Source organism: Bradyrhizobium sp. SBR1B, assembly GCF_014198205.1.
Taxonomy (GTDB): domain Bacteria; phylum Pseudomonadota; class Alphaproteobacteria; order Rhizobiales; family Xanthobacteraceae; genus Bradyrhizobium.
Genome location: NZ_JACIHC010000015.1, coordinates 112,913 through 168,475, shown reverse-complemented (window position 1 = coordinate 168,475; position 55,563 = coordinate 112,913). Strand labels below are relative to the sequence as shown.

57 protein-coding genes and 1 tRNA gene are annotated in these 55,563 nt (G+C 63.4%); 31 read left to right on the top strand and 27 right to left on the bottom strand.

Features of this window, described 5'->3' with window-relative positions:
- Positions 1–73: 73 nt before the first annotated feature.
- The 4 genes from GGD61_RS30050 to GGD61_RS30035 all read left to right on the top strand — a co-directional run bounded on the left by GGD61_RS30050 (position 74) and on the right by GGD61_RS30035 (position 2,076).
- A complete protein-coding gene (locus GGD61_RS30050) occupies positions 74–415 on the top strand; it encodes an integration host factor subunit alpha (protein WP_026202294.1) in 342 nt (113 codons plus the stop codon).
- Positions 416–439: 24 nt separating this feature from the next.
- Positions 440–1,024 carry a MerR family transcriptional regulator gene (locus tag GGD61_RS30045; protein WP_018320058.1) on the top strand — a complete coding sequence of 195 codons (585 nt, stop codon included), beginning with the start codon at positions 440–442 and terminating at the stop codon, positions 1,022–1,024.
- A 109-nt stretch (positions 1,025–1,133) separates the two neighbouring features.
- Positions 1,134–1,211, top strand: a tRNA-Pro gene (locus tag GGD61_RS30040).
- Between the two features lie 187 nt (positions 1,212–1,398).
- Positions 1,399–2,076, top strand: coding sequence for a hypothetical protein (locus GGD61_RS30035; RefSeq protein ID WP_092257469.1), 678 nt, complete (start codon positions 1,399–1,401; stop codon positions 2,074–2,076).
- Positions 2,077–2,429: 353 nt separating this feature from the next.
- On the opposite strand, the gene GGD61_RS30030 is transcribed toward GGD61_RS30035, so the two are convergent.
- From GGD61_RS30030 to GGD61_RS30005, 6 genes are all read right to left on the bottom strand, one after another.
- Positions 2,430–3,770: an adenylate/guanylate cyclase domain-containing protein gene (locus tag GGD61_RS30030; RefSeq protein WP_018320062.1), complete on the bottom strand. Its 1,341-nt coding sequence runs from the start codon at positions 3,768–3,770 to the stop codon at positions 2,430–2,432.
- 567 nt (positions 3,771–4,337) lie between these two features.
- Positions 4,338–4,817 (bottom strand): DUF4279 domain-containing protein, encoded by a 480-nt coding sequence (locus GGD61_RS30025; protein WP_177237152.1) that lies wholly within the window; start codon positions 4,815–4,817, stop codon positions 4,338–4,340.
- A 269-nt stretch (positions 4,818–5,086) separates the two neighbouring features.
- Complete coding sequence (locus tag GGD61_RS30020) at positions 5,087–5,698, bottom strand: cupin domain-containing protein (protein ID WP_246786079.1); 612 nt, start codon at positions 5,696–5,698, stop codon at positions 5,087–5,089.
- 145 nt (positions 5,699–5,843) lie between these two features.
- The gene (locus GGD61_RS30015; protein WP_183231732.1) at positions 5,844–6,383 is read right to left on the bottom strand and encodes an RNA ligase family protein; all 540 of its coding nucleotides are present in this window, start codon (positions 6,381–6,383) and stop codon (positions 5,844–5,846) included.
- Between the two features lie 922 nt (positions 6,384–7,305).
- Complete coding sequence (locus GGD61_RS30010; protein WP_092257457.1) at positions 7,306–7,671, bottom strand: hypothetical protein; 366 nt, start codon at positions 7,669–7,671, stop codon at positions 7,306–7,308.
- 193 nt (positions 7,672–7,864) lie between these two features.
- Complete coding sequence (locus tag GGD61_RS30005) at positions 7,865–8,182, bottom strand: hypothetical protein (protein ID WP_244550672.1); 318 nt, start codon at positions 8,180–8,182, stop codon at positions 7,865–7,867.
- A gap of 337 nt (positions 8,183–8,519) precedes the next feature.
- On the opposite strand from GGD61_RS30005, the gene GGD61_RS30000 reads away from it, so the two are divergent.
- Positions 8,520–9,476, top strand: a complete 957-nt coding sequence (locus GGD61_RS30000; protein WP_312012748.1) for an outer membrane beta-barrel protein — start codon at positions 8,520–8,522, stop codon at positions 9,474–9,476.
- A 28-nt stretch (positions 9,477–9,504) separates the two neighbouring features.
- On the opposite strand, the gene GGD61_RS29995 is transcribed toward GGD61_RS30000, so the two are convergent.
- Positions 9,505–10,089 (bottom strand): TetR/AcrR family transcriptional regulator, encoded by a 585-nt coding sequence (locus tag GGD61_RS29995; protein WP_244550671.1) that lies wholly within the window; start codon positions 10,087–10,089, stop codon positions 9,505–9,507.
- Between the two features lie 163 nt (positions 10,090–10,252).
- On the opposite strand from GGD61_RS29995, the gene GGD61_RS29990 reads away from it, so the two are divergent.
- Positions 10,253–11,218, top strand: a complete 966-nt coding sequence (locus GGD61_RS29990; protein WP_183231731.1) for an alpha/beta hydrolase — start codon at positions 10,253–10,255, stop codon at positions 11,216–11,218.
- A gap of 137 nt (positions 11,219–11,355) precedes the next feature.
- Here the strand turns inward: GGD61_RS29990 and GGD61_RS29985 are convergent, their stop codons facing one another.
- Positions 11,356–11,595, bottom strand: coding sequence for a hypothetical protein (locus GGD61_RS29985; RefSeq protein WP_092257446.1), 240 nt, complete (start codon positions 11,593–11,595; stop codon positions 11,356–11,358).
- Between the two features lie 489 nt (positions 11,596–12,084).
- On the opposite strand from GGD61_RS29985, the gene GGD61_RS29980 reads away from it, so the two are divergent.
- Together GGD61_RS29980 and GGD61_RS29975 are read left to right on the top strand one after the other, a co-directional pair.
- Positions 12,085–13,056, top strand: a complete 972-nt coding sequence (locus tag GGD61_RS29980; protein WP_092257788.1) for an SDR family oxidoreductase — start codon at positions 12,085–12,087, stop codon at positions 13,054–13,056.
- A 251-nt stretch (positions 13,057–13,307) separates the two neighbouring features.
- Positions 13,308–14,423 carry a S9 family peptidase gene (locus GGD61_RS29975; RefSeq protein ID WP_092257444.1) on the top strand — a complete coding sequence of 372 codons (1,116 nt, stop codon included), beginning with the start codon at positions 13,308–13,310 and terminating at the stop codon, positions 14,421–14,423.
- A gap of 18 nt (positions 14,424–14,441) precedes the next feature.
- On the opposite strand, the gene GGD61_RS29970 is transcribed toward GGD61_RS29975, so the two are convergent.
- Positions 14,442–14,948 (bottom strand): MarR family winged helix-turn-helix transcriptional regulator, encoded by a 507-nt coding sequence (locus GGD61_RS29970; RefSeq protein ID WP_026202299.1) that lies wholly within the window; start codon positions 14,946–14,948, stop codon positions 14,442–14,444.
- Positions 14,949–15,349: 401 nt separating this feature from the next.
- Here GGD61_RS29970 and GGD61_RS29965 point away from each other — a divergent pair, with 401 nt between their 5' ends.
- Positions 15,350–16,906 carry a porin gene (locus GGD61_RS29965; protein ID WP_092257785.1) on the top strand — a complete coding sequence of 519 codons (1,557 nt, stop codon included), beginning with the start codon at positions 15,350–15,352 and terminating at the stop codon, positions 16,904–16,906.
- Positions 16,907–17,225: 319 nt separating this feature from the next.
- Here GGD61_RS29965 and GGD61_RS29960 read toward each other — a convergent pair whose 3' ends face one another.
- From GGD61_RS29960 to GGD61_RS29950, 3 genes are all read right to left on the bottom strand, one after another.
- The gene (locus tag GGD61_RS29960) at positions 17,226–17,696 is read right to left on the bottom strand and encodes a GcrA family cell cycle regulator (RefSeq protein WP_092257442.1); all 471 of its coding nucleotides are present in this window, start codon (positions 17,694–17,696) and stop codon (positions 17,226–17,228) included.
- Positions 17,697–17,768: 72 nt separating this feature from the next.
- On the bottom strand, positions 17,769–17,966 hold the full coding sequence (locus GGD61_RS29955) for a hypothetical protein (protein WP_007603456.1): 198 nt from the start codon (positions 17,964–17,966) through the stop codon (positions 17,769–17,771).
- Between the two features lie 200 nt (positions 17,967–18,166).
- Positions 18,167–19,108: an acetamidase/formamidase family protein gene (locus tag GGD61_RS29950; RefSeq protein ID WP_183231730.1), complete on the bottom strand. Its 942-nt coding sequence runs from the start codon at positions 19,106–19,108 to the stop codon at positions 18,167–18,169.
- A gap of 185 nt (positions 19,109–19,293) precedes the next feature.
- On the opposite strand from GGD61_RS29950, the gene GGD61_RS29945 reads away from it, so the two are divergent.
- From GGD61_RS29945 to GGD61_RS29935, 3 genes are read left to right on the top strand one after another with little or no spacing between them, the layout of a single operon-like run.
- Positions 19,294–20,043 carry a YdcF family protein gene (locus GGD61_RS29945; RefSeq protein ID WP_210311235.1) on the top strand — a complete coding sequence of 250 codons (750 nt, stop codon included), beginning with the start codon at positions 19,294–19,296 and terminating at the stop codon, positions 20,041–20,043.
- A gap of 56 nt (positions 20,044–20,099) precedes the next feature.
- A complete protein-coding gene (locus GGD61_RS29940; protein ID WP_183231729.1) occupies positions 20,100–20,882 on the top strand; it encodes a DUF169 domain-containing protein in 783 nt (260 codons plus the stop codon).
- Positions 20,883–20,891: 9 nt separating this feature from the next.
- Entirely contained in the window at positions 20,892–22,070 is a 1,179-nt protein-coding gene (locus tag GGD61_RS29935) for a trans-acting enoyl reductase family protein (RefSeq protein WP_092257433.1), read from the top strand.
- 113 nt (positions 22,071–22,183) lie between these two features.
- On the opposite strand, the gene GGD61_RS29930 is transcribed toward GGD61_RS29935, so the two are convergent.
- Positions 22,184–23,380 (bottom strand): FAD-dependent monooxygenase, encoded by a 1,197-nt coding sequence (locus tag GGD61_RS29930; protein ID WP_092257430.1) that lies wholly within the window; start codon positions 23,378–23,380, stop codon positions 22,184–22,186.
- 147 nt (positions 23,381–23,527) lie between these two features.
- Between GGD61_RS29930 and GGD61_RS29925 the strand changes: the two genes are divergently transcribed.
- Positions 23,528–23,998, top strand: a complete 471-nt coding sequence (locus tag GGD61_RS29925; protein WP_183231737.1) for a MarR family transcriptional regulator — start codon at positions 23,528–23,530, stop codon at positions 23,996–23,998.
- Here the strand turns inward: GGD61_RS29925 and GGD61_RS29920 are convergent.
- The 3 genes from GGD61_RS29920 to GGD61_RS29910 form a co-directional block, all read right to left on the bottom strand.
- Positions 23,973–25,223: an O-antigen ligase gene (locus GGD61_RS29920; RefSeq protein ID WP_183231728.1), complete on the bottom strand. Its 1,251-nt coding sequence runs from the start codon at positions 25,221–25,223 to the stop codon at positions 23,973–23,975. The genes GGD61_RS29925 and GGD61_RS29920 overlap by 26 nt on opposite strands.
- Before the next feature lie 174 nt (positions 25,224–25,397).
- A complete protein-coding gene (locus GGD61_RS29915) occupies positions 25,398–26,945 on the bottom strand; it encodes an undecaprenyl-phosphate glucose phosphotransferase (RefSeq protein WP_177237148.1) in 1,548 nt (515 codons plus the stop codon).
- 120 nt (positions 26,946–27,065) lie between these two features.
- Entirely contained in the window at positions 27,066–28,199 is a 1,134-nt protein-coding gene (locus tag GGD61_RS29910; protein WP_092257417.1) for a glycosyltransferase family 4 protein, read from the bottom strand.
- A 205-nt stretch (positions 28,200–28,404) separates the two neighbouring features.
- On the opposite strand from GGD61_RS29910, the gene GGD61_RS29905 reads away from it, so the two are divergent.
- Positions 28,405–30,729, top strand: coding sequence for an exopolysaccharide transport family protein (locus tag GGD61_RS29905; protein ID WP_092257414.1), 2,325 nt, complete (start codon positions 28,405–28,407; stop codon positions 30,727–30,729).
- Positions 30,730–30,899: 170 nt separating this feature from the next.
- Here GGD61_RS29905 and GGD61_RS29900 read toward each other — a convergent pair whose 3' ends face one another.
- On the bottom strand, positions 30,900–32,081 hold the full coding sequence (locus GGD61_RS29900; protein ID WP_092257412.1) for a GNAT family N-acetyltransferase: 1,182 nt from the start codon (positions 32,079–32,081) through the stop codon (positions 30,900–30,902).
- 127 nt (positions 32,082–32,208) lie between these two features.
- Between GGD61_RS29900 and GGD61_RS29895 the strand changes: the two genes are divergently transcribed.
- Complete coding sequence (locus GGD61_RS29895; protein ID WP_092257410.1) at positions 32,209–33,252, top strand: polysaccharide deacetylase family protein; 1,044 nt, start codon at positions 32,209–32,211, stop codon at positions 33,250–33,252.
- On the opposite strand, the gene GGD61_RS29890 is transcribed toward GGD61_RS29895, so the two are convergent.
- On the bottom strand, positions 33,236–33,457 hold the full coding sequence (locus tag GGD61_RS29890; RefSeq protein WP_018320088.1) for a DUF2842 domain-containing protein: 222 nt from the start codon (positions 33,455–33,457) through the stop codon (positions 33,236–33,238). The two genes, GGD61_RS29895 and GGD61_RS29890, sit on opposite strands and share 17 nt — an antisense overlap.
- A gap of 97 nt (positions 33,458–33,554) precedes the next feature.
- On the opposite strand from GGD61_RS29890, the gene GGD61_RS29885 reads away from it, so the two are divergent.
- Complete coding sequence (locus GGD61_RS29885; protein ID WP_092257407.1) at positions 33,555–34,637, top strand: COX15/CtaA family protein; 1,083 nt, start codon at positions 33,555–33,557, stop codon at positions 34,635–34,637.
- On the opposite strand, the gene GGD61_RS29880 is transcribed toward GGD61_RS29885, so the two are convergent.
- The 4 genes from GGD61_RS29880 to GGD61_RS29865 all read right to left on the bottom strand — a co-directional run bounded on the left by GGD61_RS29880 (position 34,638) and on the right by GGD61_RS29865 (position 38,137).
- Positions 34,638–34,982, bottom strand: coding sequence for a hypothetical protein (locus GGD61_RS29880; protein ID WP_092257781.1), 345 nt, complete (start codon positions 34,980–34,982; stop codon positions 34,638–34,640).
- A 207-nt stretch (positions 34,983–35,189) separates the two neighbouring features.
- Positions 35,190–36,470, bottom strand: coding sequence for an O-acetylhomoserine aminocarboxypropyltransferase (locus GGD61_RS29875; protein ID WP_092257404.1), 1,281 nt, complete (start codon positions 36,468–36,470; stop codon positions 35,190–35,192).
- 149 nt (positions 36,471–36,619) lie between these two features.
- Entirely contained in the window at positions 36,620–37,204 is a 585-nt protein-coding gene (locus GGD61_RS29870) for a CoA-binding protein (protein ID WP_092257779.1), read from the bottom strand.
- Between the two features lie 108 nt (positions 37,205–37,312).
- On the bottom strand, positions 37,313–38,137 hold the full coding sequence (locus tag GGD61_RS29865) for an enoyl-CoA hydratase (RefSeq protein WP_183231727.1): 825 nt from the start codon (positions 38,135–38,137) through the stop codon (positions 37,313–37,315).
- 85 nt (positions 38,138–38,222) lie between these two features.
- Here GGD61_RS29865 and GGD61_RS29860 point away from each other — a divergent pair, with 85 nt between their 5' ends.
- The 6 genes from GGD61_RS29860 (at position 38,223) to GGD61_RS29835 (ending at position 41,904) form a co-directional block, all read left to right on the top strand.
- Positions 38,223–38,651 (top strand): PaaI family thioesterase, encoded by a 429-nt coding sequence (locus GGD61_RS29860; RefSeq protein ID WP_018320094.1) that lies wholly within the window; start codon positions 38,223–38,225, stop codon positions 38,649–38,651.
- A gap of 158 nt (positions 38,652–38,809) precedes the next feature.
- Positions 38,810–39,274: a 50S ribosomal protein L13 gene (rplM, locus tag GGD61_RS29855; protein ID WP_011087726.1), complete on the top strand. Its 465-nt coding sequence runs from the start codon at positions 38,810–38,812 to the stop codon at positions 39,272–39,274.
- Position 39,275: 1 nt separating this feature from the next.
- On the top strand, positions 39,276–39,755 hold the full coding sequence (gene rpsI / locus GGD61_RS29850; protein WP_018320095.1) for a 30S ribosomal protein S9: 480 nt from the start codon (positions 39,276–39,278) through the stop codon (positions 39,753–39,755).
- A gap of 229 nt (positions 39,756–39,984) precedes the next feature.
- Positions 39,985–41,205 (top strand): diguanylate cyclase, encoded by a 1,221-nt coding sequence (locus GGD61_RS29845; RefSeq protein ID WP_018320096.1) that lies wholly within the window; start codon positions 39,985–39,987, stop codon positions 41,203–41,205.
- Positions 41,206–41,264: 59 nt separating this feature from the next.
- On the top strand, positions 41,265–41,504 hold the full coding sequence (locus tag GGD61_RS29840; protein WP_092257398.1) for a hypothetical protein: 240 nt from the start codon (positions 41,265–41,267) through the stop codon (positions 41,502–41,504).
- A gap of 103 nt (positions 41,505–41,607) precedes the next feature.
- Entirely contained in the window at positions 41,608–41,904 is a 297-nt protein-coding gene (locus tag GGD61_RS29835; protein WP_035673823.1) for an antibiotic biosynthesis monooxygenase, read from the top strand.
- A 61-nt stretch (positions 41,905–41,965) separates the two neighbouring features.
- Here GGD61_RS29835 and GGD61_RS29830 read toward each other — a convergent pair whose 3' ends face one another.
- The gene (locus GGD61_RS29830; protein ID WP_177237147.1) at positions 41,966–43,105 is read right to left on the bottom strand and encodes an AI-2E family transporter; all 1,140 of its coding nucleotides are present in this window, start codon (positions 43,103–43,105) and stop codon (positions 41,966–41,968) included.
- Positions 43,106–43,240: 135 nt separating this feature from the next.
- Here GGD61_RS29830 and GGD61_RS29825 point away from each other — a divergent pair, with 135 nt between their 5' ends.
- From GGD61_RS29825 to GGD61_RS29805, 5 genes are all read left to right on the top strand, one after another.
- A complete protein-coding gene (locus tag GGD61_RS29825) occupies positions 43,241–43,951 on the top strand; it encodes a hypothetical protein (RefSeq protein WP_092257390.1) in 711 nt (236 codons plus the stop codon).
- A 91-nt stretch (positions 43,952–44,042) separates the two neighbouring features.
- A complete protein-coding gene (locus GGD61_RS29820; protein ID WP_177237146.1) occupies positions 44,043–44,816 on the top strand; it encodes a gamma-glutamyl-gamma-aminobutyrate hydrolase family protein in 774 nt (257 codons plus the stop codon).
- A 1,117-nt stretch (positions 44,817–45,933) separates the two neighbouring features.
- Complete coding sequence (locus tag GGD61_RS29815) at positions 45,934–46,170, top strand: hypothetical protein (RefSeq protein ID WP_183231726.1); 237 nt, start codon at positions 45,934–45,936, stop codon at positions 46,168–46,170.
- Positions 46,171–46,474: 304 nt separating this feature from the next.
- Complete coding sequence (locus GGD61_RS29810; protein WP_092257388.1) at positions 46,475–47,014, top strand: TRAP transporter small permease subunit; 540 nt, start codon at positions 46,475–46,477, stop codon at positions 47,012–47,014.
- Complete coding sequence (locus GGD61_RS29805; protein WP_092257385.1) at positions 47,011–48,615, top strand: TRAP transporter large permease subunit; 1,605 nt, start codon at positions 47,011–47,013, stop codon at positions 48,613–48,615. Before GGD61_RS29810 ends, GGD61_RS29805 begins: the two co-directional genes overlap by 4 nt.
- A 151-nt stretch (positions 48,616–48,766) precedes the next feature.
- On the opposite strand, the gene GGD61_RS29800 is transcribed toward GGD61_RS29805, so the two are convergent.
- Both GGD61_RS29800 and GGD61_RS29795 read right to left on the bottom strand, forming a co-directional pair.
- On the bottom strand, positions 48,767–49,153 hold the full coding sequence (locus GGD61_RS29800; RefSeq protein WP_177237145.1) for a hypothetical protein: 387 nt from the start codon (positions 49,151–49,153) through the stop codon (positions 48,767–48,769).
- A gap of 265 nt (positions 49,154–49,418) precedes the next feature.
- Positions 49,419–49,604 (bottom strand): helix-turn-helix domain-containing protein, encoded by a 186-nt coding sequence (locus tag GGD61_RS29795; protein WP_244550670.1) that lies wholly within the window; start codon positions 49,602–49,604, stop codon positions 49,419–49,421.
- Between GGD61_RS29795 and GGD61_RS29790 the strand changes: the two genes are divergently transcribed.
- The 4 genes from GGD61_RS29790 (at position 49,537) to GGD61_RS29775 (ending at position 53,296) form a co-directional block, all read left to right on the top strand.
- Complete coding sequence (locus tag GGD61_RS29790) at positions 49,537–49,734, top strand: 4-oxalocrotonate tautomerase (protein ID WP_244550669.1); 198 nt, start codon at positions 49,537–49,539, stop codon at positions 49,732–49,734. The genes GGD61_RS29795 and GGD61_RS29790 overlap by 68 nt on opposite strands.
- 182 nt (positions 49,735–49,916) lie before the next feature.
- Positions 49,917–51,338, top strand: a complete 1,422-nt coding sequence (locus GGD61_RS29785; protein WP_183231725.1) for a nodulation protein NfeD — start codon at positions 49,917–49,919, stop codon at positions 51,336–51,338.
- A complete protein-coding gene (locus GGD61_RS29780; protein ID WP_018320108.1) occupies positions 51,335–52,096 on the top strand; it encodes a slipin family protein in 762 nt (253 codons plus the stop codon). Before GGD61_RS29785 ends, GGD61_RS29780 begins: the two co-directional genes overlap by 4 nt.
- An 81-nt stretch (positions 52,097–52,177) precedes the next feature.
- Entirely contained in the window at positions 52,178–53,296 is a 1,119-nt protein-coding gene (locus GGD61_RS29775) for a type II asparaginase (protein WP_092257375.1), read from the top strand.
- Between the two features lie 83 nt (positions 53,297–53,379).
- Here the strand turns inward: GGD61_RS29775 and glnA are convergent, their stop codons facing one another.
- Positions 53,380–54,789, bottom strand: a complete 1,410-nt coding sequence (glnA, locus tag GGD61_RS29770) for a type I glutamate--ammonia ligase (protein ID WP_018320110.1) — start codon at positions 54,787–54,789, stop codon at positions 53,380–53,382.
- 151 nt (positions 54,790–54,940) lie between these two features.
- Positions 54,941–55,279 carry a P-II family nitrogen regulator gene (locus GGD61_RS29765; protein ID WP_007603495.1) on the bottom strand — a complete coding sequence of 113 codons (339 nt, stop codon included), beginning with the start codon at positions 55,277–55,279 and terminating at the stop codon, positions 54,941–54,943.
- Between the last annotated feature and the right edge of the window lie 284 nt (positions 55,280–55,563).

Here is a 55,563-nt window from a genome sequence, read left to right as displayed (position 1 = left end):
AGCGCTGTTGACCGCCGTATCGTAACCTCATAATTTCAGACAACAATTGTTCGCCGTGATGTGGGGCAGGGCGATGACCGATCAAAGTAAAACCGTAACGCGTGTCGATCTGTGCGAAGCCGTCTACCAGAAGGTAGGCCTGTCGCGCACGGAATCGTCCGCCTTCGTGGAACTCGTGCTGAAGGAGATCACCGACTGCCTGGAAAAGGGCGAGACGGTGAAACTGTCCTCGTTCGGGTCCTTCATGGTCCGCAAGAAGGGTCAGCGCATCGGCCGCAACCCAAAGACCGGCACCGAGGTGCCGATCTCGCCGCGCCGCGTCATGGTGTTCAAGCCGTCGGCGATCCTGAAGCAGCGGATCAACGGCCAGCACCGCGCCAACGGTGACGCCAGCAAGGCTCCACAAGAGGCGTAACGCCTCTCGCAAAGGATTTGGCATTTGGACAAGGCGCCGGATGCGTTCCGAACCATCAGCGAAGTAGCGCAGGAGCTCGACATTCCGCAGCACGTGCTGCGGTTCTGGGAAACCCGATTCTCCCAGATCAAGCCGATGAAGCGCAGCGGCGGCCGCCGCTATTACCGCCCCGACGACGTCGACCTGCTCAAGGGCATCCGCCGTCTCCTCTACGGGGAGGGCTACACCATCCGCGGGGTACAGCGGATCCTGAAGGAGCACGGCGTCAAATCGGTGCAGGGCCTTGCCGACAGCGCCGCCGCGGTCTCGTTCGGCGCCATCGAGGACGCCATCGGCGCCAGCTTGATGGAGCCCGACGACGAGGAGGCGCCCATCAAGGGCGTCACCGACACCGACGATGACGACTACCAGGGTGATGAGGAGGAAGGCATCGACTTCCGCTTCACCGAGGTCGACGACGAGGAAATCCTCACCACCTTCCGCAAGGGCGGCACGGCTGCCGCGGCCCCGGCCGGCCCCAGCGCCATCGACCGGGAACGGTTAGGGCGCGTCCTCGCCGACCTCGTCGCCTGCCGCGAGATGCTGGATCAGGCGCTGAAGGATGGGTAGGGGCGGGCTTCGCCGGCTTGCGGGCAGTTCCGGGGACTGTGGCCGGGACGGCAAAATGCTGCGGCCTCGCCTTGCGCATCGCGCCGATCCTAGCTAATGGAACGACGTTCGGAGCGTGGCGCAGCCCGGTTAGCGCACTAGTCTGGGAGACTAGGGGTCGGAGGTTCAAATCCTCTCGCTCCGACCAAATTCTTCAAATATTTCAATGGTCCCGTGGGCCGGCCGGTTATTAAAGAGCCGCCGCTTTACAGGCAGTTTACAATAATCGTTCTGGCGCTGTTCTTCAGTCGTGCATAGGGGAGCAGCATTTAGGACGCGTCCTAAAGAAACATGAGAACGAGTTAGCCACTAAGAACTCAGAGGCGCGCCTTCTGGTGTCGGTTGTCAAACCCGGCAGTATCGACATCAACTTAGTACCCGACCTCGTCTCAACCGTGGCAATGGCCGGCCCCTTGCTGGCACCACTAATCGACAAGGTCGAGCTGATCGAAAAGTTCGGCAAGCATCTTAAGTCTCTGATCGACCTTTTTGCTAAGAAGCGAGAGGCGACAGCAGCCGACAATATCTCCATTAAAGACTGCGACGATGCAACGAACATAGTGAAACCGATCGCAAGTCACGGCGGATCGCAGACATTCAATGTGATCAACGGTCCGGTTACCGTTCAATTGTTGACTGTCACAGCTCAGGAAGCGTCATCGATTATTGAAACCGCTGCGCTCGAAAAGACGCTACTTCAGAATCCGAAGGCGGAGGTTTTGCAGCGCGTACCTATGGTTTGGAAAAGGTTGGACAGAGACTCCGTGAAGTCGGAAGCCAAAACAACTCCAGACCGTGCTTTGATAGAGGAAATAGATGAAAAGCCGCATGCAGTGTTTTTCACTGACGAGATGAGCCATCTAAAAAAGCAAATGATCGGGGACGAAGAAAATCCTTATCAAGCAATCTATTTTGTGGATGTTGTTGTATCGCGGTCATCGGGCAAAGTCGTCTCCTACCGCGTGATTGGCTATTACGGCAAGGAAGAGCTCGAGCCGCTACCTCCGGCATAGTTCGCGGGCGAAGAATCGGAAGAGAATATCAGGGACTTCTTCCAGCGTGTATTGCGACACTAAAACTCGAAGCGATAGCATGGGATGGAATCGCAACTGGGGGGACTATGCCACGTTCTTGGCGTTCATGGATGCTTGCTGCTGCCAGAGAATGGAATTTCACGCCGACGCCAAGACCGGCGCGATCACGTCCGAAAAGCTCGATGACTAGTCCGTGTACTCATTAAGCGGCTGGCCGCCGCTAATGTCCGCTTAAGCCCGAACAGCGGCGGAGAAGCAGCAATCTTCCAATGTCGCTGAAGGGCCAAAAGCGGTCCTTCGGTGCTCTGACCACATGGCGGGGTGAAAGCGGGCTAGGTAATCACCGCACGGAACAGACGCCATTCGTCAGGCACGCCTTTGAGAGTGTGACGGCCGCGCTCTTCAAACGTCAATCCGGAGCCTGCTACGAGGTCGCGAACCGTCTGTGAGACCAGAACTTCACCCGGCGCAGCTAGCGCCGCCACGCGCGCGCCAATATGCACGGCAATGCCAACGATATCGTGCGCGACGAATTCGCACTCACCGGTATGCAAACCGCAACGGACCTTCAGATCGAGCGAGCGCACCGCATCGCGGATTGCGCTGGCGCAGCGTACGGCGCGCGCGGGTCCGTCGAACGTGGCAAGGAAACCGTCGCCGGCGGTGTTGATTTCGCGCCCGCGATACTGGCCGAGCACGCCCCGCGCTTTGGCATAGAACGCGTCGAGCAGTACGTGCCAGGCGCCGTCGCCGAGCATGGCGGCGCGTTCCGTCGATCCCGCAATGTCGACAAACAGCACAGTCGCAAGCACTCTATCTGGCTGGGCTGCCTGCCGATGCCCAGTGACGAATTCTTCGACCTCATCAAGGATTGCGTCCTGACTGCCTACCCAGACCACATGGTCCTGACCACTGAGCTCAATCAGTTTGGCGGAAGGAATCATCTGCGCCATGTAGCGCGCATGCTTCACGTCGATGACGCGCTCATCGGTGCGATGCAAAATTAAGGTCGGTACACGCGTGACGGGGAGGATATTTCTGACATCAATTTCCCGGTTCATGCGCATGATCGCGGATGCCGCCCCTGGGCTTGCTGAGGCCCTGAAGTAGGCAGCAACTTGCTCAAGTGCCTGCGTATTGCCGGCAAGGCTGGGCGCCCACATCAGCAAACTCATTGCATCTGTCGTGCCCCAGTGGTGCTCAATGTCATCGAGGAAAGTGCTCCACTGCGCATCAGTCCATCCGAATGTGTAGTCAGGAGCCCACGCGCGTCGCGCATAAGTGCCACAAAGAACCAGAGCGGACGTGCGTTCGGGATACGTCGCGGCATAGAGCAGCGACATCGGACCGCCCTCGGATACGCCAAACAAGGTGGCCCGCTGGGAACCGACTTGGTCCAGCACCGCCTGCACATCGTGCATCCGCTGTTCAAGTGTGAAGATCTGGGAACCGCGATCAGACATTCCGGTGCCGCGCTTGTCGAAAATGATGACTCGCGCAAACGTTGCAAGCCTGCGGAAAAAATAGGCGCGGCCTGGCGATTGCCAAAGCGCTTCAACATTGGAGACAAAACCGGGGACGAACAGCAGGTCGCGTGGACCGTCGCCAATCACCTGATAGGCAATATGGACGTCGTCACTTTTGACGTAGTGAGTGGTCGGGATGTCAGCCATGTTGGCCTACTGCGGGACAAACCACGCTGCGCGAGTGTCGTATCACATTCCGCGTCAGGCTAGTGGGACTTTTGACGGGCTTGACTGCCCCCTACCCGTAGGTACCGGCAAAAACTGGGGAAACCAGAGTGATGCCACGGCCGCGAAGGCCGCTTAGGGTCAGAAGCTGCCATCACGCACCATGCCGAGGTTGGTCAGCTATGGGCCAATACCAGACCCGGCTCAGTGCCCGGCGCCAGTGAATTGCACGACTACCTACTCAGTTTCAGCGCGCGCGCTGCGGGTGTTTGCCTTCTTGGGGACTGACGCTGGTCGCGAGATGCGCCCAAATCTGGACTTACGATGCCCGAAGGTTCCGGGAATTGTCTTTTGGTTGCACTCGCCGGACCGGAATCTGGGGCAGTGCAGTTGCTCTTTGAAGGTGCAAGTGCACGGTTGAGGCCCTTGGTTATCGTCTGGCATCGCGCCCTCGCATTAGCTCGCCGCATCGCCTTGTTCAGATCACCTTCAGTAAGCGGAACCTCGCGATGCTCCGGGCCGAGGTCTGGCACGGGCCACAAGCGGTCCTCATACAGTCGCCGTTCGCTCGCTGTATATGTCGAAATCAAGCTCGATGTTGCGGTCGGCCGCGAACTTGAGGATGTCAGCAGGTATCGAAAATCCCTGATTTCTAGTTTCGAGGTGGAGACCAAAGCTCAAGCGAATTTGTGCCCCCACAGGTAGCTGTTCCCAGACAGTGGGCGCTTGAGGAAAGCGGGCGATCAGCGTTCTAACTGCTTCCGTAACGTCCCATTCGTCGGTCTCTTCCGACGTTAGACAAACCGCCCAGGAACCGAACGTGGCGGGAGGTGCGTTTGCCCTCGCCGAACGCGGTAGGCCTTTGACTTGTGAATGGGTTGGCTCGACAGCGAAAAGATGGGTCACATGCTCAGGATGGAGATCATCCGCCCGAACGGTCAGCGAAATCGAGAACCAAGAGATCGGCCCCCCAAGCCATGCTGCGTCCGGAGGTGCGTCTTTTGGCGGTTGCGGACGTGGTCGCTTCATTCGGCTACTGATCCTAAACGGCACAAAGAACGCACCGCGACAAGGTTGCTGCTCCGGTTGCATAAGGCGAATTTATCTACTCTGTCTGTCCCGGAATGTTCAACTTTGAATGACCGATAACGAGGACCGCTTTGGGTCACAAGCGGCCCTCAGCGAGCATCCCCGTGAAGGTCCGCTAAGGGCCAACAGCCGACATCGCGCCGGTGCCGGAATGACGAAAGAGGCCACCCGATTGAGGTGGCCTCTTTTTATGCTTCGGCGCTTCGTTTTTACTTCTTGCGCGGATCGTCGGCTGGATCGATGAACACAATGCCCCCCGGCCCGGTGAATACAATTTGGACCATCGTTTCTTCGTTTGTCGTCCATACATAGTGGGGGTGCTTCGCCGGCAGCGTGAAGACGGAGCCCGGCTTCAATATCTCGCCTTTCGAGGGATCAAACTTTTCCCCCATGGCGTTCCCAAAGCTGCCACTCATCACGGTGACGACCTCGGCATAGGGATGAGTATGCGGCGGAACTTTATAATTCGGCGGGAATTTGACCCGCTGGACGATCGTCTCGGCCTTTGTTAGGTCACCGATCAAGAGGGCGGTTTGCGCGCCCCTGAAGACCGGATGCTCTATCCACGTCAACCCATCGGGCTTGACCACCTTCATCGCATCTTGAGCCATCGCAGAACTTGCCAACGCGATCAAAATGGCACCGGCAAAGGACTTGTTCATCCAAACCTCCTTCCAAATATTGCGGAGCTGGAGGGTCCAACAGGATACTACAAAAATACTCAGACTGAACCGCTTAAATTCATTTTCGGAAGGGCTTGAATCGCCCATGGCAAACCAAGTCCGAATTGGGTCATAAGCAGCCGTCAGGCGAACGATCATGTGACGTTCGGTCCTCTCCAGACAGCTGACATGACAGCGGCTTTCCCGTGTTCAGATCGGGACCACTACCGCATCTAACGGAAGGGCTATTGAGGGCGTCCATCACCCGCGACATCGCGGGATGCGTCCGGTTCTTGACCTTGATCTAGTCCTTGGAGCGACCGCTGCTATAGCGCCGATCGCGACGCTTGGAGACCAGCCCCTCGAGGCCCATGCGAACCGCGGCGCGATAGACCTCGCTCCCGATCTCGCCTGCCTCGAATGGCGTAACGAACATGTCGTCAGGCCGGCCGCGCAGCAAGCGCGCCAGGTTGCTCTTGCGCAGCGAGAGGGGCAGGGGCCGCAGATCTTCGCCGCCGCGCACAAGGATATCGAAGGCGTAAAGCTGCACCTCGTCATCATGCCGACGCGAATGCAGGGCGTTGAAGTCGGAGACGCCGTCGACGCCGAGCACCACGGCCTCTCCGTCGACGAAGTGCCGCTCGCGGTTCTTCAGCGCGGCCTGGACGATCCAGGGGTAGCGCTTGGTCCAATCCGTACCGTTGCGAGAGAGGAGGCGCACCCGCTCGTTCTGCCGAATGACCAGCATTCGGTAGCCGTCGTACTTTACCTCGTGGATCCAGTCAGGCCCTGAAGGGACGTGCTTGGCGGCGGTAGCCAAGCAGAGCTCGTACGTCATACGCATGGACCGAAAATAAGACTTCCCGCTCAATTTGCGAGATCGGGAACTGTGGGCCTCGGTCGGTTGCAGAAAGTGGCTTCTCCGCGGCCGAAGAAGTAAGCGAGCGTAGGATTTGTTCGGCTTGCTCCTTTGTCAAATTGGCTGCCCAGGCGGTCCCTATCAGTGTCGGGCCCTTGCGTACTCGATCGTAAACCATCCAACCCTTGCCGCCCATTCGAACGAAATATCGGCTCTGCGCCGGAATGTTATCAGTCAATGCAGCATGCTCCCAACCAATATGCCCAGCAAGCTAAGGGAGGGCATTCACCTTTGTACCTTCATTCGCAAATGTGAATCTCGTCGGGAGAAAGTGGCAGTGTCTCGTTCTTGTCGCTAACCTTGTGCGATACGTGAGTCGGGGGGATTCATGGATCGGAAGCCTCTTGAGAGCATGTCTCTCGAAGAGCTGTGGCGACTCCACACCGTCGTCAATGATGTTTTGGCGGAGAAGCTTGCGGCGAAGAAGCAAGAGCTAGAACGACGACTGGAGCTGCTCAACCGAGAAGGCAAAGCTCCCCATTAAGGCGGTCGCAATCGACTCGCCGTTTCACGCTGGCGGACCTAGCCGGCTGGGAGAGTCATTGCCGGCGCGAACCGTTCTGAGAATGTTGCGGCCTTTGCATCCCTCGCGGCAGAAAGGGCAGCGGAAATAAACGTGGAACATCCGATGGTCGCCAGCGCCAGGAGAGCCGTACCGAAAATCAGGCTACGCATTTGAGCCTCCCGCAACGGTCGTTACCGTCGCAGTATCGGATTGCATTGTTTCAGCTTCGCTTCGTTGGAGGCCTCAATTGGCTTCGTACACGCGGCCGTGAATGGCATGTTCGCCCCGCGCGCCGGCCGGCCGCGGCGCATTTCGCCGAGCCCACAGGCCTGCCTTCAGATGTCATCGGGCAGCGCCGCGCAGGGGCAGGGCGAGCTGCAGGTCAAATCGTCGCGTCGCGTTGGCGTTGATGAAATCCTGCAGAGCCGGCGAGATCTCGGCGTCGGAGTTGGCGGCGCGCTCGGCCAGCGCGTCGGCAAGGTCGGACGTCGCGTCGCGGGACCAGCGCTCGATCGCATTGAAGCGCACGATCCGAAGCGGATAGGCATATTGGCCGGAGAGGATGTCCTGTAGGACGGTCTCGAGATCGGTGTCGGCCTCGTCGGTCTCACGCCATGCGCACCCGGCACCCGCGCCGAAATCCTCAAGCACCAGGTAGATGTCGCGGTCGAGGCGATCGGCCGGCACGATCGAGGGCGAGGAACGCATACGCATACTCCGATACAAAAGCAGCGGAGAGACGGCCCCGGCTCGCAGGGGCGCTAGGGGGGTATGGGCCGGGGTCCGCTCCGCCAGCTCGGCGGCAAGCCAGCGAGACTCATAATCTCATCCCCGGGCCTTCGTTCCTGGAAAGCCAGCGCGATCGGCTCGTCGAACTCGCCGGCGCTCCCGTCATGCGCCCTTATGCCAGGGACGGCTGCGGTCGGCGTCGGTCACGCGCGCCTGCTTGATCTCGTCGTAACTGAGGGTCCGATTGCAAAGCCGCCCAAGCGGATCGGAACGCCATCTTGGCCGCGTCCAGGCTGGCGGCGTGGCCGCGATGGGCACTCCGCTGCGGCACGTTGGGCAGAAAGCATGACCAGGACCAATCGGCGCCGCCGCCGACGGCAGTGGTTCTGAAAATGCGGCCGATGTGAAGATGGTCCCAGATCACGACATGGTCGTCAGGCGCGGTTTTACCGCCTATCACGGCGCGGCGCAGGGAGAGTTCGTCGGTCATGGGCGGCGTTATGGCATGAGAACACAGAGAGAACAAATTCCCGGCGATGTGTAGCAAAGTGTGTATCAAGCACAGCCACGCTCGGCCGTTCGCTGGCGCCGTGTGCAGCCTCCCGATCGGTTTACAATTTCGGTAAAAGACCCTGTCTTTGCAAACCGAAGCCGCTCCGTCGTTTCCAAAAATTCTCCCGTAGAAGCAACGATCTGCCGTCGCCTGGGAGACTAGGGGTCGGAGGTTCAAATCCTCTCGCTCCGACCATTTTTCAAAGAATCAAATTCCTTTTCGGCCGGGTTTACCGTGGGCCGCACGTTTCCGCTTGGGTTGCAACGTTCCGCGAGTGTTGCCCTGGCGTCACAGCGTGCAGCGTCAACATGATTTAAGAATTTCGGGCGCGTTGGAATCGCGGAGGGGGCGTCCCGTGGGAAGAGCACTGGCTGCTGTAGCAGTCTTGGCGAGTGTCGCGTCGGGGGCGGAAGCTGCTGACCAAAGCCCCGCACTTTTCACGAAAGCGCGCACGGCTGACTCCAGCCCAAGCTGGACGGGATTCTATGCTGGCGGCAACGTTGGCGGCGCATGGGCAGACCGGACCGTGAATTTCACCGGTGACGCGGCCTCCGCTTTCATCTTCAATCCTGGAGTTCCGATTGCGCCTCCGTTTGCGGGGCAGGTTGCTCCCAACCCTCACGATTTTTCGATGAGTGGTGTCACGGGGGGCCTGCAAGCGGGCTACAATTGGCAGCTGGGTGGCAAATGGCTCGTCGGCGTTGAAGGTGACTTGAGCGCATCCAGCTTGCGCGGAAGCGGTCGCGAAACAACGCCGATTCTGCCCCCAGCTTTCGCGCAGACCATCTCGGCCGAGCAAAAGATTGACTGGTGGGGGAGCATTCGTGGGCGTCTGGGGGCGCTGGTCACGCCTAGCGTTCTTCTGTATGGGACCGGCGGCTTTGCTTTTGGTCGAGTGGCGACATTCGACGACTACATCGCGAACGGACCGGGTGGCGCTTTCAGTGTCTCCGTCGCCGGCACTTCATTCAGCTGTACGATCGGATCGACTTGCTTTACGGGCACCGATTCCCGCATTCAGGCTGGCTGGACGGTGGGTGGAGGCGGCGAATGGCGCTTTGCGCCTCGCTGGAGCTTCAAGGCCGAATATCTCTACGTCGACCTCGGCAAATCGTCAGTGACGGCCACCGCACTCGCAACGGGCATTGGCCCGACCCTGTCCAAATACACGGCGAATTTCGGCCGGGCGGATTTCCACGTGGCGCGAGTGGGCGTGAACTATCACTTTTGAGCCTAGATCAGATCTCTCTAAGGGCCGCCTACCTCAAATACCCCACGACCATCCGCGTCGTCTCGTCGACCAGCGTCCGCACCATCTTCTCCGACAGCATTTCGGGTCCGTTCAGCACCGTGTTGTGCGCGACCGCCTCGATCGAACTGACGCAGATGAAGGTCGCGACGTCGAGGTCGATCTTGCGCATCTCCTTGCGGCGGCTTTCGAGATAGGTGCGCACGAGGTCATGGACCTCGCGGTTGAAGGCTTCGACGTCTTTGAGCTGGCCGGTGCGGGGGATCTGCTCGGCGAGCACCCGGTGCAGTTTCGGGTCGATGCGGTGGGCTTCGATTGCGATGGTGACGAGCTTTCGCACCGCCTTGTCGATCGGTAGGTCGGCGACTTCCGCGAGCGCGGTGCGGACAATGCCCATGATCTCCTCGTTGTGACGGTCGATCACGGCGGCGACGAGCGCTTCCTTGCTCGGAAAATACTGGTAGAGCGAGCCGACGCTGACGCCGGCGATCTCGGCGATGCGGTTTGTGCTGGCCTTCTCGAAACCGTCGCGGACCAGAATGCGAGCGGTCGCCTCGACCAACGCGTCGACGGTGGCGCGTGAGCGCGCCTGCAAAGCGTTTTTCCGGGGTTTTGTCGGCGGCGTGCGCGCCATGGGCTTTGCGATCCGAATGCGAGTAGGAAAAGCGAGCGAATGCTCGCATTATACGCGCATATGGCGACCTGTCGGCAAGCCTCTTCGTCGCCATATGGATGCCCAGCCAGGCGGAGAACTGTCCATGAGCGTCGCAAGGATCGTGTCGGCCCTGCAGTTTTGTCCAGATCTTTGCGCGCCTCGGAGCCGTGAGCCCGGGCCGAGCCTGCAGAGCCGCGGCTTCAACGCGCTGCTCGCCCTGCTGCCCTACAAGCAGCAGCTGGCATCAGCCGAAGCGGTGCAGGCGCATGTGCAGAAGCTCGCCTTGCAGCCGGCTTCGTTCGAGCCGCCGAACCTGGGGCGCGACGTTGAGGTGACGCTGACGAAGATGGGCGGTTGGCCGGTCTATTACACCGCGCCGGCGTCGGGACATGAGGGCTGCAATTTCGTGATGTTCCTGCATGGCGGCGGCTACATCAACGAGATCGTGCCGGCGCATTGGCGCCTCATAGGCCAGATGACGCGCAAGGCGAACGTCGTGTGCGTCGTACCGATCTATCCGCTGGCGCCGCGCGCCACCGCGAAGGATGTCGTGCCGGCGACGGCCGAGCTGTTGCGCATGCTGCTGGAAGACGCCGGGTCTGCGAAGGTCACGGTAGCAGGCAACTCGGCCGGCGTAGGGCTCGCACTCGCGGCGTGCCAATGGCTGCGCGATCGCGGGCATCGGCAGCCGGACCAGATGGTGCTGATCTCGCCCGCGGCCGATGCCTCGGTCAGCCGTCCGGAGCAGATCGAGATCGCAAAGCGCGATCCGATCCAGGACATTCCGGGCATCGTCGAGGCCGGGCGACTCTACGCCGGCGAGCTCGATATCGGCCATCCCTTCGTCAGCCCGCTCAACGGCGCCTTCCGCGCGCTTGCGCCGATGACGATCTTCGCAGGGACGCGCGATCTGCTTTACCCCGACAGCGTCGATCTCGCCGAGCGGGCGAGGGCGGTGGGCGTGCCGGTCGAGCTGCATCTGCTGCGTGACCAGCCGCACAATTACGCGCTGATGCCGACCCCGGAGGGGCGCAAGGCGCGGGCGCTCATCATGCGCGCGGTGGCGTGATGGGAGAAGCGTGTGACCGTGGTCACAGGGCGCGCCGCCTCGCTGGGGCTTGGCGCTGGCAGTGCCCGCGAAGGGACAAGCGGCCCCCGGGCGTTTCCTCGTATCCGTCGTCTTCGGATCAGTAGTTTTGCGGGGCCTTAGGCGTGGCCCTTGATCTCGTAATGGCCGGGCACGCATTTGTACCGATCCAGGCGCCAATTGGCGTGATAGATCGGATGCTCGCCCATCCATTTCGCCAACGGCGCCTGTGCGCCGATCGCACATTGCATCAACGACATCTCGGGCGTCATGTTGCTGTCGGTCACGATTTCCTCGATGCAACTGCCTGAGCTGGCTGCACTCAGCCGGCAGAGCACGGCAACGACGGTCACGAACATTCCTGTCACCTCATCGGTAGTTTCAGACCACGAAGAGGATGCAAGCGGAGTGCCAGAGCCTGTGACACGCAAACAACACGCTGGCCTGGCCGACTCGACCCAGCGTCCGGAGTCCATTTGATGATTCGGATTGTAAAAAAATTACCCATAAACCGAAGCCGGACAAATACGGGAACCGGGCACTTTTGCCCCAACTGTGGCAGCAGCGCCGCGGACGCTCCCGCGCAACGGCCGGGCTATCGCGTGTGCTTCCGGCGACGATTGAGCAAGCGCCTCGTCCTTCGAGACAACCGCGTCGCGGTCTCCTCTCATCTGCAACGACCGCGTGGCGACTGCAGGCCAATAGTCCGCACGCCGAAATAATTGATGCCGAAGATTGCATCCCCGATCCGCTTTCATTTGCGGATGCGGCGCTGCTACATTTCGTGCGCGCGTCCGGCAAGCGGCGCTGTGAAGAAACATACCGACAAGGGAGGGGCCGAAAGTCCCATGAAGGATTTCGCAGGAAAGATCGCGGTCATCACCGGCGGCGGCACGGGAATGGGGCGCGAGCTCGCGCGGCAACTCGTTGCCGAGGGCTGCAATGTCGCGATGTGCGACGTCTCGCAAGCCGCGATGGCGGAGACCAAGCGGCTCTGCGAGATCGAGAAGCTGCCGCAAGGCCTGCGCGTCACGACGCATGTCGCCGACGTCTCGATCGAGGATCATCTGAAGCGTTTTCGCGACGAGCTCGCCGAGCAGCAGAAGACCGACAGGATCCATCTGCTGTTCAACAACGCCGGCATCGGCGGTGGCGGCAGCCTGTTCACCAACACGCGCGAGCAGTGGGAGCGCACCTTCAACATCTGCTGGGGCGGCGTCTATCTCGGCGTGCGCACCTTCCTGCCGATGCTGGTCGCGGCGGACGAGGCCCACATCGTCAACACCGCGAGCGTCAACGGCTTCTGGGCCTCGATCGGCATGGGCCAGGCGCACACCGCCTACAGCTCGGCCAAATTCGCGGTGAAGGGATTTACCGAAGCACTGATCAACGACCTCCGACTGCACGCCCCGCACGTCAAATGCTCGGTGGTGATGCCTGGTCACATCGGCACCTCGATCGTCTCCAATTCGCGCAAGGTGCAGAGCGCCGACGGGTCGGAGCGGCTCAACGCGGACGAGGTCGCGCTGACCCGCAAGCGCATGGTCGCGGCCGGCGTGCCGGATGCCGACAAGATGTCGGACGAGGACATCCAGGCGGCGTTCGCCGAGCGCGCCCGCAGCTTCCTGGAGGATGCGCCGACGACGGCGGCACAGGCCGCGAAGATCATTCTCGACGGGGTCAAGGCGGAGCGATGGCGCATCCTCGTCGGCGAGGACGCCAAGCGTCTCGACGAACGCGTGCGCGCTACGCCGGAGCAGGCCTATGACCGCGCCTTCTACGATAGCTTTACGCAGGAGGTCGGCTGGCGGCTCGGTTGAGATCGCCTCGAAAGGCGCGCGGATATAGGTATGATAATCATCATGGCAAGAGGTGCGCAGATAATTGTACGTGCCACCTCCTGCCAATGTTCATCGCCTCATGACGAATTGGAATGTCACGCATGCGAGGGGGTCGTTTCGTTCAAGCGATGGTGATCTCGAACGGCTCTCATTCGGTGCACGGCTGCTTGGTCGGTAAACTGAAATAGTTTAGTCAATCAGGGATAACGCGATGATAGAGCGTAGCTCCGATGATTCCCGCATGCCTCTCCGACGACTGGATCCTTTGCCCGGAGCGGGAGGACATCTCCGCTGAATTTACGCGGCTCTTGACCGCGGCCCAGGAGGGCGGCGCCACGATCGCCGAATGCCTGATGATCGCGCGGCAGCTGAAGCGCGGCGACGACCGGTCATGGCATCGCGAGTGGAAGAAGCTCGCGCAAGCCAATCGGCAGCGCGCAGAGGCCGCGTTCGCGGAAGGCCACATGGCGAGCGCGCAGCGCAACTGGCTGCGCGCCATGAACTACTACGGTGCGGCGGCGATGCCGCTCGACCCGGCCGACGAGCGCCGCTGGGTCGCGGTGCTCGCGATGCAGGAATGTGCCCGCCGCTACCTCGCGGCGCGCGGCCCGGCCGGCGAAGTCGTGACGATCCCCTGGCTCGACGGACATGCGTTGCAGGGCTATTTCCTTCCCGCGCCGTCGGGAAGCGGACGGGCTCCGACCGTGATCTGCATCGGCGAGCCCGGCCATCGCAAGGAGGAATTCCTGTTCAAGCTCGTGCCGCATGCGCGCGAGCGTGGATTCTCGATGCTGGCGCTCGACCTGTTCGGCGACCAGCGCGACGACTATCTCGACGCGCTGTTGCGGCGCCGGGATCTCGAGAGCGCGATTCCCGGCGTCATGGACTATCTGGAGACGCGCGGCGACATCGATTTCGCCCGGGTCGGGATCATCGCCGACGGCTGGGGCTCGTCCTTCGTAGCGCGCGCGGTGTTGCAGGAGCCGCGGCTTGCCGCCGCCGTCTGCGACGGCGGCCTGTGGGACCTGCACGAGCGGGCCTTCTTTGCCAGCCGATTTGCGATGAGCGACGTCAGCATCGTGCCGGTGCCGCATGCGCCGCTGATGGCCTCCAGCGCCGACTGTCCGGTGCTGATCACGCTCGGCGAGGACGGCTGGCTCAAGGCCGATCGGGCGCGTCAGATCGTCGAGAGCTCCCGGCTCGCCACCTCGGATGTCATGCTGAAGGTGTTCACCGCGGCCGAAACCGGCGCGGCGCAGGCCCATGCAGACAATCCGAGCCTTGCCAACGAATACATCTTCGACTGGCTCGAATCGCGGCTCGGCACCGCCGCGCGGCGGATCTGAGCGCGGGGCCCCAGGACCCTAGAAGTCGAGCGAGATCCGGACGCAGGCTTTCTGGAGGCGGTTCTTCAGCGTCGCGAGCTTGCCGGTGAATTCCGTCAATTCGTTCTCGTCGAACTCCTGGAAGACGAACTCGCGGATCGTCTTGTACTGCTCATTGAGGCTTGCAATGTGCTTCTGGGTCTTGTCGGTCAGTGACAGCCGGACCACCCTGGCGTCGGTCGGCGAGGGGCGACGGCGCAGCAGACCCTTCTTTTCGAGCAGCTTGGACTGGGTGGTGACGAAAGACGGATCGACGTGGAGGAGCTTGGAGACGACGTTGACCGGAATGCCGTCGTCCTTGTCGAGATCGGAGATGGCCATCAGGATCAGCCATTGCGGGCCGCTGATGCCGAGCGTCTTCGCCCAGAACTGACGCAGCTCCTCCAGATACATGTTGATCGACGATATCTCCCAGGTGAAGCGCCTGATGATATCCAGATTGCCGATCGAGCGCAGGCGCGCTCCTTCCTTCCTCGTCGCGGACACAGCGTCACTCCCGTGAACCGATTGTTCAGGCCGGTGTTCGTGGAGGGCCATAGTCCACGCAAGCCTGCTCTGACGCAAGTGCAGGGCAGGGTAATTTCGTCACTAAAACTACAAAGATGATCAGGTCAGCGATTGGCCCGGCCCCGGTGTTGCGCGCGGGGCACAGGCTTAGCGAAAACCGGAAAGCTGACTTAATAAAGTATTTTGATTAGTGAACGACGCAGGCATATTGGTCCTGACGGTGGGGGGTTCTCGATCGTCCCGTTGCAGGTGGTTCGCTCACGTTGCTCGCGTCGAAAGCGGGTGTGTCCGAAAGCGGCCGAGCGGATTGATGGAGACGGGGATCTTGGGGGGCCTCACGGTCCGGTCTCCGTAAAATGAGCAACTTGGAGGTTTTTGAGATGAAAGTGGTGAAGAGCCTTTTGCTCGGCACTGCGGCGGGTCTGATCGCCGTCGCTGGAGCCCAGGCGGCCGATCTTCCGGTCAAGGCCAAGGCAGTCGAGTACGTCAAGATCTGCACGCTGTACGGCGCGGGCTTCTACTACATCCCGGGCAGCGACACCTGCATCAAGCTCGGCGGCTATGTGCGTGCCGAAGTGGCGCTCAACGCCGGCGGCAATTACAGCGCCCAGTACAACGGCGTGTTCGCGGCCAACAACCGCCTCACCAACTACTACTCGATGCGCGCTCGTGAAGACCTCAACATCGACACGCGCACCGCGACCGAGTACGGCGTGGTCCGCACCTATTTCGACGCGGTCTTCACCTGGACGACCGGCAGCTATGGCGGGACCGGTTCGGGCACGGGGGCGACCCAGTACAGCGGCACGATCGGCCTCAACGCGGCCGGCACAGGCCTCACCGGCTCGAGCGGCGGCAACATCAACGGCACCGACGGCAATCTCTCCGGCGGCGCGCTCGGCGTCTACTACGCCTTCGTCCAGTTCGCCGGCTTCACCATGGGTAAGGCCGTGTCGCAGTTCGACGCGCCCTGGATCAACTATCCCGGCAACAATTTCGACCAGCTCGTCGGCGGCAGCGGCACCACCAACGGCGTGACCCAGTTCACCTACACTGCCGATTTCGGCCAGGGTGTGACGGCCGCGTTCTCGGCGCAGGACCAGACGCAGGTTTTCCAGACCAACATCTGGAACACCGCGGGCATGTCCACCACCGGCGTTCTCGGCGGTGCCTACGGCTCCAACGACCTCGGCGGCACCCGCTCGCCCGACCTCGTCGCCATGGTTCGCGTCGACCAGGCCTGGGGCCTGTTCCAGGCGTCGGTCGCCGCGCACGACAACCATGTCGCCTATTACGGTGCGACCGAAGTGACCGGTCATCCCGAAGACAAATGGGGCTGGGCCGTTCAGCTCGCGTTGGGCATCAAGAACATCCCGACCGGCGCCGGCGACGTGATCAACATCTCGGGCGTCTACACCGAAGGCGCCAGCCGCTACAACTTCCAGGAGCTGGCCGCGACCAGCTACTCGATGTTCGGCAGCTCGAATGCCGCCTATCAGAGCATCGGCTTCGCCGGCGTGTCCGACGCGGTGTTCGGACCGGGCGGCCAGCTCGAGCTGACCAAGACCTACGGCTTCCGGGGGGCCTTCACCCACAACTGGAGCCCGTACTGGAACACGGCGCTGTACGGCGCGTGGGCTGCGGTCAACTACAGCGGCACGGCGAAGAGCATGATCTGCGGCAGCGCGGCGTTCGCCACCCTGACCGGCTCCTGCAACCCGGACTTCAACATCGGCCAGGTCGGTGTCATCACCCGCTGGACGCCGGTGAAGAACCTGACCTTCTCGGCTGACTTCACCTACAGCCATCTCGACCAGAAGTACTCGGGCGTGATCACGACCGGAGCACTGACGGGCGTCGCCAAGCCGGCGGCGACCTACGAGCTGAAGGACCAGGACACCTACAGCATGCTGCTGCGCGCCCAGCGCAACTGGTAAGCTTAACGTCCCTCGATGCGACAGGGCCCCGGCGGGAGACCGCCGGGGCCTTTTGTTTGCGGAGATCTTCGCAATCCAACCGTCCGTGCGGCGGACGAAGACGAGCTATGCGATTCAATCGCCTCAGATTTATTTACTTACATGAGTTACTAAGCTATATGGTTCCAAGCCAAATACGAAAGTTGCGGCTCTTAGCTTCACGCTAAGCCTCCAGAAGCCTCCGGCGATGCCCCGCCGGAGGTTTTTCGTTTTTGGGAGGCACAGCGTTTTCGAACAAAGTGGATACCGGTTCGCGTCAAGAAAACGCGTCAAACAGATGCTACCCGCGCATCACGCGGGCGCGTCCGTTCGGTCGGTAGGCGAGGCGGCTGTGGCCGGCGCAATAGGGCTGAGCGTCGGGCGCGGCATTGCCGCAGAAGCAGAAATCCTCGGCGCCCGGCGTCGAGATCGGCCAACGGCAGCGGTTCTCGGCCAGCTCCATCAGCGAGCAGCGATTGGCGTCGTCAATCGGACCTGTGGCCACGGGTGCGTCGGTGTCGCCATAGATCGTGGCGAGCATCTCATATTGCAGCCGCGGCACGGCTCTCGGCGCCCGCGCCGGCCGGTCCTGAACCTTGCGCTCGTCGATGGTGCGGCCGCGCGTGAGATTGAGGCGGGACAGCTTGCCGATTACCGCGTTGCGGCTGACGCCGATATCGGCGGCGATCTCGCGGCAGGAGAGGCCGGCCTCGAAATGCCGCTTCAGAAGTTCGATGCGATCGTCGGTCCAGGTGGGTGAAAGAACAGGCATGTGTCACGGTCCCAGGTTGCAGATGTAGCCATCCGCCTTCCGAGATCCGTCCGCCTCACGTTCGGCGCGCGCTCACGTCCTGCCATTGTCGCGAATCGACAAAAGCCCGTCCTTGATGGCGAGACGGATGCCTTCCTCGATCAGGGTACGTGCGACGCCGGGAACGCTGGTGCCGTGGGTGCCCTGTCTCACCAGCTTCTCCAGGTAGGTGATGGTCGAGAGCGCCAAGGTTACGGGAATACGGTCAGTCTCGGCTTTTTCGGTGGCCATGGCCCGAACGCTAGCCTCTTACTCGGGTACATAAAAGTAACGATTAAGACTCTATTTAGGTTCGGGGATGGAAGTCAAATCCAGGCTGAGTTTGATGCTCAGAATATTGGAATCGCACAGGAAATTAGACGCGACGAGGCGCGCCGCGCGGGAGTCCCGGCGGCGGCGTGGCGTCGATAGGTCGGGAGGAGCGGGCCGGCTCAGCCGTGCACGATGGCCTTTTCGATCATGCAATGGATGCCCTTGGCGCCGTTGACGGTCTGGGTCACGCGCAGATCGGCCGCCAGGCTGCACAGCGTGTAGGCATCCTCGCGCGACAGGTTTCGCGTCTCGCCGAGCAGCGCGATCATGTCGCGTAACGCGCGCACGACGCACTGGTCGAGGTCGGGATCCATCGCCATGGTCATGTAGTGGGTCGCCGTCTCGGCGCGGGGATAGTCGAACTTCAGGTCCTTGCGCAGCGTCAGGCGGAAGTGGCCCTGCAGCGCGGTCTCGATCGCGGTGACGCAGACCTCGCCGTCGCCCTGCACGCCATGGCCGTCGCCGCAGGAGAACATCGCGCCCGGCACGAACACCGGCAAATAGAGCGTTGCGCCGGCGCCGAGCTCCTTGTTGTCGAGATTGCCGCCCATGGCGCGCGGGATCAGCGAGGAGATGCGGCCCCAGGCCGGCGGCGGCGACACGCCCATCACGCCGAAGAACGGCTTCAGCGGCAGGTCGAGGCCCCACGGCATACGGCCGACCATTCGCGTCCGGTCCAGCGGGATGTTCAGGATGCGCGTCTCGTGGAAATCGTCGGGCAGGGTGCCGGACAGCGGCTTGATCATGTTCCAGCCCCAATCCTGTCGGAGCTGGACGTCGAGGATCTCGACCGCGAGCACGTCGCCGGGCTCGGCGCCTTCGACCGCGATCGGGCCGGTGAGGATGTGGCCGGGCAGCATGCGCTCGTTGTTGGCATGAACCTCGAACACCTCGGGAGGAATGTGAAACTTGTCGCGATCGGGCAGCATGTCGGGGCCGCCGCTGATGGTGTCGACCGTCACCTCGTCACCGCTCGCGACGGTGAGCACGGGCTTGAGCGCGGCTTCGAAGAAGCCCCAATGGCAGGTTTTGGGGCTGGAATGCAGGTGGTGATGGGTCATTTGCCGCGTCCGGTCGCTTTCATCAGGCCGAGCTTGACCCGGCGATCGATCCTCTTTCAAGAAGATTTCTGAAGATCGCCGGGCAGGTCAAGCCCCGCGCGGACCGGCCAGTTCATTCCAGCGAGGCTCCCCTGTTTTTCGTGCTTTCCAAGACGCTTGGCACCGCGCTGCTGCCGATCAACTTCATGGTCGAGCTCGGTATCCTGTCGCTGGTGCTGATGGCGACGCGCTTTGCCGCGCTCGGCCGCAAGCTGGCGGTGACCACGCTGGTGCTGCTGGCGCTGGCGGCGTTCTCGCCGCTCGGCAATCTCCTGATCTACCCGCTGGAGTCGCGCTTTCCGGCGTGGGACCCCTCGCGCGGCGCGCCCGACGGCATCATCGTGCTTGGCGGCTCGGTCGACACCGATTTGTCGGCGGCGCATCGCGCGCCGGTGGTCGCGCACGCCGCCGATCGTCTGTTTGCGCCGGCCGAGCTCGCGCGCCGCTATCCGAATGCGCGCATCGTCTTTACCGGGGGGACGGCGAACCTGGTCTCGACCGACGCGAGGGAGGCCGACTACTCCGCGCCGATCCTCGAAAATCTCGGCATACCGAAGCAGCGCCTCATCCTGGAGCGGAGCTCCCGCAACACCTGGGAGAATGCGATCTTCACGAAAGAGTTGGTGGCGCCGAAGCCGGGCGAGCGCTGGCTGCTGGTGACGTCGGCCTTTCATATGCCGCGCTCGATGGGAATCTTCCGCAAGGCCGGATTTGACGTCGAGGCCTATCCCGTGGACTGGCGGATGGGCGGCCGTGACGATCTCTTCTCCTTCACCAATATGGGCGCGGACGGGCTGGGCCGAACCGAAGTTGCTGTGCGCGAGTGGATCGGCCTGGTGGCCTACCGTCTGATGGGCCGGACCGGCGAGTTGCTTCCGGGACCGGGCAAGGACTAGAACGAGAACCGTAAAACAAGAACACACGGCGCACGATCGCCGGGCCGGAGGAAGCCATGCAACAGCAGAGTGCAGACAGCATCGATCTTGGCGGCCTCGTCGCCGATCTCAACAGCCTGCTGCGGCTGAAGACGACAGTGATCGGCATGAAGCTGTTCGCGCAAGCGGCAGAGATGGAGGCGATCCCGAAAATCCGGCGGCCGAATGCGATCCACACCACGGACCAGATCGTCAGCATGGCCGCGCGCCTGGGCTGGACCGTCGGCATCACCGCCGATGACCTTGCCGGCGCGCAATGCCGCGCGGTGATCGGCCTTGCGCCGCAGGACGACAAATGGCTCGCCGGCGAGAATTATGTCGGGGTCTGGCACGGCACCGCGGAGGACGCGCGCAAGCGCCAGGAGGCGCTGGACGTGGTTCCGTTCGGACACTATGAGGCGCTTGCCGTCAGTCCGCTCGCGAGCGGACGGCTCGATCCGCCGGACATCTGCCTGGTCTATGCGACCCCCGGGCAGATGATCATCCTGATCAACGGGCTGCAATATACCGGCTACAAGAAGTTCGAATGGGGCGTCGTCGGCGAGACGGCTTGCGCGGATTCCTGGGGCCGGGCGCTCAAGACCGGGGAGCCCAGCCTGTCCTTGCCATGCTATGCCGAACGGCGCTATGGCGGCGTGCCGGACGAGGAGATGCTGATGGCCTTGAAGCCTTCGCATCTCGCCAAGGCAATTGAAGGCATGAAGGCGCTGGCCAAAAACGGCCTGCGCTATCCGATCCCGCCCTATGGCATTCAAAGCGACGTCCGCGCCGGCATGGGCGTAAGTTACGCGAAAAAGTAAAGGCCGATCATGAGCTCTGCGAAATTCGACATCGTCGTCTACGGCGCGACCGGTTTCACCGGCCAGCTCGTCGCCGAGTATCTGGCGGCACATTACAGGGACGACAAGGCGCTGACATGGGCGATGGCGGGCCGTAGTCTCGACAAGCTCAAATCGGTGCGTGACGCGATCGGCGCGCCCGCGGATACGCCGCTGATCGTGGCGGATGCGTCGAACGCTCCCTCGCTGAAGGCGATGGTGGCGCAGACCAGATCGGTGATCACGACGGTCGGTCCGTACCAATTCTATGGCGAGGACCTGCTCGCGGCCTGCATCGCTGCGGGCACAGACTATTTCGATCTCTGCGGCGAGCCGGTCTGGATGCGGCAGATGATCGACAAGTACGATGCGGCGGCCAAGGCGAGCGGCGCGCGCATCGTGTTTTCCTGCGGCTACGATTCCGTGCCGTTCGAGCTTGGCACGTTCTTCGTGCAGGAAGAGGCCAGGCGCGTGTTCGGTGCGCCGGCTGCGCGCGTCAAGGGCCGCGTGCGCGACATGCGCGGCACCCTGTCGGGCGGCACCGCGGCGAGCGCGAAAGCGACCTTCGATGCTGTCGCCAAGGATCTCAGCCTCGTCGCCATTCTCAACGACCATTTTGCGTTGACGCCCGGATTTACCGGTCCGAAGCAGCCGAAAGGCAACAGAGCGGCCTACGAGGAGGATCTGCAATCCTGGGCCGCGCCGTTCATGATGGCACTGATCAACACGCGCAACGTCCATCGCTCCAACATGCTGATGGGCTTTCCCTACGGCCAGGACTTCGTCTACGACGAGATGGTTCTGACCGGTCCCGGCGAGAAGGGCGAGGCCAACGCCAAGCGCGTGATGGCGGTCAATGCCGAGAAGACCGGCCCGAACGCGCCGAAGCCGGGCGAGGGGCCGTCGAAGGAAGAGCGCGAGAACGGACTCTTCAATTTGCTTTATGTCGCGATCGCGCCGGACGGCCGCCAGGTCCGCGCCGGCGTCACCGGCGACCGCGATCCCGGCTATGGTTCGACCTCGAAGATGATCTCCGAATGCGCGATCTGCCTGCTCCGCGACGCGGGGGACGTTCCGGCCGGGTTCTGGACCCCGGGCGCAGCGATGCAGCACAAGCTGATCAAGCGGCTGCGGGACAATGCGGGGCTGACGTTCACCGTGGAGAGCTAGCTCGGTGCCGTAGGGTGGGCAAAGCGAAGCGTGCCCACCATTGTCGCGATTAGGACGAGATCGTGGGCACGGCGCTTTGCGCCTTTGCCCACCCTACGGCAGCGTTCGTGCCGCTACGCTGCCCGCGCGTCATATGCGTACATGAAATCCATGTTCTTTGATCCCAACGGCAACAACAATTTGATCATCTGATTCCTGATCCACGCGCCGCCGGCGCTGAATTCGCGCTTGCTGTTGCCGTTGCGGCGCGCCATGGCGACGATCTTCTCGGTGCGCGGGCGGCGCTCCGCCTCGAATGCCCTAAAGGTGGCGCCGAGCTCCTGGCCCTCCTGCATCAGGCGGGCAAGCCGCATCGCGTCCTCCAGCGCCAGCGAGGCGCCCTGGCCGGCGTGAGGGCTGGTCGCGTGCGCGGCATCGCCGATCAGCAGCGAGCGCTTGCGCGACCAGGTCGGCAGGGTCGCGACGTCGAGCGTGTCGGTGACGACGATGTTCTCGGCGGCCTCGATGATATCAGGGATCGGGTCGTGCCAGCCGCGGTGGAAGCCGCGCAGATGCTGCTTCAGCGTCGACGGGTCGAGCGCGCGGAACATCGCCGCGTCCATGCCCTGCGCGGGCTGCGTGCTCCACCACATCACGCCGTCCGTGGGATCGGGGCTGCAATAGCCATAGCCGAAGAAGCCGCTCTGGCCGAACGTGGTCTCGACGTGCCGGCCGATCGGCCTGCCGTCGAGGGCGGCGTGCGGCACGAAGCCGCCGAAGCCGATCAGTCCGGTGTTGAAGGGTTGCGGTCCGTCCGGCACCACCTGTCGACGTGTGATCGAGTGCACGCCGTCGGCGCCGATCAGGAAGTCACCCTCGGCCGTGGTGCCGTCGGCGAAATAGGCGATGATCGGCTGGTCGCCGCGGTCCTCGATCTTGATCAAGCGCTTCTCGAAATAGAGCGAAACGCAGGCGCACCAGGCCTTGTCGATCAGGATCTCGTTCAGCGTGGCGCGGCAGACGTTCACCGCGGGCTGCCCGAAGCGCCGCTCCATGTCGCGGTTGATCGAGCCGAGCCTCGCGCCGCCCTGCGAATAGAAGTCGAAGGATTCGGCGATCGAGCCTCGGCTGATCAATTCATTCGCCAGCCCGATCTCGTCCAGCACATGCATGCCGTTCGGCGCGATCTGCAGCCCGCCGCCGATGCCCTTGGAATAGGGCCAGGCCTCGTAGATCGCGGACTCGATGCCGGCGCGGCGCAGCAGGATCGCGGCCACGGGGCCGGCAATGCCGGCGCCGATAATCAGGGCCTTGCGGGGACGATAGGACATGGCTTGCTCCCGACGTTTCCGTGGTGCTAGGAGGAATTACGGTCGCTAAATCTCTTAGTGACTAAGATATATATCGCCTAAGATATGAGGTCGGCCTTGTCAAGGACGAAGGCGCGCGCTGCGCTGCTGCAGGAGCTCGAGGAGGCGATGCGCAGGTCGTCGGCGCAGGGCGTGCTCTATGGGCAAACCGTTGCCAACGTTGCCGGAATTGCCAATTCCGATCTCGAATGCATGGACATCCTGTATCTCGAGGGACGCGTCACCGCAGGGAGGCTCGCCGAGGTCACGGGCCTCACGACGGGCGCCATCACCGGCGTGGTCGACCGGCTCGAAAAGGCCGGCCTGGTGCGCCGTGAGCGGGATGAGAAAGATCGCCGCAAGGTCTTCATCGCCGTCGTGCCGGACGCGGCGATGAAGATCGGCCAATTCTACGTGCCGATGCAGCAGGCGATGGAGAAGGTATTCGGCGGCTATTCCGACGAGGAATTGCGGCTGCTGCTGCGTTTCGCCAACGAAGGCTACAAGGGTGTGCTCGCGGCGACGGAGGCCTTGAAGGGCCTGCTCGACACGCCGCCGGAAAAGCGGCCGGCCCTCAAGCTGAAGAAGCTTCGTCGCTAATTTTGTAGATCTGCGCGGCCGCGATCATGCCCCACATCGCGCCCAGCATCATCCAGAAGTGCCGCCAGTGGTCGGTGTCGATCACGAAGCTTTCGCCGACGGTGCCGACGAAGGCGGAGAACACTGCGAGATAAGCACGCTGCCAGGGCACCGGGACGAAGATGTGCCGGAAGCCCATGATGACGGTGGTGAAGACCAGCGCGGGATAGCACACGCCGGAGAGCCATCCGCCGGACATGAAGGCGTTGAGATAGGAATTGTGGGTGTCCTCGGGGAAGAAACGGTGGAATTGCAGCGGGCCGATGCCGAACGGCAGGTCGAGCGCCATCTCCGCACCCAGGATGTGGCGGCCGAAGCGGCCGAAGCGGCCCTCGTCGTAGCTCTGGTCGAAGCTGGCGCGCTGCTTGAACATCTCGGCGGTGGAATCGAACGACAGCAGCACCGCGATCAGCGCGAGCCCCAGCACCGCGGCCACGATCGCCATGATGATGATGCGCGAGCGCTGCGCGTTGGTGCGGCTGGTCAGCACCATCAGCGCCAGCATGAAGGCGGAGGTCAGCACCAGGCCGCCCCAGGCGGCGCGTGAGAAGGCGAGCAGGATCGCGAGCGACATGATGCCGAAGGCGATGACGTTGCGGAACGCCTTCCCCAGCTTGTCCGAGACCACGCTCTGGAGCGCGAACAGCGCGGGCAGGATCAGGAAGGCGCCGAGCACGTTCGGGTCCTTGAACGTGCCGCGCGCGCGGCCATAGAGCGTGAGCAGGTCGTTGCCGCCGGGCACCAGGTGGAAATAGCCGGCGACCGCCAGCAGCGAGGCGATCATCGCGCCGACCACGAGGCCGCGGCGGAGCATGTCGAGCCGGGCCGCAGTATCCTCGGACGTGACCATCGCGAAGAACACCACGGTCACCGCCATGTACCAGGAGGTCGCGATCCAGCTCACCACCTCGGACTGCTCGAACAGCGGGATCGCGCTGATCGTGTAGCCGACATTGAGCAGGACCAGCATCAGCACCAGCGGCATCAGCGCGAGCCGCAGCCGCAGTCCGGTGGCGAAGAACGTGACGGCCGCGAGCAGCGTCATGATCTCGTAGGGGCTCGGCTCGATGAAGACGACCGCGCCGGAGGCGCCGACCAGCCACACCAGCGCACGCTGCAGCGCCAGCACGCCGGGCGCAGCCGGTACGGCAACGTTCACTCCACCGGCTGTCGTCGCATACGCCATCACATGCTCATACGCTTACGCTACTCACACGCCACAAACACGGCTGTCATCGCCCGGCTCGACCGGGCGATCCAGTACGCCGTGGCGGCCATTGCGCAAAACAGCTGCCGCTGCGGCGTACTGGATGCCCCGTTCCAGTGCGCAAGCGCGCACAAGCCGGGGCATGACGGAAGCTCAATACGCGTTCTCGTTCTTGGTCAGCAGCGAGATCGGCGTCTTCAGGAGAATGTAGAGGTCGAACAGCACCGACCAGTTCTCGATGTAATAGAGGTCGAACTCGACGCGCTTCTGGATCTTCTCTTCGTTGTCGATCTCGCCGCGCCAGCCATTGATCTGGGCCCAGCCGGTGATGCCCGGCTTGACGCGGTGGCGGGCGAAATAGCCGTCGACGGCCTCGTCGAACAGCCGGCTCTGCAGCTTGCCCTGCACCGCGTGCGGGCGCGGGCCGACCAGGGAGAGATTGCCGGAGAAGACCACGTTGAAGAGCTGCGGCAGCTCGTCGAGACTGGTCTTGCGGATGAAGCGGCCGACGCGGGTGACGCGCGGATCGTTCTTGGTCACGACCTTGGATGCGGTCGGATCGGCCTGATGATGGTACATCGACCGGAACTTGTAGACGTCGATGCGCTCGTTGTTGAAGCCGAAGCGCTTCTGGCGGAACAGCGCCGGACCGGGGCTGTCGAGCTTCACCGCCAGCGCCACCAGGCCCATCACCGGCAGGGCCGCGAGCAGCGCGAGGCTGCCGACGACGCGGTCGAACAGCCATTTCATCACCAGATCCCAGTCGGTGATCGGCGCCTCGAACACGTCGAGCGTCGGCACCTCGCCGAGATAGGAATAGGAGCGGGGCCGGAAGCGCAGCTTGTTGGTGTGCGCGGAGAGGCGGATGTCGACCGGCAGCACCCAGAGCTTCTTCAGCATTTCCAGGATGCGCGTTTCCGCCGAGATCGGCAGCGCGAACAGCACGAGATCGACACGGGTGCGGCGGGCGAATTCGACGATGTCGTCGACCTTGCCGAGCTTGCGCGCGCCGGCGCAGGTGTCGAGCGCGCGGCTGTCGTTGCGGTCGTCGAACACGCCGAGCACGTGGATGTCGGAATCCTCCTGCGCCTTCAGCGCTTCGACCAGCTGCTCGCCATTGCTGTCGGAGCCGACGATGATGGTGCGGCGGTCGAGCCGGCCCTGGCGCGCCCAGCCGCGCACCAGCGAGCGCAGCACCAGGCGTTCGGCGAGCAGCGCGGCGAGACCGAGGAAGTAAAAGGCGGCAAGCCACAGCCGCGAGATTTCGCTGCCGTATTTGGCGAAGAAGGAGATGCCGATGAACAGCAGGAAGACGAACGACCAGGACGAGATCATCCGTGTCATCTGCCGGAGCTGACCGCGGAACAGCTGCACTTGATAGATGTCGGCGGCCTGGAAGCAGACCACGGCGGCGATCGATACGGCGATGACTTCCGCGGGATAGACCCAGCTGAAGCCGGAGAGCGGCATGACATAGCCGACATAGAGCGCGATACCGACGAGGCTGAGCAGCGCGAAGTCGGCCACGCGCACGAAACCGGCGATCACGATCGGCGAATAGGCGCGGGCGACCTTCTGGTTGACGACGTCGAGGGCTGCGGGTGAGAGCCGGCGGCGGCGCTCCACGAAGGGTTGGTCAGCGGGCTTGGCCGCGGCGCTGGTCGCGGCATCGAGCATCGAGCGTGCGTTGAGCGGTTCCACGGGCTTCCACGTCCATTTCAAGCACCCGCGGGCCAATAGCGTTGGCGCCCCGGGCGCCATCCCCTGGTCCTTCGATTATCGAACAAATCGGAAGATTTTCTAAAGCGGGCTTAAGGATGGTTAATGATTGGCAAATGCGTCGCGATAGCCGGCGATCACGCCGTCGACCATGGCGGCTTGCGAGAAATGCGCCGAGATGCGTTCGCGCAAGGACACGGCGCGCTGCGCGGTGGTCTGGGGATCATCGAGCGCCGCGGCAATCGCCTCGGCCATGGCCTCGGAATTGCTCGGCGCGAACAGGGCCGGACTGTCGGAGCCGAAGATCTCGGGAATGCCGCCGATGCGGGAAGCGATCATGGGAATGCCGGCCGCGCCGGCCTCGATCACGACATAGGGCATGGAATCGCCGCGCGAGGGGACGACCAGCAGCCGCCCCTTGGAGAAGCCGTAGCGCGCCTTGACGTGACCGATGAAGCGGATCGCATGGGTGAGGCCGAGCTTCTCGACCTGCGCCTTCAGCGCCGCGGTTTCCTCGCCGTCGCCGCCGAGCGTCAGCGTGACCTTCTTGCCGCCCTCGTGCAGGCGCGCCACGGCATCGACCAGGAGATCGGCGCCCTTGATGTGCCTGAACTCGCCGACATAGGCGAGGTCGGTGGCATCGTCGGTGGTCACGACGGGCTCGAATTCCTCGGGCGTGACGCCATTGAAGACGCAATGCACCACGCCCTTGGGCGTGCCGACGATGCGTTGATAGGTGTCGCGGGCGAACGCGCTCTCGAACAGGAACAGATCGGTCGCGTCCATCAGCGTCCGCTCCAGCCGCGCGTAAAACTCACCCTTGAAGGTGTTGAGGGGATAGTGCAGCGAGCCGCCATGCGGCGTGTAGATGCGGATGGTGTCGTCGGAGCGTCGCCGCATGCGGATGAAGGCGCCGGCCTTGGCACCGTGGCCGTGCATGACGTCGGGCTTGAGCGTGGCGATCAGGCGCCGCATGCGAAGCCAGACCAGGACATCGTCCGGCGACGGCTCGCGGCGGATCGCGAGCCGGTGCACGCCGAGCTTCAGCCGCGGCGCGAGCTCGGCAAGGGCCTTGTCGGCGCGCTCGCCGCCGGTGAGACTGTCGGCGAGAATGCCGACATGGTGGCCGCGATCGACCTGGCCGTTGGCGACGTCGAGGATGTGGCGGAAAATGCCCCCGACCGGAGCACGCACGGCGTGCAGGATACGAAGCGGCCGGTCAGGAGAGGGGGGCATGAATCAAAACCAGCGCGCGACGGCGAATGCCGAACAATTCCGAGGAAAATATCGAGACGGATTAAGGGGCCTCGTGGTTAACAAACGGTGACGAGTGCGCCTGCGCACGTCGCCGCATGCCGCGATTAACCCAGCGGCAACCTTAATGGAGTGTAATCGCCACGGTTGAGGTAGCTTAGTGGCGTTGCCCCTGCGGGAGTGTTCGATGCGTTTAGCGTTCTGGCGTGCCGGCAAGGACAAGGCCGTGGTTGCGCGAGCCGTCTCAAAGGCCAAACCCGAAGTCGCGCCCAAGGCTGAGACCAAGCCTGAGACCAAAGTCGAGGCCAAGGCTGAAGTCAGGCTTGAAGCAAAGCCTACGCCGATCGTCACCAAGCAGGCACAAGTCGAATCCGGCGATATCGATCTGCACGCGCTCGGCGCGGCATTGGCGCGCAAGCGCGGCTGGATCATCGTGCCGACGGTGCTGGCGCTCGTCGCCTCCGTTGCCGTCGTCAATCTCGTCACGCCGCGCTACAAGTCCGAAGCGCGCATCCTGATCGATGGCCGCGAGAACGTGTTCCTGCGTCCGAGCAGCGACCGCACCGAGGAGCGGCAGGCGCTCGACGCCGAGGCCGTCACCAGCCAGGTGCAGCTGGTGCTGTCGCGCGATCTGGCGCGGGAGATCATCAAGAAGAACAAGCTCGCCGAACGCCCCGAATTCGATCCCGTGCTGCAAGGCATCTCGCCGCTGAAGTCGCTGGCCGCGATGATCGGTATCGGCCGCGATCCGTTCTCGATGACGCCGGAAGAGCGCGTGCTCGATGCCTATTACGATCGTCTCCAGGCCTACGCCGTCGACAAGTCGCGCGTGATCGTGGTCGAATTCCAGTCCGCCGATCCGGACCTTGCAGCGCGCGTCGCCAATTCGATCGCCGACGGCTACCTCGTGCTCCAGCAGGGCGCGCGCCAGGAGCAGGCCAAGAACGCCAGCCAGTGGCTCGCCGGCGAGATCGAGAGCCTGCGCAAGAAGGTCTCCGACGCCGAGGCCAGGGTCGAGGACTTCCGCTCCAAGTCGAGCCTGTTCGTCGGCACCAACAACACCACGCTGTCGAACCAGCAGATGGGCGAGGTCAACACCCAGCTCAACAATGCGCGCGCGCTGAAGGCAGATGCGGAATCCAAGGCGCGCCTGATCCGCGAGATGCTCCAGAGCGGCAAGCCGATCGAGGCCTCCGAGGTCGTGAACTCCGAGTTGATGCGGCGGTTGTCCGAGCAGCGAGTCACGCTGCGTGCGCAGCTCGCCGAGCAGTCGTCGACACTGCTTGGCAATCACCCCCGGATCAAGGAGCTGAAGGCGCAGCTTGGCGATCTCGACAATCAAATCCGCGACGAGGCGGCCAAGATCTCCCGCTCGCTGGAAAGCGACGCGCGCATCGCCGGCGGCCGGGTCGATGGCCTGACCGTGAGCCTCGAGCAGCTCAAGAAGCAGGCGACCTCGACCAACGGCCAGGACGTCCAGCTCCGCGCGCTGGAGCGCGAGGCCAAGGCGCAGCGCGATCTGCTCGAGACTTATCTCGCCAAGTACCGCGAGGCCAATACCCGCGAGACCATCGACACGGCGCCGACCGACGGCCGCATCATCTCGCGCGCCATCGTCTCGAACACGCCGGCCTATCCGAAGAAGCTGCCGATCGTGCTGATCGCGACGATCGCGACGCTGCTGCTCTCGTCCGGCGTCGTCGTCACCGGCGAGCTGTTGCGCCAGACCGCGCCGCGCACGGTGGCCGCGTTCGGCCCGGTGCAAACGCAGGCACCGCTGCGCCAGGAACCGGTCGTCCAACCTGTCGTCCAGCCAGTTGTCCGGCCCGAGGTCGAGCCGATCGCCGATCCGGTCATGGCGGAGACCGCGCCGCTTCAGCCGGAGATGACCGATGATGCCGAGGTCACCGAATTCACCGAGATCGAGAATCTGGCCGGCAGCCTGCGCGCCGCGGGCGCGGCGGCGAGGAAGATCACGGTGCTCGGCACCGCTTCCGGCGAAGCCATTACGCTGTCGACGCTGACGCTCGCCCGGCATCTGGCGCGCGAGGCGCGCGTCGTCGTGGTCGATCTCGCCGCGTCCTCGCCGACGATTGCCGCGGTGTCGGTCGATGCTTCGGCGCCCGGCCTTGCCGAGCTGATGCAGGGCGAGGCGTCGTTCGCGCAAATCATCACCCGGGACAAGCTGTCGCGGTTGCATCTCGTCATGGCCGGCCGTCCCGGCTTCGACCGCAGCGTGCTGCAATCGCCGCGGGTGACGCTCGCCATCGACGCGCTGCTGCGCGCCTATGATCACGTGCTGATCGACGCCGGCAGCGCCTCCGACCTTCCGGCCGAGCTGCTGACGGCGCATGCCCGCGCCGTCGTGGTGCCCGATGCGTCGATGACGGCGGATGCGCGTACGCTGATGTGCGAGCAGCTGAGGGCGGTCGGCTTCAGCGAGGTGACGATGTTGAGCAAGCCGGTGCAGGCTTCGGGTGCGGTGGATGCGCCCCGCGTGGTGGCGGCGTAGGCTTCTTCTTTCTCTCTCCGCACACGCGAAATCGTAGGGTGGGCAAAGGCGCACTTGCGCCGTGCCCACGGCCTGTCCGATACGGTAACAAAAGACGTGGGCACGCTTCGCTTTGCCCACCCTACGATACTTGCCTTGCAGGAGCAGGGCAGCTTGCGAGCTGTGAATTCTTACCCGAACGCCTGCCGCAGCCGTCTGGCCAGATCAAACAGCATCTGGTTCTGCTTCACCAGCCGCTTGCCGTGGCTGAGAGATGACATCGCCATCGCTGCGAGTTTTCCGCGGGAGGTCAGCGGAACAAAACTGTCGAAGATATCTTCGTCGTCCTTGCAGAACATCCGCTTGTAGTCGTCCGAACCGATGCCGAGGTCGAGGGAGCGGTAGCCGCGCTCGCCGTAGCGATCGATGATGTAGCGCATCAGGATCAGGCCGGGGCTGTAGCGTGCGTGCTCGGACATCGTGTAGGTGTTGAACATCATCGAGAAGCGCTGGCCGTCGGCGACGCCGGCATAGATCGCGATCACCTCGTCGTCGCATTCGAGCGCGTGGATGTCGATGACGCGGCCTTCGCCGCGCGGCGCGAGGCAGGCGCTGCGGATGAACTGTTCGACCCCGGGCTCGGCGAAGACGTTCGGGAGCTTCTGTTCGGCCATCCGCGCCGGCTTGACGCGGAAGAACCAGTCGAGCAGGCGGGTGACGTCGGCATCGGACGTCGCCAGATGATAGCGATAGCCGGCGAGGTGCTGGAGCTTCTTTTCCTTGCTCTTGAGGCGGCGGCGGAACGAATTGCTGATCCGCGATGGCGGCGGGCCGCCGGGCTCCATCACCAGCTGCGGGCAGCCGTTGATCGCGCTCTGTCGCGGCAGCAGCGCAAACGGGTTCGGCCGGTCGCGCCAGCGCAGCGGTTGCTGTGTCAGCGCGAGCACGTCGGCATGTTCGCGCAGCGGCGCCAGCAGTTCTTCGAGATCGGCGGCGCTGGTCTGTGCGGCGCACGCGGCATCCCACAGGCCCATGTTGAAGGTCGTGTGCTTGCCGCCCATGAAAGCGGCCGTGCGCACGCCGTGGCTCTGGCGCAGCGAGAGCGGCAGCAGCAGCACCGGCTTGCGATCGGCGTCGCGACCGATCACGACGAAGGGCCGCGCGCCCTCGCGCTCGCCGACCAGTCGCTGCCAGGGGCTCAGCAGATCAAACCGCTGATAGGGCGTGAAGAGATGGCCGGGCTCCTCGAAGGCGCGCCAGACCGCCTCGGCGGCGCCGAGATCGGTGACGATATCGACATGCGCGATACGGCTCGCTTTCGACCGCGCTGGCGCTTCTGCCGTCCGGCTTTGCATCGCCGCAGCCATGGTCATTCGCGAAACCTGTCGAGAAATCAAAATAGACGTAATTCGGCCTGTGGCCGACCTTTGCAAAGAAATGTCAACAAAGGGTAAGGACAATGGAGAGGGAACGGCGCCCTGGGGGCGCGAAGGTGGGATCTTGGCATCCGACGACAGATGGCTGGAACGGCTGCGCCTCGAGCTGGCCTGGTTCACCGGCCAGGCCGCGCTGCGCAGCCGAGGTGCCGGCGCCATCCTGCGCTTTGCGCGGGTGCGGCCACGGCGGGGCGGCGGGTTTCAGCCGCTGTGCGCGAACGAGATCACGCCGCAATTTCTCGACCGTGCCATTCGCGCGTTGAAGCGCTGGAACTACGATTTTCTCGGCATGGACGAGGTCTGCCGGCGCGCGGTGACACTGCCGGAGAAACGGCGTTTCGTGGCGCTGTCCTTCGATGGTGCCAACAAGGATCTCATCGACTTCGCCTATCCGGTGCTGACGCATCACGCCGTGCCCTTCACGGTCTACGTGCCCACCGCGTTTCCCGATGGTGTCGGGCAGGCCTGGTGGCTCGGGCTCGAACAGGTGATCGCGCGCGAGAGCCGCATCAGCCTGATGATGGGCGAGAGGGAGCAGCGCTTCACCGTCACCGGCAATACCGAGAAGCAGGCGCTGTTCTCGCATCTCGAGAGCTGGCTGCACTCGCTGTCACCGGCGGATCTATCGGCCGCGATCGCCGATCTCTGTACGCGCTACCGCATTGATCTTGCCGCGCTCTCGCGCGAGGCGTCGATGGATTGGGAGGATCTGGCGAACCTGGCTGCCGATCCACTCGTCACGATCGGCAGCGCGACCGTGAACTATCCCGTTCTCGCCAACATGAAGGACAGTGCGGCGCTGCGCGAGATGGCGATGGGCAGGGCCGTTGCCGAAGCCGCTTTCGGCCGCGATGTCAGGCATCTCGCCTTTCCGTTCGGCGACCGCACCTCGTTCCGGCGCAGCCACGTCGTGATGGCGGAGGAGGCCGGCTTTGCCAGCGCGGTGTCGACGATCCCGGGCATCGTGGACGCGGAGGGGCGGACCAATCTGCGCGCGCTGCCGCGGATTTCCTGGGATGGCCGCGTGCGCTCGCTGCGCATGTTGCGCGTACTGGTGTCGGGTGTTGCGTTTGCGCCGGTGAGGCCGACCGCTACGAGCCAGACTTGACGCGATCAGGCCGCTGCATCCAGCTCACGATCGGCATCGCCGGCAGCACCCAGCCCATGCCCACGACCACGTAATAGATCGCCTGCCGCCAGCCGGACTCGGCGATCCACGGCATCTGCGCCGCCGCCATGCCGAGCAGGGCCCAGACCGTGGCCAGCACGAGGAGCAGGATGGCGCCGAGGAACTTGCGGGTGCGGATCGTCATGACGGACTACTAGCGGCTTTCGCGTAACTTGCGCTGCGGGAGCGGGGGACTATAAGGGGCACGCAGTCCGGTTCAAGCCCTGGTTTTAACCTCTGAAATGACGACGAATTCTGTCCCAACCAACCCGCATCGCGCCGTGCGCTGGTGGCTGATCTCGGTCGCCGCACTGATCGCGCTGATGGTGCTGGTCGGCGGCGCGACGCGGCTGACGGAATCCGGCCTTTCGATCGTCGAATGGAAGCCGGTCACGGGCAGCGTGCCGCCACTGTCGGAGGCGCAGTGGACCGAGGCGTTCGAGGCCTACAAGAAGATCCCGCAATATCGCGAGCTCAATGCGGGGATGAGCCTGTCCGAGTTCAAGCAGATCTTCTGGTGGGAGTGGAGCCACCGGCTGCTCGGTCGTTTCATCGGCGTCGCCTATCTCTTGCCGTTCCTGTTCTTCCTGTGGCGCGGTGGCCTGTCCGGTGAATTGAAGCGCAGGCTGTGGCTGCTGTTCGCGCTTGGCGGGCTCCAGGGCGCGGTCGGCTGGTGGATGGTGGCCTCGGGCCTGACGGGACGGGTCGAGGTGTCGCAATATCGGCTGGCGACGCATCTCGTGCTCGCGCTGCTGATCTTCGCTGGCATTGTCTGGACGGTGCGGCGGCTCAAGGAGCGGCCGCAGATCGCAGCACCGGCGCGGCTGCGCTTCACGAGCGCGCTGCTGCTCGTCGTGACGTTCGTGCAGATCTATTTCGGCGCACTGGTTGCGGGCCTGCGCGCGGGGCGCGCCTACAACACCTGGCCGCAGATCGACGGCGCGTTCATTCCCTCGGCCGAGCGGCTGTGGTTCGAGACGCCGTGGTGGCGCAACATGTTCGACAATGTGCTGACGGTGCAGTTCGAGCACCGCATGACCGCCTATGCGCTGTTCGCGCTGGCCGCGCTCCACGCGGTCGACGCGGTGCGCTCGCGCGCAGGTGCAGCGGCAAGCGGCGCGCTCTGGCTGCTCGCGGCGGTGAGCCTGCAGGCGGTGCTCGGCATTCTCACGCTGCTCAACCAGGTGCCGATTGATCTCGCGCTGTCTCACCAGGCGGTCGCAATCGTCGTGCTGACGCTTGCGGTGATGCAGGTGGAGCGGCTCGCTTCGCGGCGACCTGCGGAGGCGCAGCCGCGCGCGGTTCCAGTTGGCCAGCCCGGCTGATCAGCAATAGCCGTAGATGCCGCACGAATAGGGCAGGCGCCAGAAATAATCGGCCTGCTTCCCACCGTAATACGCACCCTGATAGTCGTAGCTCCAGGGGCGGCCATAATAGCCCGGCAGGGTGTGCGAGCCCGGCAGCAGCGGTGTGCCCGGCAGGTTACGGATGTAGCTGCCGACGCCATAGGCCGGCGAGATCAGCGCATCCGGATCGGTATCGACATAGACCTGCGGCGGCTCCTGCGGTGGAACTGCGGCCCGCCGCTTCGGCGTGGCCGGCAAGTCGGCGGCAACGGCGGCTGAAACCGTCAGCATCGCCGCAAGGGCAGGCACCATCCAGCGCAGCATCGTCGGCTCCGAATCAAAGGGGCGATCCAAAGACGATGTATGGGGCAGATATGGTTAATGATCGTTAACTGACGGTCGCCAAAGCGACCGTCATTCCGGGGCGGTGCAAAGCACCGAACCCGGAATCTAGAGATTATGATGCTACGTCTGATGCTACGTCGAGATTCCGGGCTCGCGCTGCCGCGCGCCCCGGAATGACGGCGGTGACTACGCCCCCAGCGCCTGTTCCAGATCGGCGATCAGGTCTTCCTTGTCCTCGATGCCGATCGAGAGCCGCACCACGTCGGGGCCGGCGCCGGACTTCACCTTGGCGGCGTCGTCGAGCTGGCTGTGCGTGGTCGAGGCCGGGTGGATCACCAGTGAGCGGGTGTCGCCGACATTGGCCAAGTGCGAGAACAGCTGCAGTTTCGACACCAGGCTGACGCCGGCGTCATAGCCGCCCTTCAGGCTGAAGGTGAACACGGCGCCTGCGCCCCGCGGCGCGTATTTGCGCGCGAGCTGGTTGTACTTGTCGCTCGCAAGGCCGGCATAGCTGACCGACGCCACCGCCGGATGGCCGGCGAGGAATTCGGCGATCGCCTTGGCATTGTCGCATTGCTTCTGCATGCGCAGCGGCAGCGTCTCGATGCCGGTCAGGATCATGAAGGCGTTGAACGGCGACAGCGCGGGGCCGAGGTCGCGCAAGCCCAGCACGCGGCAGGCGATCGCGAAGGCGAAATTGCCAAAGGTCTCCTGCAGCCGGATGCCGTGATATTCCGGTCGCGGCTCCGACAGCATCGGATATTTGCCGCCGGTCGACCAGTCGAAGGTGCCGGCATCGACGATGATGCCGCCGAGCGAATTGCCGTGACCGCCCAGAAACTTCGTCAGCGAGTGCACGACGATGTCGGCGCCGTGGTCGATCGGACGGATCAGGTAGGGCGAGGCCAGCGTGTTGTCGACGATCAGCGGCACGCCCGCCTTCCGGGCCACCGTCGAGATTGCCTCGATGTCGGTGATGCTGCCGGCGGGATTGGCAATGGACTCGATGAAGATCGCTTTGGTGCGCGGCGTCACCGCGCGCTCGAAGCTCGCGACGTCGTCGGGATCGGCCCACACCACGTTCCAGCCGAAGCTCTTGAAGGCGTGCGTGAACTGGTTGATCGAGCCGCCATAGAGTTTTCGCGCAGCGATGAACTCGTCGCCGGGCTGCATCAATTGCTGCAACACCACGACCTGCGCGGCATGGCCCGAGGCCACCGCAAGTGCGGCCGTGCCGCCTTCGAGCGCGGCGACGCGCTCTTCCAGCACGGCGTTGGTGGGATTGCCGATACGGGTATAAATGTTGCCGAACGCCTGCAGACCGAACAGCGAGGCGGCGTGGTCGGCATCGTTGAACACGAACGAGGTCGTTTGATAAATCGGCGTCGCGCGCGCACCGGTGGTGGGGTCGGGCTGTGCACCGGCATGCACGGCGAGGGTTGAAAATCCCGGAAGGCGATCGCTCATTGAGGGCGTCCTGTTCTCTTGGTCTGAAATCGCGCGGCATGCTGATGGGCGCCGCGCTCGCCGTCAAGGCGCCGCTTCACGTCAAGACCATTTGGGAATGATCTTGCTACGCATTGTCGCGTTGGCAAAATGAATCCCTCGCAATTGCGTCAGCTTTGCTCGGTCTTGTTTTTGGCCGCGCGATCGGAGGCCGCAGTGTCGCCGCCGCCGACACTCATCCGATTGAGGGATAGCCGCATGCCTTGCGTCGGTGCCGGCGCGCGCTTGGAGCTGAGCGTGCGCGAATTCACGCCCATCCAGGAGATCTCGGATGACAGGCGGCCATATTCGATCTTGGGGCAGCGATTCATCACCACCTTGATACCGACCGATTCCGCCTTCGCCGCCGCTACGTCATCGCGCGCGCCGAGCTGCATCCAGATCACCTTCGGCAGCGGGTCGAGCGTGAGCGCCTCTTCGACGACAGGCATGATGTGGCTGGAATTGCGGAAGATGTCGATCATGTCGATGGGACGGCCGATGTCGGAGAGCGAGGCGATAAAGGGTTTGGCGAGCAGCTCCTTGCCGACATGGCCGGGATTGACCGGGATCATGTCGTAGCCGCGCTGCGCCAGATATTTGAACGCGAAATAGCTCGGTCGCACGTTGACCGGCGAGGCGCCGACCATCGCGATCGACTTCACGGTGTTGAGGATGGCGCGGATGTAATTGTCGGAATAGGCGTCGTGGTTCATGTGATCCTTCATTCGTCATTCCGGGCGGCTCGAAGAGCCGACCCGGAATCTCGAGATTCCGGGTTCGATGCTTCGCATCGCCCCGGAATGACGGTGTAAGAAATATAGCTACTCATCCCGCCATGTCGGCGTGCGCTTCTCGATGAAGGCGCCGATGCCTTCCTCGGCGTCGCGCGCCATCATGTTCTCGGTCATCACCTCTGCGGCATAGCGATAGGCATCCGCAAGGCTCATCTCGGCCTGGCGGTAGAATGCTTCCTTGCCGAGCTTGACGGTGTAGGCGGATTTCAGCGCGACCTGTTGCGCGAGCTCGATCGCGGCGTCGCGTTCAGTGCCGGCGGGCACCACGCGGTTGATGAGGCCGATCTCGCGGGCGCGGGTCGCCGGGATGGGCTCGCCCGTCAGCAACATCTCCATCGCCTGCTTGCGCGGCACGTTGCGCGACAATGCCACCATTGGTGTTGAGCAGAACAGGCCGATGTCGACGCCGGGCGTGGCGAAGTGTGCTGCCTCCGAGGCGATGGCGAGATCGCAGCTTGCCACGAGCTGGCAGCCGGCCGCGGTCGCGATGCCCTGGACGGCAGCGACCACAGGCTTTGGCAGGTGCACGATCGCCTGCATCATCGCGCTGCAGGCGGTCATCATCTCGGCAAAGAAGGCGCGGCCGCGATCGGGGTCAGTGCGGCGCGCGGTCAGCTCCTTCATGTCGTGGCCGGCGGAGAAGGCAGGACCGTTGGCAGCGATCACGACGCCGCGGACGACCTTGTCATCGCGGATCTCGTTGAGCTCCGCATGCAGGCTGGCGATCATCGCCGCCGACAGGCTGTTGCGCGCGGCGGGGCGGTTCAGCGTCAGCACGGCGATCGGGCCTACGGTCTCGCGCAGCAGGATCGGCGGTTGCGGGGAGGGGGCGCGGGCAGCCTGGGCGGACATCGAAGCGTTTCCGTTGGATTATTGCATTTGAATGACGCAGATAACTTAATGTAACAGGGCAAGCGAAGCGAGGGTGGGGAACAGCATGGCGTCAGCGAAAATGAGCGTGGCAGAGGTCGAGCAGTTCCTCCGTCACGAGTTTCCCCAGGCCTTCAGCGGCGACGACATCACGATAGAAAGCGCGGACGGCCAGACCTGCCTTTTGCGCCAGCGCTACAGTGAAAGGATGCTGCGGCCGGGCGGAACCGTGTCCGGCCCGACGCTAATGGCGCTGGCCGATTTCGCGATGTACGTGGTGCTGCTGTCCGCGATCGGGCCGGTCGGGCTCGCTGTCACCACCAATCTCAACATCAACTTCCTGCGCAAGGGGCAGCCCGGTCAGGACGTGCTGGCGGAGGCGCGGCTGCTCAAGCTCGGCAAGCGGCTGGCGGTCGGGGAGGTGAAACTGCTGTCCGGCAGCTCGCCCGATCCGATCGCCCATGTCACCTCGACCTATTCCATTCCAAATGTTTGAGCTTTTTGCAGGTAATATAGCACCATATTTTTAAGTCGTTGATATTGCGATGCTAATTTCGGTCCATGGGCATTGACCGTTGTGCGTCTCTTCTCTAGAAAACCGCGCAGTCCGGCGCGGTGTTCGCGCCGATGCTCCCCGTCCACGGAAACTCTGACATGAAAACCTTTTCGGCAAAGCCGGCTGAGGTGACGAAGAAGTGGGTGCTGATCGACGCCAAGGGTCTGGTCGTCGGCCGCCTCGCCACCATCGTCGCCATGCGCCTGCGCGGCAAGCACCTCCCGACCTACACCCCGCACGTTGATTGCGGCGACAACGTCATCATCATCAATGCGCAGCATGCGGTCCTCACGGGGCGCAAGCGCGAGCAGAAGACCTATTACAAGCACACCGGCTATGTCGGCCACGTCAAGGAGCGCACCGCGCGCCAGATCCTCGAGGGCAAGCATCCCGAGCGCGTGCTCGAGAAGGCCGTCGAGCGCATGATCCCGCGTGGCCCGCTCGGTCGCGTGCAGATGGGCAACCTCCGTGTCTACGGCGGCGCCGATCATCCGCACGAGGCGCAGCAGCCCGAGAAGATCGACATCGCCAAGTTGAACCGCAAGAACACGAGGGCCGCATAATATGGCCGAATCCATCCAGTCGCTCGACCAGCTCTCGCAGCTCAAGACGGCGGCGGCGCCCGATGCGCCCAAGCACGAGAAGAAGGTCGACAAGTTCAACCGCGCCTATGCCACCGGCAAGCGCAAGGACGCGGTCGCCCGCGTCTGGATCAAGCCGGGCGCCGGCAAGGTCACCGTCAACTCGCGCGAGGTCGAGGTCTATTTCGCCCGTCCCGTGCTGCGCATGATGATCGAGCAGCCGTTCTCCGTGGCCCAGCGTTCGGGCCAGTACGACGTGATCTGCACGGTTGCCGGCGGCGGCCTGTCCGGCCAGGCCGGCGCGGTCCGTCACGGCATCTCCAAGGCGCTGACCTATTTCGAGCCGGAGCTGCGCTCCGTGCTCAAGAAGGGCGGCTTCCTGACCCGCGACTCCCGCGTGGTCGAGCGCAAGAAGTACGGCAAGGCCAAGGCCCGCCGGTCCTTCCAGTTCTCGAAGCGTTAATCGCTTCGGTCACATTCGCCGCGAAAGCGGCTTCAATGAGATGCAAAAGGGCGCTGATTTCAGCGCCCTTTTTGTTGTTCGTTTGTATGCAAATTGATGGCGTGTTTCCCGAAAACTTGGCCTCCCGCGAAAACCTGAATGGAACTCGCGCGACCTAGCGTCGCATTCGGAAGGGCGCGCAAACGGCTGGGGCCGGTCGCGTAACTGCTATGTCTTAAAGGGGGCCGACATGATGTCGCTCGATAGCATCACGCTCTATTTGGTCGCCACCATGGTTGCCGCACTGCTCGGCGCCATGATGGTGTTTTTCGGCAGGCAGGAGAACAGCCCTGCACTGAAATGGTGGGGCACCGCGTATCTGCTCGGTGCCGCCTCCGTCGCGCTGTGGACCGCAGCCGGCGACAGGCTGGGCCCGCATCTTTACCTTGCGCTGAACGCGGTCGGCTTCGTCGCCTGCGGCATGGTGTGGAATGCGGCGCGCGTCTTCCACGGCCGCAAGCCGAACTGGCCGGGTCTCGTGCTCGGTGCGCTCGCCTGGGTCGCCGCCGTCACGCTGCTCGCCCCCGAGGCATCCATGTTGCGGATGATCGTCGGCGCCGGCATCGTCTCGGTTTATGCGGCACTGACCGCCAGCGAGCTCTGGACCGAACGGCGCAAGAGCCTGCAGCGGCGCTGGCCCGCCTTCGTGATGCCGGTGATGCATGGCTGCGTGTTGATGCTGCCGGTCCTGATCGGCAGTTTCCTGCGTCCGCACGATGCCGGCTTCTCCCAGAGCATCTGGGTCAAGGTGTTCGCGGTCGAACTGATCCTCTATGCCGTCGGCACCGTGTTCGTGATCTTCATGCTGGTGTCCGAGCGCACCGTGACCGCGCACCGCACCGCCGCGTCGACCGATCCCCTGACCGGCATGCTCAACCGCCGCGGCTTCTCGGAAGCCTGCGGCCGCGTGATCGAGCGCGAGGCCAAGGCCGGACGTCCCGTGACCGTGATGATCTTCGACATCGATCACTTCAAGTCGATCAACGACCGCTTCGGCCACCCCGCCGGCGACGAGATGCTGAAACTGTTCTCGACCGTCGTCGTCAGCAACTTACGCATCACCGACATGTCGGGCCGCATCGGCGGCGAGGAGTTCGCCGCGCTGCTGCCGTGTTCGCTGGAGGAGGGCGTGCTGGTCGCCGAGCGCGTGCGCGAGGCGTTCGAGACCTCTGGCGTCGTGGTCGACGAAGGCCCGGTCGACACCACCGTCAGCATCGGCGTCGCCGGCGGGCCCGCCGGCACCGAGCTCGAGGTGCTGCTGGCATCCGCCGACACCGCGCTCTACCAGGCCAAGCGCGGCGGCCGTAACCGCGTCGAGGCGGCGGAGGAGCTGCCGCTGTCGCTGGAGAACTGGCGCCGCCAGAGCGCCGCGCGGATCAGTGCGCCGCAGCCGCGGCCGGCCACCGCCTGAGACGCAAGGCAGCATCGCGGTAATCCTCTGTTTACCATTCGATCCCTACCATTGCGGTCATGGAATCGATCCGTCGACAGAATCCGCAAGCTGCCCTGATGTCGCTCGAAGCCGCTGCAGCCTCGGCACGCAGCGGTTTCGCCTGTCTGTTCTCCACTGCGGATGAATACGAGAGCGCGCTGATCACCGAGCGCCGCGCGCAGGGGCGTTACACGCAAGGCCGCCGCAGCTACTGGCCGCTCGCGCTGTTCATCGGCTGCGTCCTGATCGTGGCGGGCAGCGTTCTGCTGCTCATCTGAGAGACCTGCATTTTTGGACCGACCAGGGCGCCGTTTCGGCGCCTTTTTCTTTTTCGCCGGCTGCGCTAGACACGCCTATCGAACAAAAAACGGGTGGAAACCGATGATCACCGAGATCGCGCAAATCGACGTCAAGCCGGGCAGCGAGAAGGATTTTGAGGCCGCCGTCGCCAAGGCCAAGGCCGCCTTCGGCCGCTCCAAGGGCTTTCACGGTTTTGAGCTGCACAAATCGATCGAAAAGCCGCAGCGCTACCGGCTGATGGTGAAATGGGCGACGCTGGAAAACCACACCGTCGATTTCCGCGGCTCGGAGAATTTCACCGAATGGCGCGGCCTCGTTGGCCAGTACTTTGCCTCGCCGCCCGAGGTCGAGCACACCGAGACTGTGCTCACGACCTGAGGGCTTATTTCTGGAGCATGATCTAATCGGAAAACCGCTGCACACTTTTCCGGATCATGCTCTACGCCGCTTCTGCCAGAGGCGCCGCCTCATAGGTCTTGAAATGGTCGATCATGACCTTGGCGATGGCCACTAGCGGCAGTGCCAGCGCCAGGCCCCAGATGCCGAACACGACGCCGAGCAAGATCTGGAAGGCGAACAGCGTGGCCGGCGGGATGTCCAGCGCCTGCCGCTGCAAGATCGGCGTCAGCACGTAGCTCTCCATGGCGTGCACGCCCATGAAGAGCAGAAAGGCCGATAGCGCCGGGATCCAGCCCGAGGCGAGGCTCGCCAGCACCACGACGACGCCGGCGATGATGGCCCCGATGGTCGGGATGAAGGCGAGCAGGCCGGCCTGAATTCCCAGGATGAACGAGCTGGGGATGCCGATGACGGCAAGCCCGATCCAGGTCACCACGCCGACCGCGAGCATGACGATGATCTGCGCGATCAGCCAGCGCTCCAGCGTCTCGGCTGTGCGGTCGATGATCAGGGCGACGCGGGTGCGGTGCCTCGCCGGCGCCAGGAACAGCAGGCCGTCGTGATAGACGGCCGGCTGGGCGGCGAAGGCGAAGCCCAGGAACAGCACGATAAAGATGTTGCCGACACCGTGGATGGTGCCGAGCAGCAGCTTGAAGGTCTGGCTCACGATCGCGCCGCCGCTGGAGGCCAGCGCGCCGGCGCCGGGCAGGGGACCGCGCGAGGGCGCTGCTGGTGCGGGCGCCGTCTCCGAGGGCGCAGTGGCCGAGGCGTCGGTCGCGCCGTTGCCGAAATCGAAGAAGCTGGTGTCGATGCCGTGGTTGTCCAGGAACGACTTCACGTTCCCGATCTGCGACTTGATGGTCTTGCTCAGCAGCGAAGCCTGTTCGGCGATGGTGGCGCCGCCGAGATAGGCGATGCCGGCGAGCATCAAAGCGAGCGCGGTGCAGACGATCGCGAGCCGCACCGGATGCGGCAGGGGCACGCGGCGGCCGAGCGCGCCCGTCAGCGCGTTGAGGCCGAGGCCAAGCAGCATGCCGGTGAAGATCAGCAGCAGGGTGGCGGCGAAATACCAGGTGAAGGCGAGCAGCGCGGTGAACAGCACGACGCCGATGCCCCCGACCGAGATCGCCCAAGCGAGGTCGCCGCGGGTCCGGGAGCGTTCATCTTTGGACATGGTCACATCGGGTCCTTTTCAGCGCAATGCGCGCCGCACTCTCTCGACAAACGCGCTTCGGATCAAGACCGCGTCAACGCGCTGGTTTGACGTCGGCGCGCCGACGGTGCAGAGCGATGAGGAAAGAACAATGGGGGCGGTTTGAGCTTCATCAGCAAATGGGCCGGTCTGCTCGGGCTTCTGGCCGTGATCGTGGTCGGCGACCAGATCCGGATCAACCGGCCCGGCCACAAATTTCGTCTCACGGTCGAGGTCACGACACCTGACGGCATCAAGACCGGATCCGGCGTTCTGGCCGTCGTGCCCGACCGCAACTATAACCGCGGCGGCCGCACCACCACGCGCGGGGAGGCCGTGTTCGTCGACCTCGGCCAAGCCGGCGCCAAAGGCAAGAATCTGGTGGCATTGTTGGCGCACCGGCAGGACGCGAAGCTGGACTTCGACGACATCAATTATGTCGCGCTCCGTGCCTATGGCGCCGCGCGCGGCAACCGCGTCTCGTTCAACGATATCCACCGGCAGACCGGCGTTGTCCCGGTGCAGGGAGACCTCGTGCCGGTGCTCGTCAGCTTTGGCGATCCCAAGGATCCCAAGACGGCGCGCGTTGTCGCCGCCGACCACGCGGAGGCGGTTCTGGGCGAGGGTTATGCGATCCGTGGCCTCACGGTCGAAGTCGTGCCCAACGGGTTCTGGCCGGTTGATTTCGGTGGGGCGCTCGGAGAGCCCGTGACGCGCGGCATCGACGCGAAACTGCCATGGCTGGCCGCGCCGGGCGATCCGGCGGCAACCGCACTGCAGGCCGCCGGGCTGCCCGCCGGGGGCGAGGCCCGGGAGGCATTTGCGCGAAAATAGCATTGCCGTCCCGCGATCCCTTCTGTTGAATTTGTTCCAGCCCAAGGGCATGTTTGGAGAATCTTCTTATCGGAGAGGCGCGGAACGACAGATGAGAAAGCCGGTCGTCGGCGTGATCGGGAATGCCCATCGCGTCGAAAATCGATTTCAGGTCCAGATGGTCGGCGAGCGCAATTTGCGCGCCGTGGCCGAGGTTTCCGGTGGCCTGCCGATGATGTTCGCAGGTGCGCCCGATATCACCGATATCGGCGCGCTGCTCGACGTGGTCGACGGGATCGTGCTCACCGGCGCGCGCGCCAATGTCCATCCGACCCGCTTCAATGTCGACCCGTGTGAGCGCCACGAGCCGTACGATATCCATCGTGACGAGGTGGCGCTGGCGCTTTCGGTCGCCTGCGTCGCCCGCGGTGTGCCGCTGTTCGGCATCTGCCGCGGCCTGCAGGAGATGAACGTCGCCTTCGGCGGCTCGCTGCATCCCGAGATCCGCGAAATTCCCGGCCGCATGAACCATCGCATGCCCCGGCTCGAGAACGGCGAGATCCACCCCGATCCGACCGTGGTGTTCGCCGACCGTCACGACGTCGAGCTGACGCCGGGCGGGGCGTTCGCAAAACTGCTCGGCTGCGAGAAGATCAGGGTCAATTCGCTGCATGGCCAGGGCATCCTCGAGCCCGGCAAGCGCGTGCTGATCGAGGGTGTTGCCGAGGACGGCACCATCGAGGCGATCCGGATCGCGGAAGCCCCGACCTTCGCGCTCGGCGTGCAATGGCACGCCGAATACGATCCCCAGCGCAATCCGGTCAACCGCAAGCTGTTCGAAGCCTTCGGCGAAGCGCTGGTCGCGCGGCAGCGCGCGGCGGCGTAGGGCACGAGAGCGAAATCTGGCGCACAGCTGCGTCAAGCTCATCATTGCGAGCGCAGCGACTTGTTCGCCGAAGCCTTGGCGAAGGCGGAAGCAATCCAGAGTCTTTCCGCGGTGGGATTCTGGAATGCTTCGTCGCAAGAGCTCCTCGCAATGACGGAGTATGAGGTGACAGCTTGCTTCTCCAGGGACGCTGTCATTCCCCGCCTTGTGCGCAATTGCGCACTGGAGCGGGGAATCCGGTACGCCGCAGCTTATCGGTTCTATCACAACGGTCTCTGGAATACTGGATCGTGCGGTCCTAGTGCGCAATTGCGCACTGGCCGGGCGATGACGGTGAGTGAGTGTGCAGACACGCCTTCGCAGTCTCGCGGCGCATTTCGCCCGAGGCTTGCTGTCGTCGCGCTCTTTGAAAGCCAAAGGGCGCAGGGAAGGCCGGGCGCCGGCGGCACCCGCAAGTCCGTGCGCGACGAAGATGTACACGGGGTGGACCGCAGGTGATGCCGGTCGCCCGGCCTTCCCTGCGCGGCTGGTTTTTAACGGTGTCCTTCGTGCTCTCCCCGGGGAGCGATGCACTATTGCCCCCGTCGCCTTGCGGGAATGATCGATGCGCGTGCCCGGTCGGGCCGCCGCATCACCGCAAGCCTTGACGCACAGACCCCGGGCGTCAGGACCACACGACTTCTCCGTCCGCGGACGATCCCGCCGGAATATCCGGAAGCTTGCGTGTGCTCGCCCCCAGGCATCGACGAAACCGCTGTGACCGCGCCGGGTCGTATCGCGTCGCCTGAGGACTCACGGTTGCCCGCCCTGTCATCATGCCGAGCCGCGCCGGCGCTACCGCGTCCACCGCCACCCGGCCCGCATCTCGTGACGATCGCGAAGCGCCCCTTTGGCAGGCCGGGATGAGGCGCTTATGCCACAAATCCGAAATTCGGGAAAGTGGAATATTTTTACGCGGAGGGCTTGACCGGGTGTTTTGCCCGACGCTTCGCGGGATTGGCCATGGCAGGGACGCATTGCGCTATCCCAATGCCGGGAGCCGCTTTATCGGAAAGACTTGCTTGGTGGGTTCGGCAGATACACCTTAAGTTCTGTCCCGCGACGGAGGATGACTTTCATGAGCAGACCTGTGAAGACCGAAAGCGAGCTGATCGCCATGGCCAAGGCCGAGTTGAAGGTTCATGCCGACTGTCCCGATGGAATGACGATTTCGATCCTCCGCGAGGGTCGTTCCTGGGAGTTTCGGGCCAGCGCAGATCGGGCCACCTCGGATCGGCCCGGCTACCCCGAATGCGTCGCCATGCTTGTCCAGATCGGCGATCACCTCTGCAAGCAGTACGACGTCGAGGGTTAGGCGGGTCCGAGAGCCGGATTGCCGGCTGCCCCGTGCATCGACCAAATTAGGCACAGTGACCCATTTTTGCGATCGCTGCGGCAAACTGTCCATTTTCCAGTTGACCACGAAATTGCTGACGGTAAAGGTGCCGTGCTTCACGCGCGGCCGAGACCCGAACACATCTCGGCGAAAACCGACAACAAGAACGAGCGGAAGCATCAGGAGGGTGAACTAGCTCCCGCGCAGACCTGGATGGTCGCTGATACAGCGCCATGGTCCTGCGCGTTCGGGGGTAGCACTCAGCAAGGGGGACAAGGCATCGATGCGCCCATTGTTGGCGGTGAGTACGGCTATCGACTGGCTGAACGAAAAGGTCGGTAGCGTCTGCAATATTCTGGTGCTCGCGGCCTGCGTGGTCAGCGCCGCAAATGCGATGATCCGGTATGCCTTCAGCTACAGCTCCAACAGCTGGCTCGAGACGCAGTGGTACATGTTCGCCGTCATCGTGATGTTCGGCTCGTCCTATACTTTCAAGCGCAACGAGCATGTGCGCGTCGAAATCCTCTACCTCATGCTGTCCGAGCGTGGCCAGCTGTGGCTCGACCTGATCGGGACATTGGTCTTCCTCGTCCCGGCGTGCCTGCTCCTCAGCTACCTCTCATGGGCGATGTTCTACAACTCGTTCATCATCGGAGAGATGTCCAACAACGCGGGCGGCCTCCTGCGGTGGCCGATCAAGTTCGTGCTGCCGGCCGGGTTCTTCATGGTCGCTCTGCAGGGCGTCTCGGAGGCCATCAAACGCGCCGCCGCCTTGCGCGGTGAAGTCACGATCGACGCAAAATATGAGCGGCCGACCCAATGATCACGATTGAGATGATGCCGCCGCTGATGTTCGGCGGGCTGGTCCTGGCCATGCTGATCGGATTTCCGGTCGCGTTCACGCTGGCTGCCCTCGGGCTTTCGTTTGGATTCCTCGCGATCCACGAGGGATTTTTCGGATTCAGCTTTCTCCAGGCCATTCCGGAGCGCATCTACGGCAGCGTTCTCGCCAACGAGCTGCTGCTGGCAATTCCGTTCTTCACGTTCATGGGCGCGATCCTCGAACGATGCGGCCTCGCCGAGGATATGCTGGATTCAATGGGGCAGCTGTTCGGCCCGGTTCGCGGCGGTCTTGGCTATTCCGTGATTATCGTCGGCTTCATCCTCGGTGCGATCACGGGGACGGTGGCGGCGCAGGTCATTGCGATGGCGCTGATCTCGATGCCGGTGATGATCCGCTACGGCTACAACATGCGCTACATCACCGGCGTGCTCGCAGCCTCCGGCACCATTACCCAGCTGGTGCCTCCCTCGCTGGTTCTGATCGTGCTCGCGGACCAGCTCGGGAAGTCGGTCGGCGACATGTATCTGGGCGCCTGGGGCCCATCGATCCTCCAGATCGCACTCTTCGCCGGCTACACGTTTGCGCTGAGCGTGATCAAGCCGGGCCACGTCCCGGCGGTGCCCAAGGAAGCAAGGACGCTCACGGGCTGGGCGCTCTGGCGCAAATGCCTTCTGGGCATCATCCCGTCCGCCGTTCTGATCTTCGTGGTGCTCGGCACGATGATGCTTGGCCTTGCCACCCCGACCGAAGCGGGCGCGATGGGCGCCGTCGGCGCGATCGTCCTTGCAGTCATCCATCACAAGGATTTCAGCTCGGCTGGTCACAAGGTGCTGCTGGTCGGCGTTGCGGCGGCGGGCGTCGGCACGATCATCGGCATCTACCTCACGCCGAATCTGCCGTTCAAGATCGCGTTCGCGATTGCCTATCTCGCCGTCGCCTGGGTTTGCATCGAGGCCATCAGGATTCCGGACCTGCGCATGCTGGTCAAGCAGGGCTACGAGACCACGATGCGCATCACCTGCATGGTGACGTTCATCCTGATCGGATCGACCTGCTTCTCAATCGTCTTTCTCGGTTGCAACGGTGGGGTCTGGCTGGAGCACATGCTGACATCGCTGCCGGGCGGGGTCTGGGGCTTCCTGATCTTCATGAACCTGTTCATCTTCTTCATCGCCTTCTTCCTCGACTTCTTCGAGATCGCCTTCATCATCATCCCGATGATCGCGCCGATCGCGCAGAAGCTGCTCACCCCCGTGGTGGGGGCGGATGCCGCCTTGATCTGGTTCGGTGTCATGCTCTGCGTCAACATGCAGACCTCCTTCCTGCATCCTCCGTTCGGCTTTGCCTTGTTCTACCTGCGGGGCGTGGCGCCGAAAGAGGTCAAGAGCTCGGACATCTATTGGGGCGCGATGCCTTGGATCGGCCTGCAGGCGATCATGGTTGCGGTCGTCATCGCATTCCCGATCACGGTCACCGGGCTGCTGGATGCTCCCATCAAGGTGGATCTGGACAAGATCAAGATCGAAATTCCCGACGTCGAGCTGCCGCCGCCGCTCGATTTCGGCCAGCCGAAGAATTGAGAAAGGTCCCCGCCCGGGGATTGATCCCAAAATATTGCAGGGCTGTCGGTGACCTGCGAACGCTGCCCTTGCGCAGGGAGCCGCGGACCTCGATTGCGACGGCGCAACTGATCAGCAGGCTGGCGGAGTAGACGGTCGCGTCGCGCTGTGGCTAAGTCCAGGTCCAGAGCAGCGAAAGGGGAGCCCGATGCCGTATCTCCCATCTGGACATGACCGAGACTTCCGCGTCTGCAAGGTGCTTTCCGACCTGTTTTGCGCAATCTTGCTCGGGACCTTTTCCATCGTCTTCTTCGGCTGGGTCGGTGGCATTGTCGCGTTCGTTATCCTCGAAGCGTGCTTGATCGGGCTCGATTGGCTGATTCCGAGCGGCGACGACGCGGCTGGCGTTGTTCGCTAAGGGCAGCTCAATGGCCGAATCTCTCCCGCGACGGGATGGCCTCGCGATGAAGCGCAGCGCTACCGTCGCCGTCCTTTTCCTGCTCGCATCCGCCGCATTGGCCCAAAGCGCGCCGTAGGGCGGATTGGCGTAATCCGCCATCTTGTCTTGATGGGGCAGCTTCAATGCCCCGAGACGTACAGTCCGGATTATTTCCGGAGGACTGGGCAAGAGACGGCAGCACGGATGGCGACTTTGGAGAGCGCGTGAGCGTCACCAGCAGTCGGCGGATTACGCCTTCGGCTAATCCGCCCTGCGTAAACCAATCAGTAGGAATTGGTCCGCCCCGATTTTTGCGGCTCTGATTTGTTCTTTGAGAACGAAGTGGAGTCAGATGCGGAACGAAAGTGGATGGCTCGAAGCCGCCTCACATCGTCCGCTCCATCCGTCGCGCGCGATAGGCCTGCGGCGACATCAAGGTGAGCTTGCGGAACGCCTTGCGAAAGCTGCTCTCGTCCTCATAGCCGGTCGTGCGCGCGATCGCCTTGATCGGCTGCGTTGTCGACCTCCTGGTCGAGGTCGAAGGGCAGGGCAGCCCGGATTTCCGCCGCAACGTCTGGGTCAGGATCGAGGAGCAGGAGCCCACGCACTGGTCGCTCGGCGGCATGCAGCCGACAGCTGAGATCATCGCGAGCACGTTCGGCGCGATCGGGACGGACGGGGTGCGGATCGCGCGGCGCTAGCAGCGCGGAATGCGTGGGCGGATCAGCTCAAGGCATGGTCCGCCAGCCGCCGCCCCGTTGCTCAACCGATCTGCGGGGCGGTTTCCATTGCATCGCACAATCACGACAGGGGCCTGCACCAGCACACGGCTGCATTGAGGTTCGAGAGACCAACACCATATGCTCTGCAAGGGAGCCCTGCCGTGCAGACCATGAAGGCGGCCCTCGTTGCGGCGATTGGCGTCGTTGCTTTGATCTGCTGCCTCCTTCCCAGCTCAGCGGAGGAGAACAGCCGCCTTGCACTGATTGTGTCGATCGAAGGGGCCATTGGCCCTGCGTCGGCCAGTTACGTGAAGGAGGCCTTGGCCAAGGCAAGCGAACGGCGCGCCGAGGTCGTGCTTCTGAGAATCAACACGCCCGGCGGTCTTAATTCCAGCATGCGCGAGATCATTGCGGATGTGCTGGCCTCGCCCGTCCCTGTCGTCGGTTACGTCGCTCCCTCCGGCGCCCACGCGGCGAGCGCGGGGACCTATATCCTCTATGCGACCCATATCGCGGCGATGGCGCCGGGCACCAATATCGGTGCGGCAACGCCGGTGCAGATTGGCGGACCGCTGCCGGGGCTGCCGAGCGGTACACCGGACAAGGGCAGCAAGGACAAGAAGGACGGCGACCAGCAGAGCGAGCCCAAGGATCCGTCCAAGGATCAGTTCAAGGATGCGATGACGGCAAAGGTGACCAATGACGCGGTTGCCTTCATCCGCAGCCTTGCGGAGCTGCGTGGCCGCAATGCGGACTGGGCGGAGAAGGCGGTCCGTGAGGCCGCCACTCTCTCTGCCAACGGTGCGCTGCAGTCCCATGCCATCGAACTCGTCGCACGCGATCAGGCTGAATTGCTGAGGCAGCTCGATGGCCGCGTGGTCGAGGTTGCAGGCGGCAAGACGCAACGTCTCGCGACGAAGGATGCGGTCGTCGAAGCCATCGACCCCGGATGGATATCCCGCTTCCTGGCGGTCATCACCGATCCGAATGTGGCGTTCATTCTCCTGATGGTCGGCATCTACGGCCTGATCTTCGAGTTCATGTCTCCCGGAGCCGTCGCTCCCGGCGTGGTCGGCGCGATCTGCCTGCTGATCGGTCTCTATGCGCTCAATTTGCTGCCGATCAACTATGCCGGCCTTGCCCTGATGCTGGTTGGCATCGTGCTTCTCACGGTCGAAGCCTTCAATCCGACGGTGGTGATCGGTCTCGGGGGGATCATCGCTTTCGTGCTGGGAGCGCTGATGCTCTTCAGGGTCGAGGCGCCCGGCTACCACCTGTCGTGGTGGGTGATCGGCACCACGGCAGCCGTGTTCGCCGGCTTTGCTCTGGTCGTGCTTGGTTCGCTTAGACGTGCCGCCCGGGCTCCGGAGCGGGTCGGCGCGCAGGCGATGCGAGGCTTGCCCGCCGAGGTTCTCGACTGGAGTGGGAGCGAAGGTCACGTCTTCGCTCATGGCGAGCGCTGGCAGGCGCGCGGCGCCGAAACGTTCAAGCCCGGAGAGACGGTCGAAGTCGCGAACGTCGTCGACCTGACGCTGCTGATACGGCGCGCACCGGCCAGGACCGGTGAGGGAGGTACATCATGATGCTGGAATATCTGACTTATGCGGCGCTTCTGCTGCTTGTCATCATGTTTCTATCCCAGGCTATTCGAATCCTTCGCGAATACGAGCGTGGCGTCATCTTCACGCTCGGCCGTTTTACCGGCGTGAAGGGCCCGGGCCTCATCATCCTCATTCCGGTCGTGCAGCAACTCGTCAAGGTCGACCTCCGGGTAATGGTGCAGGTCGTGCCGCCGCAGGACGTGATTTCGCGGGACAACGTGTCCGTCAAGGTCAACGCCGTTCTGTACTTCCGCATCGTCGACCCCGAACGTGCCATCATCAAGGTCGGCGATTACATGGCCGCCACCAGCCAGCTCGCGCAGACGACGTTGCGCTCGGTGCTCGGCAAGCACGAGCTCGACGAGATGCTTGCCGAGCGCGACAGGTTGAACGCCGACATCCAGGAGATCCTCGACAAGCAGACCGACGTCTGGGGCATCAAGGTGACCGGCATCGAGATCAAGGACGTCGATATCAACGAAACCATGGTGCGCGCGATTGCCAAACAGGCGGAGGCGGAACGGTTGCGGCGCGCCAAGGTGATCAATGCGATGGGCGAGCAGCAGGCTGCCGAAAAGCTCGTCGAGGCCGGCCGGATTCTCGCGCAGGAGCCTCAGGCGATGCAGCTGCGTTATTTTGCGGCCCTGCACGATATTGCGGGCGAACGGTCGTCGACTGTGGTCTTTCCGCTGCCGACGGGCTTGCTCGACCATTTTATGCCGCGGCGGGATAATCCTTAGCGACAAGCATTGGGCTGACCCATCTTCGGCCCCATTGGGCGTGTCGAATATCGCTCCCAACTTGAACGGGAGGAGAATTCGATGACGAAGCATGCCGCCAGACCCGCAATCCACCGCCGAAATCGGCCGTTAATCCTCGCCGTTCCGCTGATCGCCCTCGCGCTTTGGTCGTGGGGGATCGCGACGGCGCTGGCTGCGGAATCTGCCGGCCTGCCGCGTATTCTCGTGCTTGCGACCGGCGGCACCATCGCAGGCCAGGCCGACGCGCGTGCGACCGGCGCCTACAAATCCGGCCAGATCACGGGCGAGCAGCTGATGCAATCGGTGCCGGGCCTGGACAAGCTCGCAAAGCTGAATGCCGAGCAGATCTCGTCGATCGGATCCCAGGACATGAACGACAAGGTCTGGTTTGCGCTGGCCCGTCGCATCCAGGAGGCCTTCGACAAGAACGAGGCCGATGCAATCGTCATCACCCACGGCACCGACACGCTGGAGGAGACCGCGTTCTTTCTCGACAACGTGGTGCGCGGCGACAAGCCGGTGGTGATCGTCGGCTCGATGCGGCCGGCGACGGCGGTGAGCGCCGACGGTCCCGGCAATCTCTACGAGGCGGTGCAGGTGGCGGCCGACCCGCGCTCGCGCGGCCGCGGTGTGCTGGCGGTGCTGAACGACAAGATTCAGGGCGCGCGCTCGGTCACCAAGACCAACACCACCAGCATCGAGACGTTCAGTTCCGCCAATGACGGCCCGGTCGGCTATGTCGACACCGCCGGCGGCATTCGCTTCATGGCGCAGGCTCAAGGTCTCAAGCGCGCGACCTATCAGCTTCCGGCCGGCGAGCAATTGCCGCGCGTCGCGATCGTCTACTCGCACGCCAACATGGACGCCGTTCCGATCGAGGATGCCATTTCGCACGGCGCCAAGGGCATCGTGCTGGCCGGCGTCGGCGACGGCAACACCTCGAAGCCGGCGCTCGACGCGCTCGAAGCGGCGGCGAAGAAGGGCATCATCGTGGTTCGCTCGACGCGGGTTCGCTCGGGTTTCGTCACGAGGAACGTCGAGGTCGACGACGACAAGAACGGCTTCGTCGTGTCCGAGGACCTCAATCCGCAGAAGGCGCGCGTGCTCACGCAATTGCTGATCGCGGGCGGCGTGACGGCGCCGGCCGAGCTGCAGAAGGCTTTTACGGCGACCTGGTAGCGGGCAGGTCGTACACGCTACGATTCAAACGAAAAGGCGCTCCTTGCGGAGCGCCTTTTGCTTGTCGCAGACGTCCGGGCTGCTTAGCCCGAATAGTACATCTCGAACTCGACCGGATGCGGGGTCATTTCGAAGCGGGCGACTTCGGTCATCTTCAGCTCGATATAGGCGTCGATGAAGTCGTCGTCGAACACGCCGCCGGCCTTGAGGAAGCCGCGGTCCTTGTCAAGGTTTTCCAGCGCCTCGCGCAAGCTACCGCACACGGTCGGGATCTGCTTCAGCTCTTCCTTCGGCAGGTCGTAGAGGTCCTTGTCCATCGCCGGACCCGGATCGATCTTGTTCTTGATGCCGTCGAGGCCGGCCATCAGCATCGCGGCGAAGCCGAGATACGGGTTGGCCATCGGATCGGGGAAGCGCACCTCGACGCGCTTGGCCTTCGGCGAAGCGGTGTAGGGGATGCGGCAGGAGGCCGAGCGGTTGCGCGCGGAGTAGGCGAGCAGCACCGGGGCCTCATAGCCCGGGACCAGACGCTTGTAGGAGTTGGTCGACGGGTTGGTGAAGGCGTTGATCGCCTTGGCGTGCTTGATGATGCCGCCGATGTAATGCAGGCAGGTCTCCGACAGGTCGGCGTATTTGTTGCCGGCGAACACCGGCTTGCCGTCCTTCCAGATCGACTGGTGCACGTGCATGCCCGAGCCGTTGTCGCCGAAGATCGGCTTCGGCATGAAGGTGGCGGTCTTGCCGTAGATGTGCGCGACCTGGTGGATGCAGTACTTGTAGATCTGCATGTGGTCGGCCATCAGCGTCAGCGTGTCGAACTTCATGCCGAGCTCGTGCTGGGCTGAAGCGACCTCGTGGTGATGCTTCTCGACCTTGACGCCCATCTTGGCCATGGCGCCGAGCATTTCCGACCGCATGTCCTGCACCGAGTCCTGCGGCGGCACGGGGAAGTAGCCGCCCTTGGTGCGGATGCGGTGGCCGAGATTGCCGCCTTCATATTCGGTGTCGGAATTGGTCGGCAGCTCCGAGGAGTCGAGGCGGAAACCGGTCTTGTAGGGCTCTGCCGAATAGCGCACGTCGTCGAACACGAAGAACTCGGCTTCGGGTCCGACGAACACGCTGTCGCCCACGCCCATCGACTTCACCATGGCCTCGGCCTTCTTGGCGATGCCGCGGGGGTCGCGGTTGTAGGGCTCGCCGGTGGTCGGCTCGAGCACGTCGCAGGTGATGACCATGGTGGTCTCGGCGAAGAACGGGTCGATCGTCGCGGTGACCGGATCGGGCATCAGGCACATGTCGGACTCGTTGATCGCCTTCCAGCCGGCGATCGAGGAGCCGTCGAACATCGTTCCTTCGGCGAAGATGTCATCGTCGATCATGCTGACGTCGAACGTCACATGCTGCCACTTGCCGCGCGGATCGGTGAAGCGCAGGTCGACGTACTTGACGTCGTTGTCCTTGATCGATTTCAGGACGTCTTTGGCGGTCTTCATGCATACCCCTTTTGGCTCTGCGGGTCGGTTTCCAGATGAGCAAAATTATTCTCGCTCGGGCGAGTTTTGCGCGACCGCACAAACGAAATCAGGCCGCCGAAGCAGCCTTCTTTCTAGTCGGAGTGTCGCAAAATTCGGGATAGCACCCGTCTCAGATAGCGTCCAGCCCGGATTCGCCGGTTCGGATGCGGATCGCCTCTTCGATGTTGGAGACGAAGATCTTACCATCGCCGATGCGACCGGTCTGCGCTGCGCGGCGGATGGCGTCGATGGCGCGCTCGACCAGATCGTCGCCGATCACGATCTCGATCTTCACCTTGGGCAGGAAGTCGACGATGTATTCTGCGCCGCGGTAGAGCTCGGCGTGCCCCTTCTGCCGGCCAAAGCCCTTGGCTTCGGTGACGGTGATGCCCTGAAGGCCGACTTCCTGAAGCGCTTCCTTCACCTCGTCGAGCTTGAATGGCTTGATGATGGCTTCGATTTTCTTCACTGCGCGCCTCCCGGCCTTTCGATCAAATAGCAACGTCTTCGTCAGGATGCGCTTTTCTTAACGCACGATCTTGTCTTCGCTATGCCGGGATCCCTGACCAATCCGGCAACAACGGCCGGCCACACTTTGATAAATGCCAGTGAGCACGACGAACCGAAGCGGCTTCCTCGAAAGCAGGGTCTATGCCAAGTTGCAAATGCCCTGATTATTGGAGCGTTATCAGCCTTTTAACGAGCATCTCTGAGTAGTGGTGCCGACCTGCACAAAATACCGAAGACTACGAA

Excerpts from the sequence above, each read along its gene's own strand:
- GGD61_RS30050 (WP_026202294.1), top strand. The coding sequence starts at position 74 with ATGACCGATCAAAGTAAAACCGTAACGCGTGTCGATCTGTGCGAAGCC.
- GGD61_RS30030 (WP_018320062.1), bottom strand. The coding sequence starts at position 3,770 with ATGGCTGACATCCCGACCACTCACTACGTCAAAAGTGACGACGTCCAT.
- GGD61_RS30025 (WP_177237152.1), bottom strand. The coding sequence starts at position 4,817 with ATGAAGCGACCACGTCCGCAACCGCCAAAAGACGCACCTCCGGACGCA.
- GGD61_RS30020 (WP_246786079.1), bottom strand. The coding sequence starts at position 5,698 with ATGATCGTTCGCCTGACGGCTGCTTATGACCCAATTCGGACTTGGTTT.
- GGD61_RS30015 (WP_183231732.1), bottom strand. The coding sequence starts at position 6,383 with ATGCGTATGACGTACGAGCTCTGCTTGGCTACCGCCGCCAAGCACGTC.
- GGD61_RS30010 (WP_092257457.1), bottom strand. The coding sequence starts at position 7,671 with ATGCGTTCCTCGCCCTCGATCGTGCCGGCCGATCGCCTCGACCGCGAC.
- GGD61_RS30005 (WP_244550672.1), bottom strand. The coding sequence starts at position 8,182 with ATGACCGACGAACTCTCCCTGCGCCGCGCCGTGATAGGCGGTAAAACC.
- GGD61_RS29990 (WP_183231731.1), top strand. The coding sequence starts at position 10,253 with ATGAGCGTCGCAAGGATCGTGTCGGCCCTGCAGTTTTGTCCAGATCTT.
- GGD61_RS29985 (WP_092257446.1), bottom strand. The coding sequence starts at position 11,595 with ATGTTCGTGACCGTCGTTGCCGTGCTCTGCCGGCTGAGTGCAGCCAGC.
- GGD61_RS29980 (WP_092257788.1), top strand. The coding sequence starts at position 12,085 with ATGAAGGATTTCGCAGGAAAGATCGCGGTCATCACCGGCGGCGGCACG.
- GGD61_RS29975 (WP_092257444.1), top strand. The coding sequence starts at position 13,308 with ATGATTCCCGCATGCCTCTCCGACGACTGGATCCTTTGCCCGGAGCGG.
- GGD61_RS29965 (WP_092257785.1), top strand. The coding sequence starts at position 15,350 with ATGAAAGTGGTGAAGAGCCTTTTGCTCGGCACTGCGGCGGGTCTGATC.
- GGD61_RS29960 (WP_092257442.1), bottom strand. The coding sequence starts at position 17,696 with ATGCCTGTTCTTTCACCCACCTGGACCGACGATCGCATCGAACTTCTG.
- GGD61_RS29955 (WP_007603456.1), bottom strand. The coding sequence starts at position 17,966 with ATGGCCACCGAAAAAGCCGAGACTGACCGTATTCCCGTAACCTTGGCG.
- GGD61_RS29950 (WP_183231730.1), bottom strand. The coding sequence starts at position 19,108 with ATGACCCATCACCACCTGCATTCCAGCCCCAAAACCTGCCATTGGGGC.
- GGD61_RS29945 (WP_210311235.1), top strand. The coding sequence starts at position 19,294 with ATGGTCGAGCTCGGTATCCTGTCGCTGGTGCTGATGGCGACGCGCTTT.
- GGD61_RS29940 (WP_183231729.1), top strand. The coding sequence starts at position 20,100 with ATGCAACAGCAGAGTGCAGACAGCATCGATCTTGGCGGCCTCGTCGCC.
- GGD61_RS29935 (WP_092257433.1), top strand. The coding sequence starts at position 20,892 with ATGAGCTCTGCGAAATTCGACATCGTCGTCTACGGCGCGACCGGTTTC.
- GGD61_RS29930 (WP_092257430.1), bottom strand. The coding sequence starts at position 23,380 with ATGTCCTATCGTCCCCGCAAGGCCCTGATTATCGGCGCCGGCATTGCC.
- GGD61_RS29925 (WP_183231737.1), top strand. The coding sequence starts at position 23,528 with ATGCGCAGGTCGTCGGCGCAGGGCGTGCTCTATGGGCAAACCGTTGCC.
- GGD61_RS29920 (WP_183231728.1), bottom strand. The coding sequence starts at position 25,223 with ATGGCGTATGCGACGACAGCCGGTGGAGTGAACGTTGCCGTACCGGCT.
- GGD61_RS29910 (WP_092257417.1), bottom strand. The coding sequence starts at position 28,199 with ATGCCCCCCTCTCCTGACCGGCCGCTTCGTATCCTGCACGCCGTGCGT.
- GGD61_RS29905 (WP_092257414.1), top strand. The coding sequence starts at position 28,405 with ATGCGTTTAGCGTTCTGGCGTGCCGGCAAGGACAAGGCCGTGGTTGCG.
- GGD61_RS29900 (WP_092257412.1), bottom strand. The coding sequence starts at position 32,081 with ATGACCATGGCTGCGGCGATGCAAAGCCGGACGGCAGAAGCGCCAGCG.
- GGD61_RS29890 (WP_018320088.1), bottom strand. The coding sequence starts at position 33,457 with ATGACGATCCGCACCCGCAAGTTCCTCGGCGCCATCCTGCTCCTCGTG.
- GGD61_RS29885 (WP_092257407.1), top strand. The coding sequence starts at position 33,555 with ATGACGACGAATTCTGTCCCAACCAACCCGCATCGCGCCGTGCGCTGG.
- GGD61_RS29880 (WP_092257781.1), bottom strand. The coding sequence starts at position 34,982 with ATGCTGCGCTGGATGGTGCCTGCCCTTGCGGCGATGCTGACGGTTTCA.
- GGD61_RS29875 (WP_092257404.1), bottom strand. The coding sequence starts at position 36,470 with ATGAGCGATCGCCTTCCGGGATTTTCAACCCTCGCCGTGCATGCCGGT.
- GGD61_RS29870 (WP_092257779.1), bottom strand. The coding sequence starts at position 37,204 with ATGAACCACGACGCCTATTCCGACAATTACATCCGCGCCATCCTCAAC.
- GGD61_RS29865 (WP_183231727.1), bottom strand. The coding sequence starts at position 38,137 with ATGTCCGCCCAGGCTGCCCGCGCCCCCTCCCCGCAACCGCCGATCCTG.
- GGD61_RS29860 (WP_018320094.1), top strand. The coding sequence starts at position 38,223 with ATGGCGTCAGCGAAAATGAGCGTGGCAGAGGTCGAGCAGTTCCTCCGT.
- rplM (WP_011087726.1), top strand. The coding sequence starts at position 38,810 with ATGAAAACCTTTTCGGCAAAGCCGGCTGAGGTGACGAAGAAGTGGGTG.
- rpsI (WP_018320095.1), top strand. The coding sequence starts at position 39,276 with ATGGCCGAATCCATCCAGTCGCTCGACCAGCTCTCGCAGCTCAAGACG.
- GGD61_RS29845 (WP_018320096.1), top strand. The coding sequence starts at position 39,985 with ATGATGTCGCTCGATAGCATCACGCTCTATTTGGTCGCCACCATGGTT.
- GGD61_RS29840 (WP_092257398.1), top strand. The coding sequence starts at position 41,265 with ATGGAATCGATCCGTCGACAGAATCCGCAAGCTGCCCTGATGTCGCTC.
- GGD61_RS29835 (WP_035673823.1), top strand. The coding sequence starts at position 41,608 with ATGATCACCGAGATCGCGCAAATCGACGTCAAGCCGGGCAGCGAGAAG.
- GGD61_RS29820 (WP_177237146.1), top strand. The coding sequence starts at position 44,043 with ATGAGAAAGCCGGTCGTCGGCGTGATCGGGAATGCCCATCGCGTCGAA.
- GGD61_RS29815 (WP_183231726.1), top strand. The coding sequence starts at position 45,934 with ATGAGCAGACCTGTGAAGACCGAAAGCGAGCTGATCGCCATGGCCAAG.
- GGD61_RS29810 (WP_092257388.1), top strand. The coding sequence starts at position 46,475 with ATGCGCCCATTGTTGGCGGTGAGTACGGCTATCGACTGGCTGAACGAA.
- GGD61_RS29805 (WP_092257385.1), top strand. The coding sequence starts at position 47,011 with ATGATCACGATTGAGATGATGCCGCCGCTGATGTTCGGCGGGCTGGTC.
- GGD61_RS29800 (WP_177237145.1), bottom strand. The coding sequence starts at position 49,153 with ATGGCGGATTACGCCAATCCGCCCTACGGCGCGCTTTGGGCCAATGCG.
- GGD61_RS29780 (WP_018320108.1), top strand. The coding sequence starts at position 51,335 with ATGATGCTGGAATATCTGACTTATGCGGCGCTTCTGCTGCTTGTCATC.
- GGD61_RS29775 (WP_092257375.1), top strand. The coding sequence starts at position 52,178 with ATGACGAAGCATGCCGCCAGACCCGCAATCCACCGCCGAAATCGGCCG.
- glnA (WP_018320110.1), bottom strand. The coding sequence starts at position 54,789 with ATGAAGACCGCCAAAGACGTCCTGAAATCGATCAAGGACAACGACGTC.